Genomic DNA, 54,847 nt, shown 5'->3' on the forward strand with positions numbered 1-54,847 from the left:
ACCGCCAGCTCAAACGCGCGTTCTTCCTCGCCGCCTTCGCGGCGCTGTCGGATCCGACCAGCAGGGCTTACTACGACCGCAAACGGGCTGAGGGCAAGAAACACAACGCCGCCCTGATCTGCCTGGCCCGCCGCCGCTGCGACGTCCTCTACGCCATGCTTCGCAACGGCACCCACTACCGCCAACCCGAACCGGCCACCACAGCGGCTTGACAACCAGATAGGGACACCCCCCAGCTCGGCGGCGTCAGATGCCCGTCAAGCACCAACCGGGACCGGAACGGTCACCGGACGAAGCACGAGTGGATCGTCCGGACCGTGGTCGGGATCCTCGAGAACCCCCGTTGCACCGGGCGGCGCCGCCCTCCGCCGAACCGACCGGCTCACCGGGTCACGTCCCGTCGCCTGCCGGCCGCGCACAGCGCCGCTCCGGCCAGGAGCAGCACGCTCGACAGGCCGAGCAGCCTACCCACGTCCGTGCCGGTGTCGGGCAGCCGGTTCGGGCCGCCGGTCGGTGCGGGTGCGGGGACGACCGGAACGTCGGCGACCGCCTGTCCGGCGGCGACCGGCGATCCGTCGGCCCCGGTGCCGGCCGCGGTGGCGACGTTGCGCACCCGCCCGGCGGTCACGTCGGCGACGGTGACCGTGTGCGCGGGCACCGTGCACGTCATCGCCTGGCCCGGCGCCAATGCGGTCGCCGGACAGGTCGCCACGCCCGCGGAAGGGTCGTCGACCCGGATCTCGCGAACGGTGACCGCGCCGGTGTTGCTGACCGTGATGGTCCACTCGATCCGGTCCCCGGCACCGATCACGCCGTCGCCGTTCACGTCGACCGGCCGGGCCGCCTTGGTGATCGCGAGCGCCGCGGCCGCGGCGACCCGCACTGTCGCGCTCGCGGGCGCCGACTCCACCGCCGGCCCGCCCGAAGGCGGAGTTCCCGACGCGACAGCGGTGTTGTCGATCCGCCCGGCGTCCACATCGGACTGCGTGACCCGGTAGGTCGCCGTGCACGTCACATGCTGCCCCGGCGCCAGCGAACCGGCTGGGCACGCCGGAGCCGGTGCTCCGCCGCTGCCGGTGAAGCGGGTTTCGCGGATCGCCAGCGCGGAGAGCGTCACGTTGCCGGTGTTGGTGACCACGAACGAGTAGGTGACGTTCTGCCCGGCCGCGGAAACCGTACCCGGCGAGGCCGTCTTCATCAGGCTGAGCGCGGCGTCCGGCGGCGTCGGCACGACGACCGTCGACGGATCCGAAACCGGCGGCTCGCCCTCGGGCGGAGTCCCGGTGGCGACGGCCGTGTTGACGACCTTCCCGGCGTCCACATCGGACTGGGTGAGCACGTAAGTGGCGGTGCAGACCGCTTGCGCCCCCGGCGCCAGCGCCCCCACCGTCGCGCCGCCACCCGGACACGACACCGGGGAAAGCCGGCCGGTGCCCGAGAACGCCGTCTCCCGCACCTCGACCGCGGTCAGCGTGCGGTTCCCGGTGTTGGTGACCACGAAGGAATACGTGACCGTCTGCCCGGCGCGGAAGTGGCCGTCGTCGGCCGGGTCCGCCGACTTGACCAGTGACAGCCCCGGCTTGCCGGGCACCGTCACCTTCGCCCGCGACGGGCCGGAGGTGACCGGCTCGCCGCCGGGACCGGCGCCGGTCGCCTCGGCCGTGTTGGTCACCGCGCCGGCGTCGGCGTCCGCCTGGGTCAGGGTGTAGGTGGCGGTGCAGGACTGCGCCTGCCCGGGCGCCAGCGTCCGCGACGGGCACTCGACGACCGGCGCCGGGCCGGTGCCGCTGAACGCCGTCTCGCGCACGGACACCGCGGTGAGGGTGCGGTTTCCGGTGTTGGTCACGGCGAAGCGGTAGGTCACGGTCTCCCCCGCGCCGGCCACGGTGGCCGGTTCGACGGACTTGACCAGGGTGAGCGCGGCCCCGCCACCGGCGGTCACGACCGCCGTCGCCGGCGGCGTGGTCACCTTCGGCAAGCCCGCGGGCGGGGTACCCGCGGCCGTGGCGCTGTTGGTGATCCGGCCCGCGTCGAGGTCGGCCTGGGTCACCGCGTAGTCCGCTGTGCAGGTGACGACCTGACCGGGTGCCAGCACCGCGCTCCCGGCCGGGCAGGTGACCGCGGACAGCGGCCCGCTGCCGCTGAACGCGCCCTCGGTGATCGCCACCCCGGTCAGCGTCACGGTGCCGGTGTTCTTCAGCGTGAACGAGTAGCGGACCGGTTCCCCCACGGACGTGACGGTGGCCGGGTCGGCGGACTTCGCCAGGGTCAGGGTGGCCGTGCGGGTGGCGGTCACCTTCGCCGACGACGGCGCCGAGGTGGTCGGCTCCGTCGCGCGAGGTGCCGTCCCGTGCGCGACGGCGGTGTTCTCGACCGCGCCCGCGTCGATGTCGGCCTGCATGACGCGGTAGGTCGCCCGGCACGTCTGCGCGGCACCGGGGGCGAGCATCGTCCGCGGGCAGGTGACGACGGGGGCCGGGCCGGAGCCGGTGAACCGGGTCTCGGCGACGCCGACGTCGCGCAACGTCACGTCTCCGGTGTTGGTGACCACGAACGTGTAGCCGACGGACTGGCCGGCGCGGTCGACGGTCGTCGGGTCGGCGGTCTTGACCAGGGTGATCGCCGGGTGCGCGGGGGTGGGGACCGACACGCTCGAGGGGTTCGATTCGGTCGGGTCCGTCGAGCCGGGCTGCTTGCCGTGCGCGGTAGCGGTGTTGTCCAGCCGGCCCGCGTCGACGTCGGCCTGGGTCAGGACGTAGGTGGCGGTGCAGGTCGTGCTCGCGCCGGGAGCCAGCGTGGCGACCGGGCACACCGCGGCGGACAGGACGCCGCTGCCGGAGAACGCCGTCTCGTCGACACCGATCTCGGTCAGGGGCACGTTGCCGGTGTTGGTCACCTGGAAGGAGTAGGTGATCGGCCGGCCGACGGTGTAAGCGTCCGGGTTGTCGGGTGAGGCCGACTTCTTGAGCGTCAGCGCCGGGGCCGGCTTCTCGGTGGGGGTGCGGGTCGACGAGGGGTCCGACGTCACGCGCGTGGTGCCGCCCGGCGGGAGCCCGGAGGCCGTCGCGGTGTTGACCGCCGCCCCGGCTGCCACGTCAGCGGGGGTGATGACGTACGGAGCCTGCGCGGTGCAGGTCTCCGACTCCCCGGGGGCGAGGCTCGGCCGGGGGCAGGTGACCGCTCCGGCCTTGGCGTCGGTCACGGCGATGTCATGCAGTTCGAGCGCGCCGGTGTTGGTGACGGTGAAGGTGTAGCCGATGGTGTCGCCTGCGTCGGTGATCCCGTTGCCGTTCACGTCGACCGGTGCGGCGGCGTGCTTTTCCAGCTTCAGGGTCGCGGGTTTCGCCGTGTTCGTGACCGTGCAGGACACGAAGTCGCCGACGTCGACGTGCACCCGCGCCGAGCCGCCGGCGTCGCCGGACGGCAGTTCTCCGTCGGCCTTGCCGTTGCGGGTGCAGGACCACGCTCGGTCGTAATTGGACTCCAGGCCCGAGGTCGCCGTCTCGCGCAGGGTGTAGTCGCCGCCGCGGGCGCCGGCCAGCACGGTGACCTCACCGGTGCTCGCCGAGGTGCCCCCGCCGGTGTCGGCCGAGGCGAGCACGCTTCCGCCCGGCGCCGCGACCGAGACGGCGAACGAGTCGCCGGGGAAGCCCCGCACGACCTTCTTGGTCAGCTGGAGGCTGGAGACCAGCACGCCGAACCCGACCGCCTGCCGCCCGCCGCCCACCATGCGCTGGCTGAACGACGTGGGGTCTTCGGCGGAGATGATCGCGGTGCCGGTCTTGTTGGCGCCGGTGCGCCCGGCGCACCGCACCGTCTGGGTGCCGATGCCGGTATACCCGCCGCCGCAGGCGTTCCCGATCCCCGGGTCGGTTCCCGTCGCGGTCAGCGATTCGAGCGACGAAGACGAGGTCCACTCGATCGACTCGCCGGCGTCGGTCGACTCGGCGTCGGCGCCGACCAGCCCGTAGCCGTGCACCACCGCCCCGGTGCTGTCGGTGGCCACGATGTCGGTCAGCGCGGCGACCGTCGTCGTGCTGGAGGCGGTCTGGTACAGCGCCGGCCGGCCGGGCACGCCCGTGTAGTGCCTGGAGTTGCCGAGGTAGGCCGCCGAATACGTCGGAAGCCGGTTCGCGGCCACGGGACCACCGGACACCTTGAGCGTGACCGCGAGCCGGTAGCCGCCGGGCAGCGCGAAGGTCAGCCGCTGGCCGGCCGCGGAGGTGGCCTCGGCGGCGTCGTAGCCGGACAGGTCGAACCAGCACAACGTCCGCGCGTAGGTGCCGGTGCCCGCCGAGGCGAACCCGCAGTCGTGGGTCGCGGCGGTGGCTCGCGCGGCCGGCCCGAATGCGGACACGCACAACGCGAGCAGCATCGACACCGCCAGGAGCGCCGATACCTTCCGCCGCGACCCGCCACCCATCGACCGACACCTCCGCCTCGGCTGCTGCTCCGGTCATCGTGCGCGACCGGCCGGAAACCAGCTGGCAGAAAGATGATCATTCAATCGATCGGGGTCACCCGGGTGTCGTCGTTCAGGCCGAGAACCCTTCGGCGGAGCAAACGGCACGCAGCCCACGTAACATTGCGCCGTTAGGCAACACTCCACGAACAGCCGCAGCCGACTCCCACATGCCGGCCCAGACACCTCCGCGCACGATCTCTCAGACGACAATTTTCCGACGCGTTGACACGAAACTGCGGCGCGGGCGAGGCGGATGAGCGAGGCTGCGTCGATGGCTTCCGACTACGCCCACAGCGACCAGTTCCGCGGTGCCCGCATCCACCTGTGCAACCTGGCAGGTCTCGAGATCCGCGACTGCGACGTCAACGGCCTGAAAATCGTCGACTGCCACGGCAGCAACGTCTACCTCGGCGGCGACTTCGAACGCGTCGTCGTCAACGACGTCGACGTGACCGCCTACGTCGAGGCCGAACTCGACCGCCGCCACCCCACGCGGGCACTGGCGCGGGACGCGACGTCCATCGAGGACTACCAGGCCGCCTGGGCGGCCATCGAGACCCTGTGGACCGCGACGCTCGACCGGGCGAAGCAGCTGCCCGAGGCCACACTGCACGAGCAGGTCGACGGCGAGTGGTCATTCATCGAGACGCAACGGCACCTGCTGCTCGCCTCCGACGCCTGGCTCGGCAACGCAGTGCTCGAAGAGGACGCGCCCTACCACCCGCTGGGCTACCCCCACGGCGGGATGCCGCCCGAGCAAGCGGCAAAGCTCGGCCTCACCCTCGACGCCACCCCGACACTCGCGGAGGTGCTCGCACCGCGCCTCGCCCGCATGGCCACGATGCGGCGCGCCATCGACGGACTCACCGCGGCCGAACTCGACCGGGTCTGCGGTCGCAAGCCGGCAGACCCGTACCCCGACCAGCAATACATCGTCCGACGCTGCCTCAAAGTAGTGCTGAAAGAAGAAGCCGAGCACCACCGCTACGCGATGCGCGACCTCGCGACGCTCGTAGCCGAAGCGCCCGAAAGGCCAAGCCCTGACGGTTGCTGACAGCGCACCCGGGTAGACGAACTCGACCAAGCGCTCGTCGCTGCCCGAAGCCGCCCGGATCGCGGCGCGTCACCAGGTGGTCGTGGATCAACTGCCGAGGGGCCACCCGATCCAAGTTCTAACCGCCCTGAACACTCACGAGAGCCGGGTCGGCAAGGGCCCGAGCTGCAGCTTCGGGTACGTAGCCGGCCAGCGCGGTGACGAGGGCCCGGATACCGCGGCGTGCTTCGGGGGCGAGCGGGACGGTACGGGCGACGTCGAGTTCGTTGGCGACGGTGAGCAGAGCGAAGTCGGCGAGGTCGTCGCCGGCCAGGTCGGTCACCGCGCCCGTGAAGCGGTCGGCAAACGGGAGCGGGGTACCGCCGAGACCCGCGTAGGTCCTCTTCCGGTCACAGGCGCTGTAACGGTGAACGAGAGCTTCGGCCTCGTCACCGACCGCGGCGCGGAGCCGGGTCCGACGGCCGGGCGGAAGCAGCGGGGGCGGGAAGCCGTCGGTGCCGTAGGCGGCGTGGCAGAGCGCGGCGAGGCGGACCCGCCGGCTTCCGCCCCAGCCCGCCACCAGGTCGCGGACCCGTTGAAGGTGGTCGAAGAGGTTTCCGCCGGGATGGCGGGTGAGCCCGGCGCCGAGTTCGCGCAGCAGCGCCGCCGCGGGCCACTCGGCGGTGACGTCGGCGACGGTCTCGGCCAGCGCCACCGGCTGGTCCCGCGCCACCAGGTGCCCGGCTCCGCGGACACAGGTCACCGTCGCTCGGGAGGCCGACCGCACCAGCTCGTTGACGTCCTCGTCGGTGACCGGCGACCCGCTGCCGCCGCGGACGAGCAGCACGGGCAGGTCGAGCCGCGTGGTGACCTGCCGCAGCAGGGGTACCTGGGCGAGGATGTCGTCGACGAGCTCAGGGTAGGCGTCGCGAACGCCACTGCCGGAGAGGAAGCGGCGGACCCGACGTGGGTCGAGGCACGGGACAACGTCGACCAGCACCAAGCCGGCGGCCCTCGCCCGGACCGTCGGGTCGCCCAGGGCCGCGATGGCGGCGAGCCCGCCCAGCGAAGCCCCCACGACCACCGATCCCGGTGGCTCGGTGTGCAGCATGGCGGCGACGTCGCCTGCGTACTGCGCCAGTTCCCGGGGCGAGCCGCCGCTGTCCCCATGACCGCGCTGGTCGTAGGCCACGCACCGGAATCCGGCACCGACGAGGATCCGGCTGACCGGCGTCCACACCCCACGACGCTCGCCGCCGGCGTGGAGCAACAGGCAGGTCGGCCCACGGCCCACGGCCACGCCTCTCAGGATCGCGTCCGGGCGGACGAGAGCCCGGAAACCGCTTCGACCCACCATGCGAACCCCTTACCTTGGCACATCAAGGTAAGGGTGGGACATCCACCTTGACCTGTCAAGGTAAGGTCGGCCGGTGACACGTTCGCGGGTGCGCCGTTCTCCCGGCGAGGCACGGCGCCTGATCCTGGACACCGCCGAGAAGCTCCTGACCGAGGGTGGGGTGGCCGCCGTCCAGATCCGGGCCATCGCCGCTCGCGTCGGCATGACCGACGCGGGCGTCAGCCATCACTTCGGCACCCGGGATCGGCTGTTGGAAGCGCTGCTGCGCCATGGCGGCCGGGCGATCCGCTCCGGTGTCGAAGAGACACTGGACTCCTGGTTCGACCGGGACGCCGATCTCGCCGATCTGATCGACGTGTTGGCGGCCTTCTACCGGCGGGGCTACGGCGAGCTTGCCGTAGCCCTGCACGCCGCAGGCTGGCGCGACGAGAGCTCGGGGATGCTCGCCCCGCTCGTCGACGCACTCCACGCACTGCGCCCCGGCGCGTCAGGGATCCCCGTCGAGGAGACCCGGCTCGCTGTCGCCGCACTGCACCAGGCGCTGGTGACCGAATCCGTGTACGGCCCAGACTTCCGCCGCAGCGCCGGCCTCACCGGCCAGGCGGCCACGGATCCCGGCCCCCAGCTCGCCTGGTGGACGACCCACCTCGCCCGGACCCTCGGCCTCTCCTAGAACGAGCCACGACCTGCCGGCTCGGATCCCCCTGGCTCCGACAGCGGACCGCCCCGGAGGTCCCGCGGCGATCAAGCATGCTCGAGCCGACCGGCCGGCGCCGACCACGAGTTGACCGGGTACGGCGACCGGACGCAGCGGGTCAGATCGAGACCCATCCCGAAGGAGGAACCTCGGATCGGCCGATCCCAGGCCCCAGTTCCTTGGCCGCACTGAGGTCGGCGATTGCCCTGACCATGCCGCCGGACAACAGAATCCCGCCGAGCCCCGTGCACCACGCCGCGGTGACCTGGCCGAGCACAGCGAGTATCACCACGGCCCCCACCCAAGCAACCAGAATCCCCGAAACCAGCAGAGCTTTGGTGCGAAACGTCATTTGCAGCTCACCCCCGATGATTCGCCACTTCATTCGACCATACCAAACAGTGGCCCGCCGAGCAGGCAGAGCCAGATAGCGGTTCCAGAAGGAGCAACCGTGTGCACTCGAAATTCCACCGTGTCACTCGGCAGTGCGCGCACCACCTGGCGCTGCAACACCAGCCCGACCGGCGCGGCGTCGTGCTCGGCGACTACGCGGGCGAACTCCACATCCTGGCCAGGCGCGCCGGGACGTGCGTCGACGCGTCGTAATCCCGAGCGGAATTTCCGGTGTCACCCGGTCCGATGAGGTGGTCGGCGCTTGCGCCGTCCTGCGGTGGATTCGTAGACGAAGCCGAAGAGCGTCATGGCGAACATTCCCGACTGGACGACGGCCAGTCGCTCACCGGCTTCTGCCTGCGTGGCCTCGCGCCACATTCCCGAGGAGAACGCCACCGCCGCGCCGAGAAAGTTCGTTCCCGCCCAGACGAGATTCAACCGGGGCGAAGAGTTCTCTCCGCCCAGCGGGGTCAGGCAGCGTTTTCCCGCCACGCCCATGATGAGGTGCGGGATCGTGTTGACGAGCAAGACGCCTGCGAGAAAGTCCCGTTTCACGGGCGGTTTCTCCTTTCGGGTCGGACGAGCGTTGGATCGGGCGTGTCCTATCGTCCCCAGCGCTGGGCAGCGGGTCCGCGCCGTCCACCCACCTCGTCCAGGGATTCATCTTCCACCTCGGCCTCTGATCGCCACCCGCCGCCGGGTCCTCCGCGACGCCCTAAATGAACGGTGTACATTCAACCTGTCAGCGACACTATATGAACGGTGGTCATATGACAACCCCCGGCCGTCGCCGCGGCGCACCGCCCGCCGGAGAACGCCTGACGCGGGACAAGGTGCTCGACCGGGCGACCGAGCTGATCGAGCGCGACGGCGTGCCCGCGTTCAGCCTGCGATCCCTGGCCAAAGAGCTGGACGTGCGACCCGCCGCCCTCTACAACCACGTCGATGGCCTGGACGACCTGTTGACCACGATCACCACCCGGTTTCTCGCCGGCTTCGACCTCACCGAAGCCGACGAGCCGTGGCCGGACTGGGTGTGCATCGTGGCATCGGGAATGCACCGACGGATGCTCGCCAGGCCCGAGCTGACCGGCTTGATGCTGTCCCGGGCTCCCATGACCGCAGCCGGGCCCGCGCTCATGCGCCGATTCCTCGACCGGCTGGTGTCGGCAGGCGTCTCACGCGCCACCGCCCACATCGCCTGGCACACGGTCCTGACCGTGGTGATCGGATCGGTCCAGCAGGAACGTGCCCGCCACCGGAAGCAGGAAGACACCTTCCAGGCCGTCCTCACGGTCGCCGTGAACGGGCTTGTCACCGCTGCGGCAGGTCCGCCCGACGACCAGGCACTCGCGCTTCTCGACGACCACCCGGACGCCGCCCTCGATCAGGCAACCGAAGTACCGAGGTCGAGTGAACCGCCTTCGGCGCTTGATACGGTGGCGCCGTGACGGCAACCGGCCTCGGCAAGGTGCAGCAGGTAGTTCTGCTGTGCGCGCTCGCCGTGTGCGTCGTCGCGATGCACCACGTCGGCTTGGCCTCCGGCATGCCGGGGGTCGCTGGAGTCACGGCAACGCACGACATGTCCGACGCAGGGTCGCAGGCGGCTGTCGCCCCACCGGATATCGGCTCCGCCGAACACGATCCGGGCATGCCGGGCGGCATGCACGACGTCCTGCACCTCTGCCTGGCTGTGCTGTGCGCGGCCGGCGCGCTACTACTGACCGTTGCCGCCTTCCTGGGCATTTCCCGGTTCACGACGACGTTTTCGTGCGCTAAACACCTTCGTGGCCCGCCCAGCCGAGGACGTCCGACTCACAGATACGGCGGCCGCAGCATCCTCACCTCTCTGTGCGTCTTGCGCACCTGATCGACCGGCTCACCCGACTGTCGATTCAGGAACGAACATCACAGAGAAGGAATTGTCATGCGCAAAAACTCCATCATCGCGGGCATCGTGCTCGCCTCCGCCGCGCTTCTCGGCGCCTGCAGCAGCAACGACTCCGTGTCCGGAATGGACCACAGCTCGTCAGCACCGGCGCCGGCACCGTCGTCCCCCGCCCAGGCCGCCGGCGAGCACAACGCCGACGACGTCACGTTCGCTCAGCAGATGATCCCGCACCACAGCCAGGCGCTCGACATGGCGAAGCTCGTCCCCACGCGCAGCACGAATCCGAAGGTGATCGACCTCGCGAGCCGGATCGCGAAGGCCCAGGATCCCGAGATCCAACAGATGCAGAGCTGGCTGACCACCTGGGGCGCCGGCACGTCCGGCATGCCGGGCATGGACCACGGCATGCCGGGGATGATGTCCGCCGACGACATGAAGAAGCTCGAGGCCGCCAAGGGCGCCGAGTTCGACAAGATGTGGCTGGACATGATGATCAAGCACCACCAGGGTGCGGTCGACATGGCCAAGACCGAGCTGGCCAACGGCGGCAACGCCGATGCCCGAGCGCTCGCCCAGAAGATCATCGACGCCCAGCAGGCGGAGATCACCGAGATGCAGGGCATGCTCAAGCAGAGCTGACCACCGGTCGCCGGGGCGACGCTTGCCGCCTCGGCGATCATCGGCAGCCCGGCGGCTACTCAAGCGGACGCGCCCTGGAGGACCTCCAGGGCGCGCGGGGCCCGTGTGGTCGGACTGAGCTGGTCGCCGGAATCGCCCTCACGGTCCTCTCGGTCGCCACGGTGGCTCTTGCCTACCGATCCGCCGGTAGGCGGCTCAGGCAGGCCGCAAGCCAATCGTCAGGTATGACCGGAGAGTTTCGTGGCAGGGTCGGCAGATGACGAGGACTGGGACAGCCCCGCCAACTGACGATCCGGTGGCCGTCCGCCGGTTGCAGCAGACCGCAGCCCGCTTCTGGCGCGCTGCCGCCGAGCACCGGGTGCACGCGGCGGAACTGGAACAGGGCGAGGCGACCGACCGGCTGGACCTGGCCCGGGTGCAGCGAGACCTGGGTGCGGTTGCCGCCGAGCACGCTCTGGCTTGTCAGGAACTCGCTGCGGCGCAGGCAGCTCGCGCCGCAGCGGCGCGACAGCGCAAGCATTCTCCACAATGGACGGATGCGGTGCGCCGCTCGTGTTCGGCGGTCAGGCATGCGGACGTCCATCTCCAACGCGCGGCGGCCTTCGCCGCCCGTGCGGCCGGGCGGGGCGATGAAGCACGTTGGCACCGGCTACCGGTGAAAAGTGCGGAAGCGGAGTCGCCGTCCCCGTGAGCCGACCTGCCGGCGGTGGGCGTTGTCGTTGTCGTCGTGGCCATCGCGGTGATCGTGGACCGGCGCACCGGGGGACGCAGGATCATGCGAATGCCCGGTTGGCTCGAACGGCGGGGTCGTGGCCAGATGGCAGCCGGTCCGGTGTACTGGGGTTCCACCGAATACCGCCCGGTGGTTCCCCGCGAGCGGGAAGACCAGGAGCACAACCCGGCGAAACGATCGGACACGGGCCCCGGAGAAGATTGACGGGTTTCCCCGGGTCTCACTTTCCGGACTCCCGCGGGCGGGCGGTGTCGGTCTCCTCCGGTCGATCAGGGTGCAGCAGCCCGCCGGGCATCACACCGCCGGCCAAGCCGAGGGGGCCTTCTTCCTCTACATCGGCATCAATCCAGGAACAGCTCGCAGAGGACCCTTCCGGCAGGAGCACGGGGGTGAAGGCGACGGAGGCTCGGGCTCTGCGCCTCAGCCAGGGCTGGGGCCGCACACGCGAACGCTGCCGGGCGGCAGCGCGATGACCGCGTAGGGGCGAAGCAACTCATCGAGACCGCCCGAAGCCCCGCGCGAGGGGCTCCCACCCGCGCGCTCGCCGGTCACGACCTCGTCGACGAACTGCGCCACCGATACCGGGGCTGGGACCAACGGGTCGCCGAACCGTGCCAGGGACTCGGCCGATCGCTGTTCGCTGTGTTCGAGCAGAACTTCCCAGCCATCCGCGGCCGACCAGACCAGCAGCAGGTCCCGCCCCGGATGACGCGGGGATTTGCGGCTCAGCGCCAGGTAGGCAGCCGGGGGGTCGAAGTCCCGGGCCGTGCCGCCCGGAAGTACGCCCACCACCTCGGAGACCGCGCGGAGGTACCCGGCCAAGCCGACCTCCCACGACTGAAGTCCGCGCTGGAGCACCTGCTTCCCTTCTGGTTCCAGGCCGTGGTTCCGCGAACCGAACAGCGGACGGATGTGCCGCATCCGGCCACCGCCTGACAGTTTGCCGGACAACCGGCCGGACGAACCTGACGAAAACCTTGCGATTCGGATCGCGGCGCGCCGGGCGCACAGCCGCTGCCGCTGCCGAGAGGAGCACCGATGTTCGACTTCACCGAAAGGACCAGCATCACGGCACCACACGCAGCGGTCCCGGTCGGCGCCGTTGCGCGAGGCCGGGGGCGCGGTCGCGGTCCGCTTCGACACCGCGCGGGGCTCCCGGACCATGCCTCCCGGGGAACTCGCCGACCGCGGCTCGTGGACCGAGGCCGCGGCACGCGCGTACGCCGACGTGGTCGGCGCGGCCATGGTCGGACCGATCCTGTCGGCACTCAGGACCGGACACGGCCTGCTTTGACCGTTTCGAGGCGATTAGGGTGGTCTCACCGCGACCGGATGCCGACGTGCGGTTCCGCTCATCGAGCCGTGATGGCCAGGTCATCGGCACGCATCAGGCAACAGTTCGACTGATCAAGTAATCGCCTGATCGCCACAGCCGGTACCACCACGAGGAGCAAAAGTGCCCGTTCCGATCTCGGAAGCCCTCACCGCCCAAGCCGACTCCGCCCGGAGCAAGATCGCCGAGCTGCGGCACCCCGGCCGGTACCTGCTGAGCTCGGCACTGGCGGGCGCCTACATCGGCGTCGCCGTGGTGCTGCTGCTCGCCGTGACGGGTCCGTTGAACGCGGCGCAGTCGCCGTGGACGAAGCTCGTGCAGGGGCTGGTGTTCGGGATCGCGTTGACGGCGGTGGTGTTCGCGGGCGCCGAGCTGTCGACGGGCAACATGATGACCATGGTCCAGGGTGCGCTCGCCCGCCGACGGGGTGCCGGAGCCGGGCTCGCCGTGATCGCGGGATCGTTCGTGGGGAACCTGGCCGGTTCGGTGGTGTTCGCCTGGCTGGTCCACGAAAGCGGGATCTTGCAGGCCGGTGCGACGGCCGGGCACGCGGCTCCGGCAGCCGCGCTGCTGGCCGCGACGGTGAAGGCGAAGGCCGCGGAATCAGCCGGGATGCTGTTCTTCCGCGGTGTGCTGTGCAACTTCCTCGTCTGCCTCGCCGTCTGGATGGCCGCGAGGACCAAGTCCGACGGCGCGAAGCTGGCGCTGATCTTCTGGTGCTTGCTGGCCTTCATCGGCTCCGGGTTCGAGCACGTCGTGGCCAACATGACGGTGTTCTCCCTGGGCATGTTCGAGGACGTCCCGGGCGCCACCGTCGGGGTCTTCGCGTTCAACCTGGCACTGGTCGGTCTGGGCAACCTGGTCGGTGGCGGCCTGCTCGTCGGCGCGGGCTACGGCTTCCTCGGCCGGGACACCCCACCCGCCACGGACGTGCCGCGCGCGGCCGACAAGCCTCTCGAGACAACTGCCGTGTAGTTCAGGCGCGCATCCGGTGTCGGGGGCGTACGGTTGGACCACCAGGACCACCCAGCTCGAGGAGGACGGCGTGCCCGGTCTGGTCGACGCGATCGGTCTCATCGTGGTATTCCTCGTGCTCGCGGGGGCACTTCGGCTGACACACCGCCGGCTCGGCGGTAAATGAATCCCCGGCGCCGCTCTGTCGTCGACACCGGGAGCAGACCATGCCGCAAGGTCCGGAGGGAACCGCGCTCGGACCGATGGTCATCGTCGCCGCGGACCAGCACGAGACTTCGCCGCTGATCACCGACGACCTCGCCCGCAGGATTCTCCCCGCGGCCGGCCGGGTCACCGTCGCGCTGACCGCGTGGCGGCCGATCCGGAGGCTCCTCTTCTCGGCGACGGAAACGAAGATGCCGGGCTTGTGGGCGAGCATGTTGTGCCGCAAGCGGTTCATCGACGACAAACTGTCGGCGGCCACCGAAGCGGGCATCGAAGCGGTGGTCATCCTCGGCGCGGGCTTCGACACCCGCGCGTACCGGCTTCCGGCACTCCGAGGCATCCCGGTGTACGAGGTGGACCTGCCCTCGAACATCGCCCGCAAGAAGGCCGCCCTGCGGAAGGCGTTCGGCCGGGCCCCCGAGGCCGTCACACTGGTTCCCGTCGACTTCGAAAACCAGGATCTGGCCGATGAGCTCGGCAAGCACGGGTGTCGACGGGATCAGCGGACCTTCTACGTCTGGGAGGCCGTGACCCAGTACTTGACCGAGGCGGCCGTGCGCCACACCCTCGAGACGCTGTCCGCCGCCCCGGCCGGGAGCAAGCTGACGTTCACCTACATCCGCCGGGATTTTCTCGACGGAACCGAGACGTTCGGCGCCCAAGCCGCTTACGACGAGTTCGTGGTGAAGCGCCGGCTGTGGCATTTCGGGCTGAATCCCGGCGAGGTCGGCGCCTTCCTGGCCGAGTACGGCTGGCAGGTGGTCGAGCACTGCGGGCCGGCCGAGTTCACCGACCGCTACCTCCGGCCGAACGGACGCACGCTCCCCGTGTCGGAGGTCGAACGGTCAGTCTTCGCCGAACGCCGCTGACGCGGCTCGGACTGCGCCGAGCTGGGCAGTGACCGGGACTACTGCTTGTCCGGCGGCGAGGTGGCGATGTCGGCCACCGGTCTGCTGGTGAACCGGATCCGCGTCCCCTCGGTGGAGCGTTCGACCACGAAGTAGAGCCCGGCCGCGCGCATCAGGTCCAGCCCGAACCCCCGCGGGACCGGCCCGGGCCCCGGTTCCCGCCAGGTTCCCGCGTCCCGGATCGTCAGCTCGATGTGGCGGGCACCGACGGCGGACTGCTTCACGGCGGCGGTGACTTCGATCTGTCCGGGGTGGGGCAGCAGCGCCGAGTCCACGGGGACGCCGTAGCCGTGTTCGATGCTGTTGCTCACCGCTTCACTGACGGCGAGCACGAGGTCGTCGACCTCGTCCTCCGGCCAGCGGCGCGCCCCGAGCCAGTCCCGGAACCGGCTCCGGGCGACGGAAGGGGAAATCCAGTCGGCGGCGAGCACGAAACGGAGAGCCGCGCCGGCGCGGAACCGTCGCGCCGGCCGCCGGTTGACCGCGTCGTCTTCCTGCCCGGATGTCGATGGCACCGGTTCGTCACCCTTCCTTCGACCAGCACGTGTCACCCGGCGAGCGCATCGCTCACCTCGTGGTACAGCGCGAGCACCTTGTCCAGCCCGGTGATCTCGAGCGGACCGGGCACCGGCCGGTTCCGGTCGACCACGACGCGCAGGGTCCGGTAGCCGGGCACCATCGCGGCCAGCGCCGCGGTGTCGAACAGCAGGCGCAGGCCGGGCGCGCCCAGGAAGCCGACCGCGGTCAGGTCGAGGACCAGCACGCGGCCGTCCAGCTCGGCGAGTGCCCAGGTGACGGCGTCGCGCAGCCGGGCCGCGGTCAAGCCATCGACCTCGCCCGTGAGAGTGAGCACGACGGCGTCGTCGTGCTCGTCGACCGTCAGAGTCAGCAGTTGCTCCTGCGCGGGCCCGGGTGGCGGGCCCATGCCGTCGCCGGTCATCGCGCCCTCAGGTAACGGGGGTCGGCCGGGGGAACGGGCTGGTCCGGCTCTCCCGAGAGCAGCCGCTCCATCGCGTGGAAGTACGGCGGTGCGGCGACCGTCCCGCCGAAGGCACCATGGCCGCATTTGCCGAGGTGCACCGGCGGACCGGGGCACACCGTCCGTGGCGTCGGGCCGTCGGCGAACACCAGCGAGGAGACGGCGAAGTCGTTCACGCCGCCGACGAAGGCGACCGACCTGCTGTCCTGCGTCGTGCCGGTCTTGCCGAAGTCCGGACGGTCCCACCCGGCGGCCCGGGCCGCCCGCGCCGACGTGCCGGACACGGTGTCTTCGCTCAAGCCATCGCGAAGCGTGTCGGCGAGATCCTTGGGGACGACGCGTTCGCACGGCTCCCCCTGGACTGGGACCACAGCGCCGTCGCGTCCGGTCACCGACAGGATCGGGTCCGGCGGGCACCAGACGCCGCCGCTCATCAGCGTCGCCGACACGTTCGCCAGCTCCAGCGGGCTCACCGGGCTGGTGCCGAGGGTGAACGACAGCAGCCCGCGGAAGTACTCCGCTTGCGGCTGGTTGTAGCGGGGATCCTTCGAGCGCACGTCTCCGGGGTCGGTGATCGGCGCGCCGCCCGCGGCGTTGGTCGCGAGGGTGCGGCGGAGACCGAGCCGATGCGCCATGTCGAGCACCGCCGGGACGCCGAGGCGCCGCTCGAGGCCGACGAACGCCACGTTCGGCGATGTCGCCAGCGCGTCGGCGAGCGTGATCGGATCGGGGTAGGTGCCGAGATTGGTGACCGGGTAACAGCTCGTGTCGGCCCCGGGCGGCGCGAAGCAGTCGCTGCGCGGATTGGGCAGCGGCGTGCGGAGTCCGGCCTCCCCGGCTTCGAGAGCTGCCGCGGCGGTGAAGATCTTGAAGACCGAGCCGGCGCCGAACGGATCGCTGACCCCGCCGACGACGTCCGTGGATCGCTCGCCTTCGCCGGCGTCGACGCCGTAGTCGCGGTTCGCGACCATCGCCAGGACCTCGTGCCGCTGCTCCCCCGGGCGGATCACCGCCATGGTGCCGGCGACACCCGGTTCGCGGGTGTGCACGTTCTTCGACACGGCTTGTTTGGTCACCTCGGCGACCTTCGGGTCCATGGTGGTGCGGATGGTCAACCCCGCGGTGGCAAGCCGGTCCGGTGTGAAGCCGTGCCGTTCGAGGTAGTCCACCGCGTACTCGCAGAAAAACCCAGCCTCGGGCTTGGCACTCAGGCAGTTCGGGGCCGGCGTCCGAGGGCCTCCGGGGAGCACGCCCAGCGCGGCGGCCTTCGCCTCGCCCGCGGCCGAAACAGGAAGCGAGCCCGCATCGGCCATCGCGTCCAGGACGACGTCGCGCCGGGCCTTGGCCGCGTCCGGATGGGCATAAGGGTCGAAGCGGGACGGGCTGTTCACCATTCCGGCGAGCAAGGCCGCCTGCGGGACCGTGAGCTTCGCGGCGCTCGTCCCGAAGTAGGCCTCGGCCGCGGCGGCGACCCCATAGACCGACCGGCTGAACTGGACGACGTTCAGGTACGCGGCCAGGATCTGGTCCTTGGTCATCGCGCGATCGACCTGAACGGCCAGCTTCGCTTCCCGGAGCTTGCGGGCCACCGAGTTCTCGCGGTCACGCTGCTGCGCGGCGGGGTCGCCGCGGTGCACGACGTTGATGAGGAAGTTCTTCACGTACTGCTGTGTGATCGTCGAGGCGCCCTGGGTGTCGCCGCCGGCGGCGTTGTTGGCCAGAGCCCGGAGCACGCCCCGCGGGTCGACCGCTCCTTCGTCGTAGAACCGCCGGTCCTCGATGGCGATGATGGCCGCCTTCATGGCGGGCGAAATCCCGTCGGCGGTGACCGGGAGCCGGTACTGGTCGTACAGCACGGCGATCGGCTGGCCGTCGTGATCGGTCACCGTCGTCGTCAACGGCGGTTTCTCGGCCGCGAGATCGGCTTCGATCGCCGCGACCGAGTCACCGACCTCATTGGACAGCAGCCCGGCGCCGAGGGCCGGCGGCGCCAGCACCCCGGCCAGCAGGACACCGGCCACTACGTACAACCCGGCCAGCCGTGCGGGTCGGAATCGACGCATCCCCGGGTCAGGCGCTGCGCTTCATCGGCGCCAAGGCGCGCTGGTCCGCCTCTGCAGCGGCGGTCTCGTGCCTGCGGGCCGTGGCTTCGTCTCCGGCTGCCCGGGCGGACTGGGCGGCGGCACGTTCGTGGTGAGCTTCCGCTCGGCGGATCGCCGCGAACGATTCTTCCACCAACCGCGCCCACTGTGGAGTGTGCCGCGGGTACCGCCGCGCCTCGGCGCGAGTTTCGGCGGCAGCGGCCAGCTCCTGGTAGGCCATCGCGTGGCAGTCGGCGACGTCCGCGAGGAAACGCTGCTGCTTGCCCCGGTAGAGGCCGTCGGGGTCGGCTCCGGTCTCCAGCTCGACCGCCAGGCTACGGTGGGCACCTGCAGCGTCCCAGACCCGTTCCGCGTCCAGGCGCAGCCGGCGGACCTCCGGAAGCACCCAGGTACCGGAGGTCTCCTTCACCGCTACGTCGGTCGTCATGTCGTGGTCACCTTCCTTCTTCCTCGCTCGGGTCCCACCCTGACACGGGAAGAAGGGGTTTCAACTGACGACTGCCTTACGATCGCGGCCGCAGCCCGACCAGCGGCAGTTGCCGCGCCATCCGGCGGCGGGCGAGGTCACTGCCGTCGTAACGCCACTTCAGCAGCTTCCCCAGCGCGAACCGCACGACCGGCCCGGCGAACCGGTTGCGGTGCTCGTAGCCGGCGATGACCGCGACGGCCTCCTCTTCGCCGAGCACGCGATGCTCGGCAGGGAACCGGCGCCGTCCGACAACCACCTCGACGGGCGGCCGGACCTCGATGTTGCGGAACCAGTCGGCTCCGGCACCCAGCCCGGCGACCACGACGTATTCGTCGCCGCTCCCGCCGACGACTTCCAGCACCGTGCGGTACATCCGCCCGGAGCGCCGCCCGAGGTGGGTCAGGCACAGGAAACGGTGCCCGAGCAGCCAGCCGAAACCGTTGTCGTACAAGCGGACCGGCGCACGGAAGACGAACCTGACGACCCGGTTCACCGGGCGACCTCGGCAGCGGAACGGCGGAGGTTCGTGACCACCGCGGTGGACTTACCCGCGAGCACCGCGGCGACGTAGCGGTCGAGCACCGGCAACCGGGACAACCGCAGCGCCGCGCGGCGGATCCCGAGCTGGAGCGGGCTTTCCGGCAGGAACCAGCGGGCACTCCGCCGCGCCACTGCCTGCTTCTCCTCGGCCACCGGACGCATCAGCCGCTCGTATTCGGTGAACGCCTCGGTGATCGAACGGTTCTGCAGTTGTTCGCCGAGGACGAAGGCGCCGGCGACGCCGAGGGACGCGCCCTGCCCGGCGATCAACGAGACCGCGGAGCACGCGTCTCCGGCGAGCACGACCCGCCCACGGCTCCAGCTGGGCATGACGATCTGGGCGACCTGGTCGTAGTACACGGCCTCACTCGGCGGGCACCGCCGCAGCGCGCGGGGAACCAGCCAGCCCAGCGAACCGTACTCCTGCCGCAGCGCCGCCCTGGTGTCCCCGGGCAGCCGGGGATCACCGGTCCGGTGGACGGCGAAGGCGGCGACCCGGCCGTCACGCAGGCCGTAGAAACCCATCTGACGGCCGATGGTGTCGGTGAGGCAGAACCGGTCACCGATCGCGTGGTGGATCTCGGGGTCGGTGAACACGAACGCCGCGGTGTGGAAGCCGAGGTACCGCAGGAACTCGCCGTCCTCGCCGAACACCAGCCGGCGCACGGCGGAGTGGATCCCGTCGGCGCCGACGAGCACGTCCGCCTCGACCACCTGGTCACCGGCGGTCACCTGCACCCGGTCGCCCAGGTCCTCGACCGCCGTCACCCCCGCGCCGAATCGCAAGTCCACAGTGGGCGGTAGATGCTCGCGCAGCGCCTGCTCGAGGTCGGGGCGCATGATGCCGCACAGCCGGTCCCGCATGGCGCGGGCGAAGGTCGTGTACCGCGCTGACGCGCGGCGGCGCCCTTGTTCGTCGAGCAGGCTCGCCTCATCCACCCGGTAGGCCAGCTCCCGGATCCGCGGCAGCACTCCCAGTTCCTCGGCGGCGTCGAACCCGGCACCGAAGAAATCGATCATGTAACCCTGCTCGCGGGGCGCCGGGGCACGCTCCAGCACGACCACCTCGGCACCGTCACCCACGAGCTTGTTCGCCACCGCCAAGCCGGTGATCCCGGCCCCGCACACCGCGACTTTCACTGCTTTTCCTCCTTCGTTTCAGACCAGCCGTCGCAGGACGGCGGCCGCTCCGGCCGGGGCGTCGTCCGGCGCCACCGCGCGGTGCATGAGCAACCCGTCGATCGCGGCGCCGAGCACCGCGGCCGTTCCCTCGGGGTCGGCGACCCCGCACTGCCGGAAACGAGCGCCGATCACGCTCTTGAGGTCGGCCAGGACCGCCGCGATTCCCGCGCGCAGCGTGTCGTCCCGCGTCGCGGCCAGATAGCCCTCGACGAACAGCAGCGACATCGGATCGGTGCCGGTGTACTGCTCCACCGCCGTCACCATGGCGTCGACCACCTCGTCCGCCGTGCCCGCCGCGCCGAGCACGGGACCCAGCTCACCCGCCACCGCGCGCATCGCCCCCAGCACCGCTTCCACCAGCACGGCTTGCACGGACGAGAAGTGGTAGTGCACCACGCTCGGGGTGACACCCGCCCGCTCGGCCAGCACCCGGGTGCTCACCGCCGTCCACCCGCGCTCCGGAATCAGCTCGACCGCGGCGGCGAGCAGCCGCTGCCGGACGGCTTCACCCCGAGCAGCGGACGGGGACCGCATCGCAACCTCCGCCAGGACAATCGCCCTGAACAGTCGTCCTACACTTACCGGGACAGGTTAGCACAACTATTCGTCTATGCAACAATTTGCCTGCTGATAGGCTCTTGAAGATGCCGACGCGGGTACTGCTCGTCGAAGACGACGCCATGATCAGCGAAGCTTTGAGCCTCGCCCTGGAAGACGAAGACTTCGCCGTGACCACCGCGGCCACCGGCGAGGACGGCCTGGAGCTGCTGGAGTCCACGACGGTCGACGTCGTGCTGCTCGACCTGATGCTGCCGGGCATCGACGGGCTCACCGTCTGCCGGTCGGTACGCGAACGCGGCGACCTGCCGATCATCGTGATCACCGCCCGCACCGACACCCAGGACGTCATCGCCGGCCTCGAAGCCGGTGCCGACGACTACGTCACCAAACCCCTGGTGGCCGGCGAACTCGCGGCGCGCATCCGCGCCCTGCTGCGCCGGGCGGCCCCGGATCGGCCGGCCCACCTCACCCTCGGCGGACTCGAGATCCGGCCGGACGAGGAAGCCGTCCACCGTGACGGCGTCCCGGTGCACCTGACTCGCACCGAGTTCAGGCTGCTGGCCGAACTCGCCGCGGCCGAGGGCAAGGTCGTCACCCGCGAACAGCTGCTGCAGCGCGTGTGGGGGCACGACTACTTCGGCGACACCCGGCTGCTGGACGTCCACATCAGACGGTTGCGCCGCAAGGTGGAACCCGATCCCGACTCCCCGAGCCTGGTGCTGACCGTGCGTGGCAGCGGCTACCGCATCGCCCCCGAGCCGTGATCCGGCGGCTTTCGCTGCGCTGGCGGGTCGCGGCCGCCTTCGGCATCGGTCTCGCGCTGGTGATGACCATCCTCGCGGTGGCGACCTGGAACCTCACCACCGGTTACATGCTCGAGCAGCGCGAGCAGAGCGTGACCCGGCAGGCCGAGGTCAACGTCCGTCTCGTCACGACCGCGCTGGCCGAGCACGCCGACGACCTCGACGAGCTGCTGACCGGGCTGGCGACCGGCCCGGACTCGTCGGTCCTGCTGTCGCGCCCGGCCGGCTGGCTGACCAGCGGCCGGCAGGTCGACCCGCGAGTGGTTCCGGGCGGCCTGCTGGACGAGGCCCGTCGGGGGATCTCGGCACGGCAGCGGTTTTCCGCCGACGGGATCCCGGTGCTCGGCGTGGCGACGCCGGTCGGCCCGGACAGCGTGTACGTCGAGCTGTACCCGCTGCTGGAGCTGGATCGCACCTTCCGCTACCTGAGCACCCTGCTCATCGCCGGCACCGTCGTCGCCGCGCTCTTCGGCGTGGGACTCGGGGCCTGGTCCGCCCGCCGGGCTTTGCGCCCCTTGACCTCGCTCACGGAGGCGGCGTCCCGCGTCGCCCGGGGCGACCTGGCGGCTCGGCTGCCCGCTCAGTCGGATCCGGATCTCGCCCCCTTGGCCACGAGTTTCAACACGACCGCCGGGCAACTGGAACAGCGCGTGCGCCGGGACGCGCGGTTCGCCTCCGACGTCAGCCACGAACTGCGTTCGCCCCTGACGACCATGGTGAACGTGAGCGAGGTGCTCGAACGCCGCCAGGGCGCGATGCCGCCCACGGCACAGCGGGCTCTGCGGCTGTTGCGTTCGGAGCTGCGGCGGTTCCAGCGGATGGTCGTCGACCTGCTGGAGATCTCCCGCGCCGACCAGGACGACGCCGCCGAGGCCGTCGAGGTGGTCGACCTCGGCGAACTGGTGCGCAACGTCGTCGAGAGCAGGCCCGTCGCCGCCGTGCGCATCGAGACCGATCCGTCGACGCCGCTGGTCTCCGCCGATCGCCGCCGGATGGACCGGGTCGTCGCGAACCTGCTCGACAACGCCGACCGCTACGGCGGTGGCGCGGTCGCGATCACCGTCCGGCCCGACGGCGACCACGCCCGGATCGAGGTCGACGACGCCGGCAGCGGGGTTCCGCCCGCCTTGCGCGAACGCATCTTCGAACGCTTCGCCCGCGGTCTGCACGCCGCCCGCCGCGACCAGGAAACCGGCAGCGGCCTCGGGCTGGCCATCGTCGCCGACCACGTCCAGCGGCACAGCGGCCGCGTGTGGGTCGAGGACCGCCCCGGTGGCGGGGCCCGCTTCGTCGTCGAACTCCCGGAGGCCACGTCATGAGGATCGCTCTCGCACTGGTGGCGGCGCTCTGCCTGGCCGGCTGCGGCGTGACGACCGAGGACGAACCCGAGCCGATCACCACGCCCGTTCCGACCGCGACCCCGACGGTCACCAGCAGGCCCGCACCACCGACCCCCTGCCCGCCGACGTCCGAATCGTCAGCCAGTCGTCAGGTGCAGCCCACGTCGCCGCCCACACAATGAGGGCATGACCGTCGAAACCCACCCGGCCGACGACATCACCGCCGAGGTCAGCAACTGGCTGACCGGAGAGTTCGCAGCGCGGCTGCCCGCGGCCGACATCGCCGAGATCGTCCGGTCGGCCCGCACCGACCTCGAAGGCCAGATCGTGCCCGAGGCCATGGGCGAGATGCTGCACCGGCTGGCCCGGTTCCGCGTCCTGCGCACCCTCGAGCACGCATGACCTCCTACCGCCAGCACTGCCCGGTGGCCACAGCTGCCGAGGTACTCGGCCAGTCATGGACCTTGCTCGTGGTCCGCGAACTGCTGCACGGCAACAGCCGCGTCAGTGAGATCGCCCGCGGCGTGCCGGGGATGTCGTCCGCACTGCTGGCCCGGCGGCTCAAACTGCTCACCGAAGCCGGGGTGGTGACGCGGCTGGCGTCCACCGGCGAAGGGCGGTTCGCGCTCACCCCGGCCGGGCGGGACCTGGCACCGGTGGTCGAGCAGCTGGGCCGCTGGGGGCGCCGCTGGATGCCGCCGCCACGCAGCGGTGACCTGAAGCCGAACCTGCTGCTCCTGGACATCTGCCGGAGCATCGATCCGGCCCGGCTCCCCAGCGAAAAGGTCTCCCTGCACCTGAGGTTCGCCGAGACCCCGCCGCCGCGCTGGTGGTGGCTGGTTCTCTCCCCCGAAGGCGCTGCTTCCACCGACAGTGATCCGCGGTTGCCGACCGTGGCCCGGATCGACTGCACGGTGTCCGCGCTCGCCGGGGTCTGGCTCGGCCATCGGAGCTGGCGGGAGGCGCTGGCCGACCACGCGATCCGGTTCGACGGCACACGCGAAGCGGTCCGGAACGCGATCGGCTGGCTCGGCCGCAACCGCTTCACCGATCCCGTCATGACCGTTTCTGCGACGAACAGAATGATGAGACAACAGTTTGACTGAACCACCTGCTTCCGGGAGCCGTGTCCCCGAGGGAAGACACCGAACTCACCTGGAGGCCGACGATGCATTCCCGGAAGCTGCGGATCGCGCTGAGTGGCGCGCTCGCCCTCGCCGTCGCGGCGTGCGCCCCGCCGAACGCCCAGGTCGTGACCGCTCCCCAAGCCCCGGCCGTGACCGGCCAGCCGGCCGCACCACCGGCGACGCTGACGGAGGCCAACCTCACCCAGACGCCGTTCGGGCCGATCAGCCCCACCGGGCGGAAGCTGCTGACCATCGTGCAGCAGACCAGCATCCGCGAGATCACCACGTCGAACTGGGCCATCGAGCGCTCGGCGAACCCCGCGGTCCGGGAAGCCGCCCGGACGATCATCACCCAGCACAACGACCTCGAGAACCGGGACACCGACATCAGCACCCGGATGGGCTTGGCCGTTCCGACCGAGCCCGCCCCGGACATGCAGGTCGGCATCGACCGCATGCGCGGGGAGTTCGGGGAGGAGTTCGACCGGGACTACGTCAACACCTTGCGCAAGGCGCACGCCGAGGCGCTGATCCTCGTCTCGACCGTTCGCGCCGACACGCGCAACTCCTTGGTCCGGCCGTTCGCGGACCTCGCGGGCGACTACATCAAGACCCACATCAACCTGCTGGAGAAGACCGGCGACGTCGACTACGCACAGCTTCCGGTACCGAGTTTGTGAAGCCGCGGGGTCAGCGGCGGTACGGCGCCCCGGGCGCCGGCTGCCGCACCCCCGGCCGCGGCCGGTACGGGACCGGCCTCGCCGCGGGCGGTCGCGGCCGGCGTGCCGCCACGGGCCTCAGCTGCGGCCGCGGATGCCGGACCGGCGCCACCGGGCCGGGCCGGTTGGCCCACGAGTCGAACACGACGATCAGCCCGGCGAACACCGCGACGACGAGTCCCACCGGCACGCTGACCAATGCGGCCACCATGCCGGCGACGAGCAGCATCGGCAGCACCGCGAGCAGGCAGTACGGGTCGATCGGCCCGAACATCCGCCGGGGCGCGCCCTCACGCCGGCTCATGGGCGTTCCGCCGGAATATGTTTCCTCCACTCATTGTTGCAGTATGCAATACTTTGCTGACTAGCGCCAGTGAGGTCGATCACCCGGACCTTCCGGATGAATCGGGCAGCTCGCCGGGAGACTCGCGTGGTTGATCGGCGCGCCCAGCCACCCATCGGGCACACTGGTGGGTATGCCACGCAGCTCCCCTGCCCTCGACGCGACGGACGTCGACGCTGTCACCGACGCCGTGCTGACCGCCTCCCGCCTGCTGGTCGCCGTGTCGGCGCGGTCCATCGCCGCCGCCGGTGACGCGATCACGCTGCCGCAGTTCCGGCTGCTGGTGGTCCTGCAGACCCGAGGCCCGCTGAAGCACGCCGACCTCGCCGAGTACCTGCAGGTCACGCCGTCGACCGCGAGCCGGATGGTCGACCGGCTGGTCACCGTCGGCATGGTTGATCGCCAGCACAGCACCGTCTCGCGCCGGGAGATCGTGCTGGCGTTGACCCCCGAGGGCACGAAGGTGGTCCGCCAGGTGACCGCGCGGCGGCGCAAGGAGATCGCGAAGATCGTCGCCCGGATGCCCGATGAGGTCCGCCACGGCCTGGTCGACAGCCTCACCGCCTTCGCCGAGGCCGGTGGTGAACCCCCCGCGTCGACCGTCGCCCCTGAAGCCGTCTGGACCTGATCGCGACCGGCTACAGCCGCGGCGCTTCTCGCCCGACGGCGTAGCCGGACAGGAGCTCGGTGAGCCCCGGTCCTTCCTCGGACAGGGACGGCGCCGAGCGACCACCCTTGCGACGTCCGGCGAGCACCTCGCCGACGAAGCTCTCGACCTCGGCCGGTGCCGCGACGACCTGCGTTCCCAGCCGGGCGACCACCGCCGGCGGGTCGTGGAGGGTGCTTTCCATGCAGAGCTTCCACCCGCGCCGGGACGACCAGATGAGGATCAGGTCCCGGTCGGGGTGGTCGGCGCACCGAGCGGGTAACGCGAGGTAGGCGGCCGGATGGTCGCCCATCTCCCAGGCCGCGTCGGACCGGGGCACCGCCACGGCCGCCGCGACCGCTCGCACGTAGCCGGCCAAGCCGAACGCCTCGCGTGCTGCGTCGTGATCGAGCATCATCGTCCCCCTTCACGGGCGGCGAGCTTGGCCAGCATGGCGTTGTAGGACCGCAGTGCGTCCTCGTCATCGTCGACCGCGGTGCCTTCGCCGAGGTCGAGGGCCGACCGGCGAGCCGACTCCAGCCACGTTCCCAGATCGTCGCCGCGGTCCATGGCCGACATCCAGCGGCTGATGACGAACACCGCAAGTGCCGCCATCAGCGCGTCGCCGCCCACCCACATCGCCGCGCCGCCCCAGTGCAGGTCCTCCACCAGCCCAGGACCCCAATCGCGGATGACGGCCGCGTAAGCCGGGAACGGTTCTGCCGGGGTCATCACCAACACGACGCCGACCACGGCGTCGACGACCATCGCGCCGAACAACACGACCAGCCGGGCGAGATGGGACAGCGGCGGACGCCCTGGCCGAACTCCGACCAAGGGCAGCAGCAGGAGCAACCCGGACCCGACGTAGAGCAGCTCTTCGATGCCGTGCACGAGCGGCGAGGTGAGCGCGTGCTGCAGGAACGGGGTCAGGTGGGTTCCGACGACGACCGCGGTGTAGCCGGCGAAGCCCACCGCCGGGTGCGTGACCACGCCCAGCGGTCGCCCGGCTCGGCGCAGCCGGCCCTGGACGAGGTCGAACGGACGACCCAGCAGCAGCAACGCCGGTACCACCATGATCAGCAGCAGATGCTGGGCCATGTGCATCGAAAACAGGACGTCGCTGTAGGCGTTCACCGCGCCGCCGATCGCGAACACGGCCAGCCCGACCCCTGCCAGGAACGTGCCGGTCTGGCCCCACGGCCACCCGGGTCGCCCAACCGCGGCGACAAGGTAGCCGGCCGCGATCGCACCGAGCAAGATCACCGCCGGTACCGGCAAGTCCCATTCGGTGAGCAGCGCCGACCAGGTCAGCGGGGGCATCGCACCCCACTTCCCCGGCGGTCGCGCCGCGAGAGCACAATTGCCGTAAGCAACATTTGCACCATGCTACTCGACGGAGGGGATCCGACGATGACGACGGCCTCCCCGGCCATGCGACGAGCCGAGCTCGTCGTCGGCGGCATGACCTGCGCGGCTTGTGCGACGCGGGTCGAACGGAAGCTGAACAAGCTCGAGGGCGTCACCGCGAGCGTCAACTACGCCACCGAGCGCGCGGTCGTGCACACCGCCGTCCCGGACGAGGTGCTGGTGGCCGAGGTGACGCGCGCCGGCTACCGCGCCGAAGTTCTCGACCGCGATCGGCGGACGGACGAGCCTGCCGCCGATGTTCGCCGGATCTGGCGGCGGCTGGTGATCGCGTTGCTGCTCGGCGTCCCGGCCGTGGACCTCTCGCTCACCCTCGCGCTGGTGCCCTCACTGCGCTTTCCCGGCTGGCAGCTGGTCGTCCTGGCTCTGGGACTGCCGGTGGTGACCTGGTGTGCCTGGCCGTTCCACGCGAAAGCCGCGGCAGCGCTGAAACAGCGTACGACCTCCATGGACACCCTCGTGTCGACCGGGATCATCGCCGCCACCCTCTGGTCCGCGTACGCGATGACCCGGCCCGCGACGTCCGCCGTCCCGGACGGCGGCTGGGGCCTGTTGCTACGACCGTCCGGCTCGCTCTACCTCGACGTCGCGGTCGGGGTGACCATCTTCGTGCTCGCCGGTCGGCTCTACGAGGCGAAGGCCAAGCACGCCTCGGGTGATGCGCTACGTGCGCTCGGAGAACTGGGCGTCAAGGACGTCACCATCGTCGGCGCCGACGGCCGGGAAAAGCTCATCCCCGCCGGAGACCTGCGGTCGGGTGACCACTTCGTCGTGCGGCCCGGGGAGACGGTCGCCACCGACGGAGTCGTCGTGTCCGGCTCGTGCGCCGTGGACGGCAGCGCGATGACCGGCGAATCGGTTCCCCGCGAGGTGTCGGCGGGCGACCCGGTGCTCGGCGCCACGGTCGCGGTCGGCGGGCGGATCGTCGTCCGCGCAACGTCGGTGGGCGAGGACACCCGGCTGGGCCGGCTCACCCGGCTCGTCGAGAACGCGCTGTTCGAGAAGGCGCGGGTGCAGCGGGTCGCCGACCGGATCTCCGCGGTGTTCGTGCCGGTCGTCCTCGCCCTGGCAGCGGGTACTTTCGTGGCCTGGTACGCCGTCGGCGGCGCGGCCGAACCCGCCTTCGGCTCCGGCCTGGCGGTGCTGATCATCGCCTGTCCGTGCGCGCTCGGGCTGGCCACGCCGACCGCGATGCTCGTCGCGTCCGGCCGCGGGGCTCAGCTCGGTGTGTTCCTGAAGGGCCACCAGGCGATCGAGGCGGCCCGGGCGGTTGACACCGTGGTGCTGGACAAGACGGGCACCGTGACGACCGGCCGGATCGCGGTGACCGGTATCCACCCGCACGGTGTCGAGGCCGACGAGGTGCTGCGCCTCGCGGCCGCCGTCGAGCAGGCATCCGAACACCTCATCGCCGCGGCCGTCGTCGCCGAGGCGGATCGGACGATCGGTGCCGTCCCGATGGTGACCGGCTTCCACGCGCTGGCCGGGCTGGGCGCGCGAGGCGAAGTCGGGGGCCACGACGTCGTGGTCGGCTCGCTGCGGCTGCTGGCCGATTCCGGCGTCACGGTGCCGCCGGCCGTGCGCACCGAGGCAGCCCGCTTCGAAGGAGAAGGGTCGGGGGTCGTCGCGGTGGCCCGCGACGGCGTCGCGATCGGCGTCCTGGCCATCGCCGACACCCTCCGGCCCGGCGCGGCCGAGGCAGTGGCCGAACTGCACGCCCTGGGCCTGCGCACGATCCTGCTGACCGGGGACCGCGAGCCGACCGCCCGCGCGATCGCCGCCGAGCTCGAGATCGGTGAGGTGATCGCCGAGGTCCTGCCGGACGAGAAGGCCGCCGTGATCCAGCGTCTGCGCCGGGAAGGCCGGACGGTCGCCATGGTCGGGGACGGGATCAACGACGCGCCCGCGCTGGCCGGCGCCGATCTCGGGTTCGCCCTGGTCACCGGAACCGACGTCGCAGCGAACGCCGCGGACGTCGTGCTCGTCGGCACCGACCTGAGCGTCCTCGCCCGGGCCGTCCGGCTGGCCCGGGCGACGCTGCGCACGATCCGCGGGAACCTGTGGTGGGCGTTCGGGTACAACGTCGCCGCCATCCCGGTCGCGGCCGCCGGGCTGCTGAACCCCTTGATCTCGGCCGCCGCGATGGCGGCGTCGTCGTTGTTCGTCGTCTCGAACAGCCTCCGCCTGCGCTCCTTCGACACGGCGCGGACTCAGACCACCGACACCCAGTAGTCCCAGAACGCCTGCACGATCAGCCCGGCGATGACCACGTACCACAGCGCCAGCAGGCCGGTGTGGACGCGGCGCAGGCCGGCGCCGACCCGGGTGCCGTCGAGGTTGTGCAGCGTGGTGTACCAGAAGATCGCGATGGTCACGATCCACACGACCATGCAGTACGGGCACAGGGCGTGGATCCGGTACAGGCTCTGGAACACCAGCCAGTGCACGAACACCACGCCGAACGTGACCCCGAGCTGCAGCCCCGACCACACCCAGCGCGGCGGCCGGTACCCGGTCAGCAGGGCCACGCCCGCCGTCACGACGACGGCGAACGCCGCGATGCCGATGAGCGGGTTCGGGAATCCGAAGGCGGCAGCCTGCGGGCTGTCCATCACCGAGCCGCAGGACACCACCGGGTTGAGCGAGCAGCTCGGGACGTAGTCCGGATTGCGGAGCTTCTCGATCTTCTCGATGGTCAGGGTGATCGCGGCGACCAGGCCGAGTGCTCCACCGATGATATAGAGCCAGGCCAGGCCACGGGGCGAGCGGACTGCGGCGGTCACAGGTCGAGGTCCTTGTCGAGCAGGGTGCGCAGCTCCTGGCTGATCATCGGGTAGGTGTTGCCGGTCGGCCGGAACTGGGTCCCGTTGACGAACAGGGTCGGGGTGCCGGTGACCCCGGCCTGCTGCCCGTCGGCCTTGCCCTGGTCGATCCGTTGCTGGACCGCCGGTGAGGCCTGGTCGCGGTGGAAGCGGTCGAGGTCGAGGCCGAGTTCCTTCGCGTACGCGTCGAAGCGGTCCTGTGCGCGCTTCTCGTCGCTGCTGACGTTCTGACCGTCCGGCTGGAGGGCCCACGTGCGGTAGTCGCCGTAGAGCTTGTCGTACATCTCGCGGTACTTCCCCTGCAGCGCGGCGGCCTCGGCCGCGCGCGCCGCGGGCACGGCGAGCGGGTGCATCGGCAGCGGGAAGTTCCGGGTCACCAGCGTGATCCGGCCGGAGTAGTCGTTCGCGAGCTTGCCGGTGACGTTCTGGTAGTAGGCCTCGCACACCGGGCACTGGTAGTCGATGAACTCGACCACGGTGACCTTCCCGTTCTTCGCCTCGGTCACCGTGTGACTGTCCGGGTGCCGCAGCACGTCCGCCGCCACGGTGCCCTCACCCACCGCGGGTGAATCCTTGTGCTGGAACAAAAGCACTCCGCCGATCACCAGCACCGCCACCACGAGCACGGCGATCGTGGTCCACGCGTTCGCGGACAGTCCTTTCTTCGCCGTCACCGGGTTTCGTTTGCGCTTCGCCATCGCTCCTCGGGTTCCTTCCGTGGTTCGGTCACTGCCGGGCGAGCGCGGAGAGCACCGCCTGGTGGGTGAGCCATCCGGTCAGCTGGTGGTCGCCGTCAAGGACGGGCAGACCGGTGCCGGGCGCGTTCGTCAAGGCGGTCAGGGCGTCGGCGAGCGACGTCTCGCAGGTCACCAGGGGCGGCAGCTCGGCCAGGTCTCCCACGGTGCCGTCGTGGTCGTCACCGAGGGCCTCGGCCACCGCCTGCGCCGTGACACAGCCCTGGTAGCGCCCTTGTTCGTCGGTCACGGGCAGGATGCCGTGCCCGGACACCGCCAAGGCGTGCGCGGCCCGCTCGAGCGGCGTGCCGGCCGGAAGCGGTTCGGGCAGGGGCTCGGCGACGCTTTCGACCATGGTGGCGGCCAACCGGCGTTCCTGTGGGTGCCGATCGAGGTCGACCCCGCGGCGGCGCAGCTTGAGCGTGTAGATCGTGTCACGGGACAGCGCCCGGCTCGTCGCGGTCGCGATGACGATCGCCGTCAGCATCGGCAGGATGATCGTGTACTGGCCGGTCAGCTCGAACAGCACGATCACCGCCGTGATCGGCGCCCGTGCCGAGCCGGCGAACGCCGCGCCCATCCCGATCAGCCCGTACACGCCGGGCGAGGCGGTCAGCGAGGGCAGCCACGCGTGGACCACGATCCCGAACGCCGTCCCGCCCATCGCCCCGATGAACAGCGATGGCGCGAACACCCCACCGGAGCCGCCGATGCCGATGGTCAGGCTCGTCGCGACGATCTTGCCCACCAGCAACAGCAGCAGGAACCCGATCACGTACTTGCCTTCGACCGCGTTCTGCAGCACCGGGTACCCGACCCCGTACATCTGCGGCAACAGCAGCAACAGCCCACCGAGGAACAGCCCACCGACGGCCGGGCGCAGCCATTCCGGCCCGCGCCACACCCAGTCGCAGAAGTCCTCGATCCAGTACAGCACCCGGGTGAACAGCACGCCGCAGGCGCCGACGACGACTCCGAGCACGACGAACAGCAGGTACTCCACCGGGTTACGCAAGGTGAACGGCGGCAGGTCCAGGAACGCCGTGTTCCCGAACGCCGCCCGCCCGACGACGCTGGCGGTGACGCTGGCGAGCACGACCGCGCCGAACGACTCCGCGGCGAAGTCGCGCAGGATGAGTTCCATCGCGAAGAACGGCCCGGCCAGCGGCGCGTTGAACGTCGCCGCGATGCCGCCCGCCGCGCCGCACGCGACAAGCACCCTCAGCCGGGACTCCGGCAGCCGCGTGATTCGGCCCAGAGTGGATCCGAGCGCGGACCCGATCTGCACGATCGGGCCCTCCCGCCCGACCGAGCCACCGGAGCCGATGGTCAACGCTGACGCCAGCGCCTTCACCGCACTGACCTGCGCGGGGATCCGGCCGCCGCGTTCGGCGACCGCGTACATCACCTCGGGCACGCCGTGGCCACGGGCTTCGGGCGCGAACTTGTACACCAGCGGCCCGTAGATCAGGCCGGCGATCACCGGCGCGAGCAGCAGGAACCACGGCCCGAGTTCGGGGAACCAGGGGTGCGCGGCGCGGCCGGCGTCGGCGTAGTCGGCCTGCCCGGAAAACAGGTGGGTGAACGTGGTGATCAGCCAGCGGAAGACGATGGCGCCGAGCCCGGCGCCGGCGCCGATGAGCACGGCCAGGCCGACCAGGCCGGACCGGCTCTCCCGCAGCCACCTCCCGATCGGCTGCCGGACCGGGACCGGGACGCGCCTGACCGACATGCTATTACCTGAAGACACTATTGCATTATGCAATACTTGTTACGATCACGCGCGGAGGTCCCCCGCCTGCGCCTTCGCGCGCTGCCGGTAGGTCAAGACGGCACTGAGCCCGCTCAGCCCCAGCAGCAGAACTCCCACGACGAGGTCGGTGACGATCACGCGGGTGAGGTCATAACCCAGCAGGAAGGGCGCGACGATCAGCCAAAGACCGAGCGCGGCGTTGACCACGCTGAACGCCGGGTAGTCCCGGGGCACGACCGTCCGGACCAGCGCCAGGACGGCGACCACCAGGGCCACCAGCACGTCGATGCTGTCGGCAAGCCCGTGCCGCACCTGGCTGAAGTGCAGCACATAGGGCGCGAACCCGAGCCACAAAGCCGCCACGAAAGCCAGTGAGCTGGGCAGACTGGGCGTCAGTGCGCCTTCGGTGCCCGGACCGATCCAGAAGTGCTGTTCGCCACCACGAGTGACCATGATCCCTCCGGCGTTCCTCGTCGCTTACCGTTGCACAAGACAACAGTTTACTCCTCCGTCGAAGAACCGGCGCGGCGGCGGGACACAACGCTGTGTCCCGCCGCCGCGTCACGACGCCGCTTCCGCCCAGGCCGAAGCCGTTCAGCACCCTGAAGTCCGCGCCCCCAAACCCATGACGCGTTCCTCACTCACGACGGCCGCCCCGGCCTGCCGGCGCCGGACTCCACTGTCCCGCACCCGGCGGCCGGCAGACCTGACGATTGCCTTGCGATCCTCAGCCGAGCACGAAATAGCGCAGCCAGAGGTAGGGCGCGGCGATCAGCACCGTCAGCAGCGTCACCTGCGCGCCCTTGCGGGTGAACTCCCAGAACGAAATCGGGCTCCCCGACCGCGCCGCAATCCCCAGCATCACCACGTTCGCACTCGCACCGATGGCCGTCATGTTGCCGCCGAAGTCCGCGCCAAGAGCCAGCGACCACCAGAGCGCCTCGGAGTGCCCCGGGTCCGGAATGTCTTGTGTGAGGGCCAGCACGAGCGGGCTCATCGTGGCCACGTACGGAATGTTGTCGATCACCCCCGACAGCAGGGTCGACACGACGAGAATCAGCATCACGGCGAACAGCGCGTTGCCGCCGGTGGCGTCGGCAGCCAGCTTCGCCAGGTTCCCGATGACGCCCGTCTTGACCAGCGCGCCGATCATCACGAACAGCCCCGCGAAGAACAGCAGCGTCTCCCACTCCACCCCGGCCAGGTAGTCCTTCGGTTCGGCCCGCGAAATCAACACCAGGATGCCGGCGCCCAGCAGGGCCACGACCGACGGCTCGATGTGGAACACCGAGTGCCCCACAAAGCCGGCGAAGACGGCCAGCAGCACGACGCCGCACTTGACCAGCAGCCCGCGGTCGCGGATCGCCTCCCGCTCGTTCAGCCGCATCACGTCGGCCACCCGCGCCGGATCCACGGCGAACGACCCGCGGAAGAACCAGCGTAACGCCAGCGTGAACGCCAGCAGCTCGATCGCGACGATCGGAGCCAGGTTGACCAGGAAGTCGTTGAACGACAGGCCCGCGCGGCTGCCGATGATGATGTTCGGCGGGTCGCCGATCAGCGTCGCCGCGCCGCCGATGTTCGACGCCAGCACCTCGGCGATCAGGAACGGGATGGGCTTGATGTCCAACCGGTCGCAGACCAGCAGCGTCACCGGCGCGATCAGCAGCACCGTCGTGACGTTGTCCAGGAACGCCGACGCGATCGCCGTGATCAGCACCAGCAGCACCATGATCCGCAGCGGCGAGCCCTTGGCGCGCTTGGCCGCCCAGATCGCCAGGAACTCGAACACGCCGGTGCGCCGCAGCACGCCGACGATGATCATCATCCCGAGCAGCAGGAAGATGACGTCCCAGTCGATGCCGGTGTCGTGGGAGTAGAACGCGTCCTCGGCGCCGGTCACCCCGAGGGCCAGCACCACGCCGGCTCCGGCGAGGGCGGCCACCATCTTGGGGATCTTCTCGGTGGCGATGAAGACGTACGCGACGACGAAGACCGTGATGGCGATGGCGGTGCTCATCGCACCCCCGCCGTCAGCCGTGCGTGAGCGCCAGCTCCAGCAGCCGCGACGCCGAGATCACCCCGAGCAGCCGCTTGTCCTCCATCACCGCGACCAGCGGGCAGCGCAGGCGGGCCATGATCGCCGCGACCTCCACGATCGTGTCGTCGCTCTGCACCCGCGGCAGCTCCGACGGCTTCTCCGGCAGCAGCGACCGGACCGTCTTGCCGCCCAGCTTGTCCGCGACCCGGTCGGCCATCGACTCGTCCAGCACCCCCGCCAGCGACGGGTCGTCCTGCACGTACCGCGGCACCAGGAACTGCACCACCTGCGACGCCGGCAGGATCGAACACGGGCACCCGGAGGAGTCCGTCACGACGATCCCCGGCAGCCGGCGCTCGGCCAGCAGCTTCGCCGCGGCGAGCGCGTCGGAATCGACGTCCACGACCGGGTACTCCTCGGCCATCTCCACAGCGTGCATCCACCCAGCGTACGGCGGACGGGCCGGTTTCGTGCGGCACTATCCGGTGCTCCTTTCGGTTTCTTGACGGCCGGTGGGCAGGTTGTCCGGCGGCTCGAAGCTCAGCGCCTTGGCCACCGGGACGTCGGTCGAGGAATGCAGCACGATCGACAGTGCGATCGTGACGGTGACCAGGTCGAACACGAGTTCCGCGTCCGGGATGCCCGACTGCAGGGCCAGCAGGCCGTAGACCACCGAGGCGAACCCCTTCGGCCCGAACCAGGCGGCCGCGGCCCGTTCGCGGCCGGACATCTTGGTCCTCAGCAGCGACAACGCCATCGCGGCCGGGCGGACCAGGACGATCGCGAGCACGGCGAGCACCCAGCCGCCCACGCTCAGGTGCCCCAGCCGCTCCGGCGTGACCAGCGCGCCGAACACCAGCAACGCCGCGAACTTCGTGATCTCCGAGAGCAGGTCGCCGAGCGGTTCGAAGTGCTCGGCGGCCATCTTGTCCATCGTGGCCAGCGTCGATCCGGCCGCGAAGGCGGCCAGGTAGGGGTTGGCGTGCGTCAGGTGGCAGGCGGCGTAGAGCATCACCGCGATCGCAAGCGGACCGAGCGCCTGCAGCCGGGGCTCGGCGGTGAGGATCTTCAGCCGCCACGCCAGCGTGACCAAGGCCGGGATGGCGATGCCGAGGACCAGGCCCAGCACCAGCTCGATGCCGACCGTGCCCAGGTCGGAGTCCGCGTGCGCGGCAGTGGCCAGGAAGATCAGCACGAACGGCAGCGCGAGCCCGTCGTTGAGGCCGGACTCGACGTTGAGCAGCCGCCGCAGCCGCAGCGGGACGTCGTCGCGCCCGACGATCGCCGCGGCGAACACCGGGTCGGTCGGCGAGAGGATCGCCCCGAGCAGCAGCGCGGTCGGCCAGTCCAGGCCGACCAGGAAGTGCGCCGGCACCGCGATCCCGATCATGGTCAGCGGCATCCCCAGCCCGAGGGCCCGGCCCGACAGCCGCCAGCCCTCGCGCAGCGCGCGCACGTTGGCGCGCTGGCCGTCGGTGAACAGCACGGTGAACAACGCGATGTCGGCGAGCGCGGTGACCAGCGGGTCGTGCGGCGCGATCTTCACCAGGCCGAAGCCGCCTTGGCCGATCAGCGCGCCGGCGAGCAGGAACAGCAACGCCGTCGACAGCACCGTTCTCGCAGCAACGCCGGACAACGACACGCTGATCAGCAGAACGACGCCGAACGCCAGTACGAGCGCCATGAAAATTCCGTCCTCGAGTCGCCACCTCCGCCCGCACCGGACGAAGGGCCGACCAGACTTCCCGGCACTCCACGCGTAAAGATGCCGCAAAGACCCGCGTGGAGCAAACCGGGATCCCTCAGCGTGACGCGCGCAACTCCGCTGTGACCTCGGCTTCGGTGAGCCGCCGCGGGCCGACGTAGTACAGCACCGCACCGGCAGGTACCTCGCCGTCCCAGCCGGGGTTGACCACGAGGCCATCAGCCGCGCGAGCAGCCAGGATCGTGGCCCCGAACGCCCGGCCGAGCGCGACCCGGCACCGCTCGGTCCGCAGGGCGCCTAGCGACTCCGGCAGCGCCACGGAGTACGTGCTCGCGCCACCGGCGGTCATCAGTTCGGCGTAGACGTCCGCGATCCCGGGTGAAGTCAGCTCTTCGGTGACCATCCGCGGGGTGTGCCACTGCACGCACTTGATCTTCGGGTCGACGTACCGAACCAGTTCGGCACGCTCCATGTCCCGCAACGCCACCACGACGTGCGCCGAGGGGTTCGCGTGGTCGACGGTGACCGCGACGGCCAGCGCCTCGTTGTCGTCGGCCATGTCCACCAGCACGGTCGCCGCGCGGTGCACGGCCGCCCGGGCCAGCACATCGGCCGCGGTCGGGTCGCCCCGGACGAAGTCCACCGGTTCCCCCGGCATCGGGTGCACCGGGACCTCCTCGCCCGTGCAGAGGACGAGCCCGGTCACGTCGTCGGCCAGCAGCTGGGCGACGATCCGCTCGGTCCGGCCGGCCGTGTAGCCGATCAGCACCGTGTGACCGGTCGTGTGCACCGGTTCCGTCCCCTGCATCCGACGTCCTTTCGCTTGCTCCAGCGCCGTGGCGAGCCGGGTGAACACCGTCGTGAGGGTCGCGATCCCACCGATGATGACGTAGCCGCCGACGAAGTGCCCCGCGGTTGTCACAGGCGAGTAGTCGCCGTAGCCGACGGTGGCGGCCGTCACAACGAAGTACCACCAGTAGTTGCCCGGACTCACCAAGTCGCTGCCCGCTGGTTCGGCGAGCGCCATCAGCGGCCAGCTCGTCGCGAACACGACCACGACCACGACCACCGGCAACAGCCAGCCTCGCGTGAACACCCAGCGAGCGAGCAGCCGAGACAGGAAGAACGTCATCCATCCCCTTCACCGGCACGGTCGTGAATCTCGCCAGCCGAACACATCGACGAGCCGGACACAACGGACTTTACCGGACTGTAATCGCTTCAACCTGAGATTGAGTAAATATTGCCATGTGCAATGATGCCGCTGGTCAACGTTGCCCCGTGTTCCGGTCCCCCAAGGAAAGTCGGGAGTCCATTGCCGACAGTCAGAGCCGAGAAGCTGTACAAGGTGTTCGGCAGGCGCGCCCAAGAAGCCGTCCGCCGCCTCGAGAGCGGCACGCCACGCGATGAGCTGGACGGTGCCACCGCCGCCGTCGTAGACGCCTCGTTCGAGGTCCGCGACGGCGAGATCTTCGTCGTGATGGGCCTGTCCGGCTCGGGGAAATCGACGCTGCTGCGGATGCTCAACGGCCTGTTGCCGGCCACCGCGGGACGCGTGCTCGTGGACGGCCAGGACCTCACCGCACTGTCCAAGAGCGACGTCCGGCAGCTGCGCAGCAAGCGGATGAGCATGGTGTTCCAGCACTTCGCTCTCTTCCCGCACCGAACGGTGCTCGAGAACACCGCCTACGGACTGCGTGTGCAAGGCGTGGCTCGCGACGAACGCACCCAGCGCGCCGAAGAGGCGTTGCGGCTCGTGGGCTTGGACGGCTGGGGTGACCGGCTGCCGAAGCAGCTCTCCGGTGGTATGCGCCAGCGCGTCGGCCTCGCGCGGGCACTGGCCGCCGACACCGACATCCTGCTGATGGACGAGGCATTCAGCGCACTGGACCCGTTGATCCGCAAGGAGATGCAGGACCAGCTCCTGCAGCTGCAGGACACGCTCGGCAAGACGATCGTGTTCATCACCCACGATCTCAACGAAGCCATGCGCCTCGGCGACCGGGTCGCGATGATGCGCGACGGCCGCATCGTCCAGCTCGGCACCGCCGACGAGATCCTCACCACGCCCGCCGACGAGCACATCGCCCGGTTCGTGCGGGACGTCGACCGCACTCGCGTGCTCACCGCGAGCTCGGTCATGCGTCCGCCCGGGCGGACACTGGCGACCTCGTCGGGCCCGCGTGCCTCGATCCACACCATGCGGACGCTCGAGGTCACCGAAATGTTCGCCGTCGATCCCGACGGCGGGCTCGTCGGCATCGTCACCACCGCCGATGCCGTTGCCGCCGCGGCCCGCGGAGCGAACACCGTCACGAGCGCGGTGAGCAACGGCTTCACCGAAGCCGGTCCGGACACCCCGGTGTCCGATCTGCTCGCCGCCGCGGCCGAGCAGCACCCGATCGCCGTCGTCGACGACCGCCGGCGCCTCCTCGGAGTGGTCACCCCGGCCGCCATCCTCGCAGCCTTGGCCCCCACCTCGGAGGTGATCACCCATGCGTGAAACCGCGTGGCAGGTCCCGAGGATCCCGGTGGGCGACTGGTTCCAAGCCGTGGTCGACTGGCTCCAGAACAACATCGGTCCGTTTTTCGACGCGATCGACACCATCATCAAGGGCGTCGTCGAAGGGCTCTCCGATGCCCTGCAAGCGCCACCGGCTCCAGTGCTGATCATCCTGTTCGCCGCGCTCGGGTGGTGGCAGCGCGGCTGGCGCTTCGGCGTCGGCTCCGCGGTCGGCTTCGCCCTCATCGACAGCCTGGACCGCTTCCCGTCCGCCATGGAAACGCTCGCCCAGGTGCTCGTCGCCGGCGTTGTGGCCGTGGCGATAGCGGTGCCGATCGGGATCCTGGCCGCGCGCAACGCGACCGTGAGCCGGGTCGTGCGGCCGGTGCTGGACTTCATGCAGACACTCCCGGCGTTCGTCTACCTGATCCCGGTGATCTTCTTCTTTTCGATCGGTCCGGTGCCCGGCGTCGTCGCCACGGTGGTGTTCGCGCTGCCACCGGGGGTGCGGCTGACCGAGCTGGGCATCCGCCAGGTGGACCCCGAGATGGTCGAGGCCGGCGAGGCGTTCGGTTCGCCACCGCGGAAGATCCTGACCGAGATCCAGCTTCCCCTTGCGCTGCCGACGATCCTGGCCGGGGTCAACCAGATCATCATGCTATCGCTGTCGATGGTCGTGATCTCCGGCATGGTCGGCGCGCCCGGCCTCGGCGCCGAGGTCTACGCCGCGGTCACCAGCCTGAAACTCGGCTCCGGCTTCGAAGCCGGCCTCGGCGTGGTCGTCCTGGCGATCTACCTCGACCGCCTCAGCAGCGCGCCGCCGGAACGAAAAGACCGATAGAGAAAGGAAGAGACGTGCGGAGCACTCCCAAGATCCGCCGGATCGCCGCGCTCGGGACCGCGGTGCTGTCGGCGCTGGCGCTCACCGCCTGCGGTGGCCGCGAAGCGCAGTCCGGTAACGACCAGGGCTCGAAGTCGGTCACCATCGGCTACATCAACTGGGACGAGGACGTCGCGCTGACGAACCTCTACCAGGCCGTGCTGGAAAACAAGGGCTACCAGGTCAAGACCCAGCTGCTGGACGTCGGCCCGATCTACGCCGGCCTGGCCAAGGGCGACGTCGACCTGTTCCTCGACGCCTGGCTCCCGGCCACGCACGAGCAGTACTGGAAGCAGTACTCCAGCCAGCTCGAAGACCTCGGCACCTGGTACGACAACGCGACCCTGAACCTCGCCGTGCCCGACTACGTCCAGGCCGTCGACAGCATCGCCGACCTCAAGGCGCACGCCGCGGACTTCGGCGGCAAGATCACCGGGATCGAGGCCAGCGCGGGCGAAACCGGGATCGTCGAGAAGACCGCGATCCCCAAGTACGGCCTCGACGGCACGATCACCCTGCAGAACTCCTCGACGACGGCGATGCTCGCCGCGCTCGACTCGTCCATCAAGGACAAGAAGCCGATCGTCGTGACGCTGTGGCACCCGCACTGGGCGTACTCGCGCTACCAGCTCAAGGACCTCAAGGACCCGCAGGGCGCGATGGGCAAGGGCGAGCAGCTGCACGCCATCGGCCGCAAGAGCTTCGGCACCGACTTCCCGGCCCTGGCCAAGGTCGCCAAGGGGCTGAAGCTCACCGACGAGCAGCTCGGCTCGCTGGAGGACCTGATCCAGCAGGCCCCCAAGGGCCAGGAGAAGGCCGCCGCCCAGAAGTGGATCGAGCAGAACAAGGCGTTCGTCGACCAGGCCTTCACCGGCCTCTGAGAACTCGTGCGGCCGCCGCCACGCGCCGGTGGCGGCCGCACGGCTCAGCGGCGGGTCCGCTGGTGGAAGGTGAGCTTCCACCCTCCGGGCCGCCGCGCATAGACGCTGCTCACCTGCGCCGAATACGGCAGAGCCGAGCGTGTCGCCGCGATGCTGTACCGGACCACACCAGTGCCCTCGCTGAGCTGGACGCAACGCAGGCCGTGCCGGCAGCCACGAGCTCCTGCCAACCTTGCTGTTCCAGATCGATCAGCTCTTCGCGCACCACCGGCCGTCCTCCACCACGGTACGGCGGTCGCCGGTGCCACTGCCGGCCTTCCGCATCCGAGAGTGGCTGCACCTGACGATTACGTTGCGATTCCGGCGCCTCAGCCGTCTTCGCCGGATCGGGACCGGTACTGCCGCACGACGACGATCAGCAGGCTGCCCACGGCGACACCGAGACCGGTCAGGTCTACGGGGTTCAAGCCGGCGTGCCCGTCGAGCCAGACGGTCGTCCAGCCGAGCACCGCGGCCAACCGCCAGTACCGTTGGCTTGCCGGAATGAGGACGAGGGCGACCATCGCCAGTGCGGCGGCGAAGACGATGGTCACCCCGGCGGCTCGTCGCGTGCGGGAACGGCCGCCGCCGCTTGGTGGTGGTGCGCCTCGGCCCGGCGAAGCGCCGCGAGTGACCGGTTCATCGCGGCGGTCCACTCCGGCGAGGTACTGGGCCGGTTCGTCGCCCAACGCCGCGCTTCGGCGGCGTCTGCCAGCTCCTGGAACGCCATCGCGTGCTCGGCCGCGACCTTCGCCAGCCCGCGTTCGACGCGGGCTTGGAATGTGCCGCCCGGCTCGGCGTCCGTCGCCAACCGCGCCGCCCGGGTCCGGTGCACGGCCGCGGTGCGCCACATCAGCCCGGCGACCTCCCGCAGCCGTGACTCCTCGGCATCAGCGTGTCCCACCGCGCAGCCCTTCGCTCATCCGCTTCAGGTAGCGCAGCTCCAACCGCGTGTGCTCGCGATCGCGGGCGACGCCACCCAGCAACCGGGCGAAGGCCAGTTCCATGAGCCGTGCCCGCAGGCCGGCGCGGAACTCCGCCCAGACGTGTGCGCGGACGACCGTGCTGTCGTACCCGTAGCGCTCGACACTCCACGTGACGCTTTCGGCGACGTCCACCGGCAGCCCGAGCCAGCGGTAGCGCGCGAACGAACTGCGGTTCAGGACCGGCGCCGGGCGCAGGCAGGAAGTCTCGGGCGGCGGCTCGCCGAGCCACTCCCCTTCGATACTCCGCAGTGTCTCGCGGACCGTCGGCACGGGAGCCGCGATGACGATGCCCTCCACGTAGTCGAACACGGCTACGCCCCGGTTCCGACGACGCTCACCGGGCACGGTGCGTAGCGCAGGACAGTCCGGCTCACCGAACTGCACAACACACGCCTGAGCGGATTCCGGCGGTTGTCGCCCACGACGAGCAGCGCGGCGCGGGTCGCGCGGGCGAGCAACGCCCGCTCCGGGAAGTCCCGGACCAGCTCGTGTTCGAACGGGACCTCGGGGTAAACCGAAAGCCACTCCGCCAGCTCGGCCACCATCATCGCCGACGGACCGGAAAGCCTGCGTGACCGGCCCGTCATGGCGTGGACGAGGCGCACCGGGGCCGCGTGCCGTTGCGCGAAGTCCAACGCGAACGCCAGGGTGGCGGAATTGTCGGCCACCGGGTCGAGACCGACGAGAACCGGGAGATGCGCAGTCCCTTCGGCCGGATCGTCACCTCGGACGACGACGAGCGGCCGCCCGGACGACCTCGCGAGCGCCGCGGTGGTCGACCCGAAGACCGCCCGGGCCGGCGACCTCGTCCCCGGCGGCCCCACCACCACCATCACCGCTCCGGCCCGGGCAGCCACGCGAGCGAGCGCCGGCCCGGGCACGTCTTCGAGCAGGACCGTCCGAACCTCGAGGTCGGGGTGCGAGTGACCGATCTCCCGTACGGTTTCCCGTGTCTGCGCCTCAGCCTCTTCGCGCAGCCGATCGGCTCCCGGGCTCGGCGGCGCGAGTGCCATCTCGGGGTACTGGGTGCCCGGCCAGCTCCCCTCCACAGCGCGAGCGAGGACGAGTGCGCCGCGCCGACGGTCGGCCTCCGCCGCCGCCCAGAACACGGCGCGCAACGACTCTCGCGTGCCGTCGTACCCGGAAACGACGACCGCCGGCTCCGTCGTGGTCACCGCTTGCTCCGATCGTGCAGTGCCCGGCTCAGGACGGCCACGCCGATCGCCCACAGCGTGAGGACCACGGCGCCGGACGCGACATCGCTCGTGGTCGTCGCCGGAGCCGGCGTCCCGTCGTTGTAGCCGAGGGCGGTCGGTGCCACGATCAGCCAGGCCCCGGCGAGCGGGAGCACCGGCCGCCAGACGTGCGCGGTCGCCGGCGCCACGAGCTGCGCGGCTCCGCACAGCACCACGACCGTGCCGACGAGCACGTCGTTCCAGTAGCCGTTGAAGCCACCGCCGCTCAGCTGTTGGTCCAGCTGGAACGGGGAAAACGCCAGCCACAAGCCGGTCAAGAAGGTCAGGGCGTTCACGGTGGCCAGCGCCAGGCTGTGCGCGGCCACGCTCGTCCGGGACAGGGTCCGGGTCCTCATGGGTCCTCGGCTCCTTTCGTCGCGCGTGCGGCTCCACCCTCTCGCGGGAGGACGTCGCTGCACCTGACGATCAGCTTGCGATCCGCCTCAGCCGCGTTCGAGCACCGCCTTCAGGAAGGTTCTCGTGCGCTCCTGAGTGGGTGCGGTGAACAGTTCCTCCGGCGGGGCGTCCTCGAGAATCCGGCCGTGGTCGAACATCAGCACCCGGTCGGAGACGTGCCGGGCGAACTCCATTTCGTGCGTCACGCACAGGATCGTGATGTCGGTGCTCGCGGCGATCTCCTTGAGCACCGCCAGGACTTCGGCGACCAGCTCGGGGTCGAGTGCCGAGGTGACCTCGTCGAGCAGCAGCACCTGGGGGCGCATCGCGAGGGCACGGGCGATCGCCACCCGCTGCTGCTGGCCACCCGACAGCCGCGCCGGGTGGGCGTCCATCTTGTCGGCGAGACCCACCAGCTGCAGCAGCTGCGCCGCGCGCGCGTCGGCCTCCTCTTTGGACAGACCGAGTACCCGCAGCGGCGCCTCGACGATGTTCTGCCGGACGTTCATGTTCGGGAAGAGGTTGAAGTGCTGGAAGACCATCCCGATGCGCTTGCGCGCCGCCCGGAGATGACGCTCGTCGGCCGGAACGAGGCCGCTGTCCTTCAGCCGGTGGCTCAGGCACTGCCCGCCGACGTGGATGGTGCCGCCGTCCACGCGTTCCAGGGTCATCAGCAGCCGCAGGATGGTGGTCTTGCCCGATCCGCTCGGCCCGATCAGCGAGACGAACTCGCCGCGGCCGACGCGGAAGCTCAGCTCGTCGAGCACGACGTGGTCGCCGAACCGCTTGACCACCTGGTCGAACCGGATCATCTCAGAGCTGTCCGACACGACGCTCCACCTTCCGCACGAGGATCGACGCGGGCAGGCTCACCAGGAGGAACAACACTCCGGCGAGGGTGTAGGGCTCGATGACGCGGAAGGTCTCGGCGCCGACCTCCTTGGCCCGGTTGAGCACGTCGAGCACGCCGATGGCGAGCAACAGCGGCACCTCCTTGAACATCGAGATCGTGTAGTTCCCCAGCGCGGGCAGGACCCGCGGGATCGCCTGCGGCAACACCACGCCCGTCCACACCCGCCGCCGGGGCAGGTTCAGCGCCACCGCCGCCTCCCACTGGCCGGCCGGTACCGCTTCGATCCCGGCGCGGTAGACGTCTGCTGTGTAGCAGGCGTAGTGCACGCCGAGGGCGATAACGCCGGTCACGAACCCGGAGAGCTTCAGCCCGATGGCCGGCTCGATCAGGTAGTACAGCGCGAACACCTGGATGAGCAGCGGCGTGCTCCGGATGAACTCGACCACGCCCGCCACGACCGGGCTCAGCACCGGGACGCGAGCCCGGCGCAACAGGGCGAACACGATGCCCAGCGCGTAGGCGAGCACCGAACCGAGCAGCGTCAGTTCGACGGTGGTGAGCAAACCGTCCAGCAGCAGCGGCACCGACGCGGCCGCGCTGTCCCAGTCCCAGTCCACCTCACACCCCCGCGGTCCGGCGCCCGAGCCGACGCGCCCCGGCGCGCTCGAGCACCCGCATGCCGTACTTGATCAGCAACGCCAGCGCCAGGTACAGCACCAGCTCGGTACCGTAGATCCACCCGATGTCCTGCCCGAAGACCGGCCGGAGCAGCTCACCGTGTTCGGCGATGTCGCCGGCCGAGATGAACGACAGCAGCGCGGTGCTCTTCAGCAGCTGGATGAACAGGTTCGTGAACGGCGGCAGCATCTCGACCACGGCCTGCGGCAGCAGGACGCGCCACATCCGCTGGACCGGCGACAGGTTCAGCGCGATCGCCCCCTCGTACTGGGCCCGGGGGATGGAGTTCACGGCGCCGCGGACGATCTCCGCGCCGTAGGCGCCGTGGTTCAGGCCCAGCACGAGGATGCCGGCGAACAGCGGGACGAGTTTGAAGCCCACCAGTGCGGGCAGCACGAAGTAGAGCCAGAACAGCTGGACCACTTCGGAGGTGCCCCGGAAGACTTCGACGTAGACCCGGCTGATCGCCCGGACCACCCGCGAACGCGAGACCAGCGCGAGCCCCGCGGCGAACGCCAGCACGATCGTCAGGGCGATCCCGCCGGCCGCGGCGGACACCGTCGTCGTCAGGCCCTGCAGGATCGACGGCAGGATCGTGCCGAAGGAGTCAGGCAAGGCGATCTCGCATCACGCGGTGCACAGCTTCTCGGTGGTGACGTCCGGCTTCGGCAGGTTGCTCTCGTCGAACCCGAACGGCGACGCGATCTTCACCCACTCGCCGCTGTCGTGCAGCTTCTTCAGCTCCGCGTCGAACGCCGTGCGCAGCGTGTCGTCCTCCTTGCGGAACACGAATCCACCGGCCGACACCACTGGATTCCCGCCGTCCATCGGCACGAACCCCGGTGTCACCTCGACCGCCGCGGAGGGATTCTGCTTCACCAGCCACTTCAGCGAGATGTCGGTGAGCGCGGCGGCGTAGACGCGGCCGTCGGCGACCGCGCGCAGCATGTTGTCCTGCGTGTCGAGCGTCTGGATCTGGTCTTCGGCCACGCCGGCGCCGGTGAGGTAGCCCTTCTCGACCGCGGCCGAGAGCACCGCCACCTTGACCTTCTTCGCGGCCACGTCTTCGAGCTTCAGCACGCCCTGCGGATTCCCCTTCGGCACCAGCAGAGCCGTGAGCGCCGAATAGTCGGGCGCCGAGAAGTCCGCGGCTTGGCAGCGCTTCCCGGTGATGTTCATCCCCGCGGCTACGACGTCGAACTGCTTCGCAGTGAGCGCGGGGATGAGCTGGTCGAACGGAACCACGCTGGCCTGCACGCCGTCGATGCCCAGCGCCTTGAACACCGCGCGGGCCACTTCCGGCGCTTCGCCGGTCGTCTTCCCCGAGCTGTCGGCGAATCCGTACGGCGCTTCGTTCGCGATGCCGATCCTGATCGTCTTGGCGTCCTTGGCCGCTTGCAAGGCATCCTTGCCATCGCCGGCACCACCGGTGCTCTCGCACGCCGACAGCGCCCCGGCCCCACCGAGCACGACCGCCGTGGTCAGCGCCGTCCGCCGCAGCATGTCGCGGCGAGTCCATCCTCCGTGCGTCATTCGCACCCCTTCACGATCCGAGTGGCCACGAACCTAGGCGCGAATTTCTTTCACCACAAAGAAAACGTCGAATGCTGTTACTCGAACGTGACTAGCACTTGCCGGACAACCTTTCAGTGTCACCGAAATCCGCACCATCCCACCTGACGATCACCTTACGATTCGCGGCCCTGATCGTAAGAGGACCGTCAGGTCAGGCTGCGCGTCCGGCGTCACCGACCGGGTACTCCTCCTTCGTAAGCCCCGAACGACCGACCTAGGGAGAGAACCCTTGCCTCGCCCGAATAGTTCACGCCTACTGTCCCTCGTCGCCACATCAGCCGGTGTTCTGGGACTGGTCGGCTGCGGCAGCAGCGAGCCCGCCACGACCACTCCGAGCACATCCGCGCCATCGTCGACCGCATCACCGACGTACACCGTCACCGCGAGTACGACGAAATCAACTTCGCCGCCACCATCGACGTCCGCGGTACCCAGCGGAAACAACCTTTGCGGCGCAGGCGATGTCGAGTTGGCTCTCGGCAAAGGAGACGCCGCGGCGGGATCGCTCTACCGCCCCCTGCTGATCACCAACAAGAAGGTGGAACCGTGCACCGTGCAGGGTTTCCCCGGAGTGTCCTATGTGGCCGGTGACGACGGTCATCAGGTGGGTGAAGCCGCCTACCGCAGCGGAACGAAGGGAGATCCGGTCCGGCTGAAGCCAGGACAGACCGCGGCGGCGGTCATCCAGTTGGTGAACGTGCACAACTACCCGGACGACATCTGCCGGCCGACACCGGTACGCGGCCTGCGCATCTACCTGCCGCAGGAAACCGACTCGAACTTCGTGCCCATGCCGGGAACGGGCTGCGCGAACGACGATCTCCCCGGCAACCAGCTCTCCGTCAAGACCGTGCACCCGGCCTGACCGCCGACTTCGAAAGGATTCGCTGAGTCACCATGATCAAGGCGTTCGTCCGCGAGTTCCCGACCGTGCACCTGGTGATCGGCGTGGCCGGCAACCTGATCTTCTTCGTCGGCAGTGTCTTGTTCGTCTGGCACAGCACCGAGCTGCTCGCGATCTGGCTGTTCATCGCCGGCTCGTTCGGGATGCTGCTCGGCGCCGTCGGCCAGGCGCTGTACCTGCACGAGCGACACCGGCTCTCAACGGAGTAAGCTCGCTGGTGGAGTGCCGGGAAGCCTGGTCGGCGTCGTCATCGAACGCGGAGGCTTCCCATGACGATCGACGCGATCGGCCTGACCAAGAACTACCGCGACGTGGTCGCGGTCGACGAGCTCGACCTGCACGTGGCACCCGGCGAAATCCACGCCCTGCTCGGTCTCAACGGCGCGGGCAAGACGACCACCATCCGGATGCTGCTCGGCATGGTCCGCCCCACCAGCGGCCGGGTGTCGGTGCTGGGTACGGCGGTCCGGCCCGGTGCGTACTCGGTCTGGTCCCGGGTCGGCCACCTCGTCGAAACTCCGTCCGCCTATCCCGACCTCACCGTCGAAGAGAACGTCCGGCTGGCCGCGCGCCTGCACGCCGTGCGCGACGAGACGGCCGTCGCCGAAGTCATCTCACGGCTGGGCCTCGACCACCACCGCCGGCACCGCGCACGGACGCTGTCGCTCGGCAACAAGCAGCGTCTCAGCCTCGCCAAAGCGCTGGTCCACCGGCCCGAACTGCTCGTACTCGACGAACCGGCGAACGGCCTCGACCCGGCCGGCGTCGTCGAGATCCGGCAGCTGCTGCACGACCTCGCCCACCGCGACGGCGTCACGGTGCTGCTGTCCAGCCACATCCTGACCGAAGTCGCCCGCCTCGCGACCCGGATCGGCGTACTCGACCGCGGCCGGCTCGTCTGGGCCGGTGCCGCCGCCGACCTGATCGCCCAGGCCCGCCCCCGGCTGCGCGTCGGCGTCCGCGACCACGACCGAGCCGCCGCGGTGCTCCGCGCGGCCGGGCACCCCACCGAGGAAGACGACCACGGACTCGCGCTCGCGGGCGACCGGGCGATCCGCCACCCGGACGAAGTCGCCACGCTGCTCGTCGAAGCGGGCTGCCCGCCCACCCGGCTCGCCGTCGACCAAGAAGACCTGGAAACGTGCTTCCTCCGCCTGGTCGGCGCGGCGTGAACGCCGCCATCTGGGCCGAAGTGCTCAAAGCCCGCCGGTCACGGCTGCCGTGGACGACCGGGATCGCATTCACGATCGCGGCCGGCTTCGGCGGCCTGGTCATGTTCATCCTCCAGGACGTCGGCCGCGCCCGAGCCCTCGGCCTGCTCGGCACCAAAGCCGCGCTCACCGGCGGCACCGCGGACTGGCCCGGCTACTTCGCCCTGCTGTCCCAGACCGTCGCGGTCGGCGGCACGCTGCTATTCGGGCTCATAGTGGTGTGGGTGTTCGGCCGGGAGTTCAGCCAGGACACGGCCAAGGACCTGCTGGCCCTGCCGACCCCGCGCGCCGCGATCGTCGGCGCCAAGTTCGGAGTCACCGCGGTCTGGTGCCTCCTGCTCTCGCTCTACACCTACGGGCTCGGGCTGGCGATCGGAGCGGCGATCGGCTTGCCCGGCTGGTCATTGCCGGTTGCGGCCGGCGGCCTGGGGAAGCTGCTGCTCACCACGGTGATGACGATCGCGCTGGTGACGCCGTTCGCCCTGGCCGCCAGCGCCAGGCGCGGCTACCTGGCCGGAGTGGCTGCCATGTTCGCGGCGACCTTCCTGGCGCAGGTCGTCGCCCTGCTCGGCTACGGCCGGTTCTTCCCCTGGTCGGTCCCGGCCCTTTTCGCCGGGACTGCCGGCGCCGAAGGTGAACTGCCCGGTCCCGTCGGGTACGCCCTGGTCGTGCTCGTCGCCATCCTCGGAACCGCAGGCACGATCATGTGGTGGAACCGAGCCGACCACGACCGATGACGGGCGGCTCGACGTCGACTAGGGTGAGCAAGCGCTCGTTCAGCACCCGTACGAGATGAGGCACGACATGGCGGTGGATCCCCGCGGCAAAGACCTCAAGCACTACCTCGCCGAAGACCCCGGCGGCCCGGTCGTGATGCTGAACCTCCTGCGGTTCCGCGAAGACGGCCGCAACAGCTACGCCCAGTACGCCGCCGCGCTCGAGAAGACCTTCTTGCCCCGCTACGGCGCTGAGGTCCTCTACGCGGGCGACGGCTCCACCTCGCTCGTCGCCGAGCAAGGCCAGGAATGGGACGCCGTGCTGCTCGTGCGCTACCCGAGCCGCGAAGCGTTCAGCCGGATGGTCGCCGACCCGGAGTACCAGGAGGTCACTCACCTGCGCACCGAAGCGCTGACCGAAGCCATCCTCCAGGCGACGACGCCCTGGTCCGGCCCAGAATTCTGACCAACCAGGGCTTCGACCTGCACCCCGGCGCCGTACAGGACTACCGTTGTGAAGGCGGGTCACCGACCGGAGCGGAGCACGGCCATGGACAAGCAAGGCACGGCGCGCTTCACCATCACGCGAAACTCGATAGCCGACGCCGTTGTGCTCGGTATTAGCGGCGAGATCGACGTGTCGACCAGCCGCGGCGCGGACGCCGGACTCCGGACAGCAAGCGAGCCGCGACCTCAACCCGCACTGGTCGTCGTCGACTTGACCACGGTCGGCTTCTTTTCGGCTGCCGGTGTGCATTTGTTGGCGGGCTTCGGCCGGTCTTGCGAGAACCGCGGGCTCCGTCACCACATCGTCGCGACCACCGGCACGATTGCGCGGAAGGTCGTGCTCATCACCGGCCTGAATGAAGAATTTCCCACCTTCAGCAGCGTCGACGAAGCCCTCCACGCCGCCTGACCATCATTCGGTTGCCGAGTTACTTGAGGCCGTCCAGCCATTTTCCGAACGCAAGAGTACGAGAAATGTTCTCGTCGCTCACCGAAGCGAGCGACAACCAGCTTTTCTCATCGTCGCCGCACACCTCGGCGATCATCTTCGCGACTTGTTTCACCTGACCAGGACTGTCGAGCACTTGCCGCGCAGGCAGAGCACGCAGCAGCTCAGGCGTGCTGTACCGGGACTGGAGCAGGCCAGCTGTGGTGAGGTCGCGTTGCGCCGCGCGACCGCGGAGATTCCGCAAGTGCCCTGTCAGAATCGCTGCCGGATCCTGTTCACCCGCCAGTTCGGCGTCGGTCGGCACCCGGATCAGTGGCGGCTTCTTCGTCTGGGCCAGCCTGGCGAGCTGTTCCCGGCGAGACCGGCTGGCCGAGTTCAATTCGTCTTCACCACGGCGTTCAACCGCGACGAGCGAGGGCTCGTCAAGCAGTGGAACGAGGTCCAGGAGGACATCGCGCGGCGTCCGGGAGTTCGCCACCAACAGCTCGATCGCGCCCGCACGCACGTCGGCATCCTTTGTGGAAAGGGCTCGATCACGGTCGGAGCCGCGGCAGCTTTCCCGCACGGACACGACCACAGAACGCAGGAGGTCACCGTCGTCGGTTAGCTCGGCCAGTGCGGCGATGTCGTCCCAGTTCGGCCCGCTGTACCTGCTCACTGGCTCCCAACCGCCGGCCACGACGTCACGAACGAATTCGGCGAGTGGGACGGCGGCGATCTGCCTGAGCCTGGGCCACCGGCGGACGTGGTCCGCGGCCGACTGCAACCGGATGCCTTGAACGTACTTTCCACCGGCCCCGAAGTCGCGGGTCACGACCGGCAAGCAGGCCATGAGCAGTTCGTCGGACAGAGTGCCCGCTCGCTCCAGCAGCATCCGCCGAACCGTCTCTCCATGCGGCCCAGCGGCCAGCACCCGCCACACGGCCGGCCGTTCTTCGAGCAGAGACCATGCTGCCCGCTCCCGCTGTTCCCGCTCGGTCCTGAACCGCTCCATCAGGCGGTTGTGCTCCCACCTGTTCAGGCCTTCCAGTTCCGGCGGTTCACCTCGGTCGGTCAACGCCGAGTTGACGAGAGCCACCACGAGCGGCTCCGGGAGCTCCGAGTCGACGGCCCGACTCCAGCGGGTGGCGACCGAACCGACTTCCGCCGCTTCCACGCCGCCGGCGAGCTCGATCGCCTTTCCGTCCCAGCCGCGTTTACCGCACAACCCGATCAACCCCGGCAGCTCGCGCTGGTGCCGAGCCGCCGCATCGATCAGCCCCGGATCGGCCGGCAGCAGTTCGAGAAGGTCGACGACCAGGTAGCCTTCGGCCACCTCGACGAGACGGAGCCGTGTTTCGTCGGTGAGGTCATCCCGGAGCGCCACCTGGCGCAGCAGGTGCGGCCGCATGGTCGCGAGCGTGGTGATCACGCCGCTCAGCTGCGACTCGGACAACGACGGAATCCCGGCCAGGGCACCCAATACGGCTTCGTGCACGTTCCCAGGATGCCCCACACCACCGACAGAATCCGGGCATCGGCGATCGAACAACCCGATTCACTCTTTCGTGTCGTCCCGTAACACCGCGTCCGTTGGCTCCGACTCCGGAGGGCGTGGCGACCTCGTTGTTCGATCACCATGACGACGCGGAGCAAGCAGCTTTCTTGCTCCGCGTTTCCGCGTTGGTCGCACCGATCGCCGCGAACGCCGGCGCGGTCGTCGACGAGGCAGAGCTGCTCGAGGTCGCGCGCGCGGTGTACGCGGCCTTCGGCGACCAAGACGCGATCGGCGGGCTCACGCGCGCCCAGCTGGCCGACGCGTGCGCGGACGTCTGCTCCGAAAGCGCGTTCCAGAGCCGGTTCGAGCTGTTCTGCAAGCTCGGGATGCTGCGCCCGCACTTCGAAAAGGCGCACCAGCAGCGCTACGTGTTCAACCCGACGAGCGCGGCGGGCTTGCTGGTGTTCGAGCGCCTCAGCGAACGGGGCGGGGTCGACGAACTGGTCACCCTGCTGGACCGGACCCGGGCCGCACTGGCATCCGGGCGAGCCACCGTCAACGAAATCCGGAACGCACTGCTCCAAGCACGCCGCATGATGACGATCTCGGCGGACGAGCTGCTCAGAATGGTCGTCGCCAGCCCGCTGTCCGAGCTCATCGCCGAACGCAAGCACCACCGGCACGCAGCTCTGATGGACGACGTCTTCACCCTGAACGAGCAGGTCAAGGACGCGTTCCCAGCTCTGGATCCGGAGGCATACCGGCTCGTCGTGGAAACCCAGCGCTACGTCGGCGCCCGCGAGCAGTTCGTGGGCCGGTTGCTCGACGAAGGCGCCGCGGCCCGCGACTTCTCGTTGCTCGATCCGGAGGAGTACCTGGAAGCCGCTCGGGTGGCGTCGCTCGACGAGCTGGCCGAGGTCTTCGCGAGCACGGTGTTCGATCCGCCGGCCCCATGGCTGGATCCCGCTGTGGTCGCCGAGGGTGTCGCCGGGTTCCGGCCCCGCGCGGCGATCCGGCGCCGTCCGCCCCGGCCGGCCGATCCGCCACCTGGCCCGGATCCGATGCTACGGGTCGAAGAGCGAGCAGAAGCGGCCCGGAACCGGCGGGCCCGGGCCGCCGAGCTGCACCTGCAGGGCCGCGCGGAGGTCGACTTGACCAGCAGTCTCCGAGCGGCTGGCTGGCCCGGGCTCGCCACCATCCTCGTCGAGCTGCTCGCCATCCACGCCGACCCGGATCTGCCCTACCGCGTGCGGATGAGTGATGAGCTCCTCGTCGAGCCCGATGGTCCGGTCACGCACCTGACACCGGTGACGGCCTACCGCCTCACCGAGCCCCTGGAGCAAGCTGTCGAACTCGCGGAGGAGGCCGACCATGGCTGAGCCGGGAGCGCTGGCCTTGGCCCGGATGCGGGCAACCGGGCAGATACCGCTGACCGCGCAGGTGCCGGCTGCCTGGCACCGGCAAGCCGCTGATGCCGGACGACGACTGGTGGAAGCCGTGGTACCCGGCCGGCTCCCGGTGGTCATGCTCGGCTGGTGGGACGGCGTCGAACCCGTGGCGGGCGGGGACACCGGTGTCGAGCGGACGAAGACCTCCCAGGTCGTCCTGCTGACCTTCGCCGCGGTTCTCGGCGCGTGCTGGCCGGACCGATCCGAGCACCCGTTCCCCGGCATCGCAGCAGAGGAGGACACCATTCTCGCCGCCGTCGCCGCCCTGGGACCCATCACCGCGTCCGCGGCCGAGGGTGGGGCCGCCGGCCGCCGCCACAGCAAGGGCGCGCTCCGACGACTCGACGATGCGCGCCTGCTCTCCATCGACGGTTCGGAAGTCCGGCTCGGCCCCGCGGCCGCGCTCTGGTCGGAGGAGCAGGTCACGGCGTTGCGATCGGTGTACGACCGCCTCCCGCGGCTCGGGGAGCGCGAATGACCGGGATCGCGCTGAGCGACCTGCCGGTGAGCCGGCAGGTCGACGTCCTGGCCGCGCTCGCGGCGGTGGAGACCGCCGACCAGCCGGTGCCGCCCGAGGGTTTCCGAGGCTTGCTCGACCCGGCGCTGCGCGCGACCCTGGACCGGTGCTTGCGCGCCCAGGGCCGCGTCCTGCTGAAGGTCGGTGACGGGTTCCTATCCGGGTACGAGGACGAGATCGGCCGGCAGCTGGCCGCCGAAGGCGCCGGGGTCCTGCCTCCGGACGACCGCGCGGTGCTGGCCTTGGTCCTGCTGCACTGCGTCGCGATCCCTCGCGCGGCCGGACGGCTGCGAAGCGACTCCTGGCTCGACGCCGAGCCGGTCCGCAAGCAGGACCTCGTGCTGTCGCAGGTCCCCGAGTCGAGGGTCCGCGGTGCCGTCCAACGGCTGCGCAACGCCGGGATCCTGCGCTACGGCGCCCGCCGGAGCATCCTTCCGGGTCCGCAGTTCGCCCGGCTCACGCCCCGGGTTTCCGCGCAGCTGTGGGAGAACCTCATTCTCCTGGCCCAGCCCGACGGCGTCATGGGGGACGTCATCCGACGGCGCCGGATCGCCCGTGACGAGCACGCGAAGCAGGAGAAGCCATGACAGAGGCCCCCGCACCCACGGCAGGGACGGGCATCGTCGGCGACCGGCACCTGGTCGCCGTGCAGACCTTCGACATCGCCCGGCTGACCACGCACGCGGTGCCGCTGGTTCCGGGGACGTTCGTCGCGGTATCCGGTCAGGGCCCCAAGGGTGATTCCAACGGCTCGGGCAAGACGACCTTCCTCGCCGCCGTGTCCCTGCTGCTCGGCGAGGCACAATGGCGGCTGGAAGCCAACGGCTCGCAGTACGCGGCCAACCTGCTGTTCAAGCCCGAATCGGCGGGCCTGGACCCGACGCACCGGTACGCCCAAGCCAACCGCGGCTACGTCGTGGGTGTCTTCGCCGACCCCACCGATCCCGCGCGGACCGCGCTGACCGTCTGGGTCCGCATCGCCGCGACGACGCCGTACCTCAAGGTGCGCTGGACATCCGGGTTGCACATCGCGATCGCGGATAGCGACCTCGAACGCGACGTACTGGCCGACGGCCTTTGGGAGGCCATACCCCGGGCTCAGGAGCTGGGACCCAAGCGGTTCGCTACCGACCTCTACGGCGACGCACCGCGCTGCATGGCCTACCTCGACACCCCCATGCGACCGTCAGCTCCGTCCCTGCTGTCCCAGCAGATGACGGAGATGACGCCGGCCAGAATCGGCGAAGCCCTCATCGAACTCACCGGACGGCAGCGTCTCCTGGAGACCGAGGCCGAACAGCGTCGACGGCTCGCGGAGCAGAAGTCTTCCCTCGCGGAACGTCAAGAGGCGGATGCCCGGGCTCGCGTGGACGAGCAGGCCGACCTCGATGCCGTTCAAGACCGCGAGCGGTCACGGCAGCACCTGGCCGAAGGCGAGCACATGTGGCGGCTGCACTTCGCCCGCGGCTTCCTGGAGGTGAGCACAAAAGACACCGAACTGGCCGACATGATCGGGGAGCTCGAGCAGAGCGTCGAGGAGCTCGATGGGCAGCGAGAGATCGCACAAGACGAGCTGGACACCCTCCGTGGTCGGCAGAACCTCGCGGAACAGTTGCAAGACGCCCAATCCGCACTCGGTCAGGCGCAAGAGCGCCTCAATGTTCGCCGAGA

At 70.1% G+C, this 54,847-nt stretch carries 63 protein-coding genes and 1 pseudogene (1 of these 64 cut by a window edge); 30 read left to right on the top strand and 34 right to left on the bottom strand.

Annotated elements, in window-relative coordinates:
* Window positions 1–212 (top strand): annotated as a pseudogene (locus M8542_RS39545) (IS110 family transposase); the annotation flags it as partial.
* A gap of 170 nt (window positions 213–382) precedes the next feature.
* On the opposite strand, the gene M8542_RS39550 reads toward M8542_RS39545, so the two are convergent.
* Entirely contained in the window at window positions 383–4,423 is a 4,041-nt protein-coding gene (locus tag M8542_RS39550) for a CshA/CshB family fibrillar adhesin-related protein (protein WP_257925498.1), read from the bottom strand.
* Window positions 4,424–4,736: 313 nt separating this feature from the next.
* On the opposite strand from M8542_RS39550, the gene M8542_RS39555 reads away from it, so the two are divergent.
* Complete coding sequence (locus M8542_RS39555) at window positions 4,737–5,519, top strand: DinB family protein (RefSeq protein WP_257925499.1); 783 nt, start codon at window positions 4,737–4,739, stop codon at window positions 5,517–5,519.
* Window positions 5,520–5,637: 118 nt separating this feature from the next.
* Here M8542_RS39555 and M8542_RS39560 read toward each other — a convergent pair whose 3' ends face one another.
* Window positions 5,638–6,798: an alpha/beta fold hydrolase gene (locus M8542_RS39560; RefSeq protein ID WP_257925500.1), complete on the bottom strand. Its 1,161-nt coding sequence runs from the start codon at window positions 6,796–6,798 to the stop codon at window positions 5,638–5,640.
* A gap of 130 nt (window positions 6,799–6,928) precedes the next feature.
* On the opposite strand from M8542_RS39560, the gene M8542_RS39565 reads away from it, so the two are divergent.
* Window positions 6,929–7,528 carry a TetR/AcrR family transcriptional regulator gene (locus M8542_RS39565; RefSeq protein WP_257925501.1) on the top strand — a complete coding sequence of 200 codons (600 nt, stop codon included), beginning with the start codon at window positions 6,929–6,931 and terminating at the stop codon, window positions 7,526–7,528.
* A 142-nt stretch (window positions 7,529–7,670) separates the two neighbouring features.
* Here M8542_RS39565 and M8542_RS39570 read toward each other — a convergent pair whose 3' ends face one another.
* Window positions 7,671–7,937 (bottom strand): hypothetical protein, encoded by a 267-nt coding sequence (locus tag M8542_RS39570; protein WP_257925502.1) that lies wholly within the window; start codon window positions 7,935–7,937, stop codon window positions 7,671–7,673.
* Between the two features lie 68 nt (window positions 7,938–8,005).
* Here M8542_RS39570 and M8542_RS39575 point away from each other — a divergent pair, with 68 nt between their 5' ends.
* Entirely contained in the window at window positions 8,006–8,158 is a 153-nt protein-coding gene (locus tag M8542_RS39575; protein ID WP_257925503.1) for a hypothetical protein, read from the top strand.
* Between the two features lie 21 nt (window positions 8,159–8,179).
* Here M8542_RS39575 and M8542_RS39580 read toward each other — a convergent pair whose 3' ends face one another.
* A complete protein-coding gene (locus tag M8542_RS39580) occupies window positions 8,180–8,500 on the bottom strand; it encodes a hypothetical protein (RefSeq protein WP_257925504.1) in 321 nt (106 codons plus the stop codon).
* A gap of 215 nt (window positions 8,501–8,715) precedes the next feature.
* On the opposite strand from M8542_RS39580, the gene M8542_RS39585 reads away from it, so the two are divergent.
* From M8542_RS39585 to M8542_RS39595, 3 genes are read left to right on the top strand one after another with little or no spacing between them, the layout of a single operon-like run.
* Complete coding sequence (locus M8542_RS39585) at window positions 8,716–9,396, top strand: TetR/AcrR family transcriptional regulator (protein ID WP_257925505.1); 681 nt, start codon at window positions 8,716–8,718, stop codon at window positions 9,394–9,396.
* Window positions 9,393–9,815: a hypothetical protein gene (locus M8542_RS39590; protein WP_257925506.1), complete on the top strand. Its 423-nt coding sequence runs from the start codon at window positions 9,393–9,395 to the stop codon at window positions 9,813–9,815. The genes M8542_RS39585 and M8542_RS39590 overlap by 4 nt, the downstream gene beginning before the upstream one ends.
* A gap of 57 nt (window positions 9,816–9,872) precedes the next feature.
* On the top strand, window positions 9,873–10,475 hold the full coding sequence (locus tag M8542_RS39595; RefSeq protein ID WP_257925507.1) for a DUF305 domain-containing protein: 603 nt from the start codon (window positions 9,873–9,875) through the stop codon (window positions 10,473–10,475).
* A gap of 172 nt (window positions 10,476–10,647) precedes the next feature.
* Here M8542_RS39595 and M8542_RS39600 read toward each other — a convergent pair whose 3' ends face one another.
* Entirely contained in the window at window positions 10,648–10,995 is a 348-nt protein-coding gene (locus M8542_RS39600) for a hypothetical protein (RefSeq protein ID WP_257925508.1), read from the bottom strand.
* A 633-nt stretch (window positions 10,996–11,628) separates the two neighbouring features.
* Window positions 11,629–12,129 carry a DUF6292 family protein gene (locus M8542_RS39605; protein ID WP_257925509.1) on the bottom strand — a complete coding sequence of 167 codons (501 nt, stop codon included), beginning with the start codon at window positions 12,127–12,129 and terminating at the stop codon, window positions 11,629–11,631.
* A 241-nt stretch (window positions 12,130–12,370) separates the two neighbouring features.
* On the opposite strand from M8542_RS39605, the gene M8542_RS39610 reads away from it, so the two are divergent.
* The 3 genes from M8542_RS39610 (at window position 12,371) to M8542_RS39620 (ending at window position 14,589) form a co-directional block, all read left to right on the top strand.
* Window positions 12,371–12,502, top strand: coding sequence for a hypothetical protein (locus M8542_RS39610; protein WP_257925510.1), 132 nt, complete (start codon window positions 12,371–12,373; stop codon window positions 12,500–12,502).
* A gap of 162 nt (window positions 12,503–12,664) precedes the next feature.
* Entirely contained in the window at window positions 12,665–13,516 is an 852-nt protein-coding gene (locus M8542_RS39615; RefSeq protein ID WP_257925511.1) for a formate/nitrite transporter family protein, read from the top strand.
* Between the two features lie 206 nt (window positions 13,517–13,722).
* Complete coding sequence (locus M8542_RS39620) at window positions 13,723–14,589, top strand: SAM-dependent methyltransferase (protein WP_257925512.1); 867 nt, start codon at window positions 13,723–13,725, stop codon at window positions 14,587–14,589.
* Window positions 14,590–14,627: 38 nt separating this feature from the next.
* Here M8542_RS39620 and M8542_RS39625 read toward each other — a convergent pair whose 3' ends face one another.
* The 7 genes from M8542_RS39625 to M8542_RS39655 form a co-directional block, all read right to left on the bottom strand.
* Window positions 14,628–15,143: an ATP-binding protein gene (locus M8542_RS39625; RefSeq protein ID WP_257925513.1), complete on the bottom strand. Its 516-nt coding sequence runs from the start codon at window positions 15,141–15,143 to the stop codon at window positions 14,628–14,630.
* Window positions 15,144–15,175: 32 nt separating this feature from the next.
* Window positions 15,176–15,568 carry an anti-sigma factor antagonist gene (locus M8542_RS39630; protein WP_257925514.1) on the bottom strand — a complete coding sequence of 131 codons (393 nt, stop codon included), beginning with the start codon at window positions 15,566–15,568 and terminating at the stop codon, window positions 15,176–15,178.
* Window positions 15,565–17,670, bottom strand: coding sequence for a transglycosylase domain-containing protein (locus M8542_RS39635; RefSeq protein ID WP_257925515.1), 2,106 nt, complete (start codon window positions 17,668–17,670; stop codon window positions 15,565–15,567). Before M8542_RS39635 ends, M8542_RS39630 begins: the two co-directional genes overlap by 4 nt.
* 7 nt (window positions 17,671–17,677) lie before the next feature.
* Window positions 17,678–18,136: a hypothetical protein gene (locus M8542_RS39640; RefSeq protein ID WP_257925516.1), complete on the bottom strand. Its 459-nt coding sequence runs from the start codon at window positions 18,134–18,136 to the stop codon at window positions 17,678–17,680.
* Between the two features lie 76 nt (window positions 18,137–18,212).
* Entirely contained in the window at window positions 18,213–18,671 is a 459-nt protein-coding gene (locus M8542_RS39645) for a nitroreductase family deazaflavin-dependent oxidoreductase (protein WP_257925517.1), read from the bottom strand.
* Window positions 18,668–19,858, bottom strand: coding sequence for an FAD-dependent monooxygenase (locus M8542_RS39650; protein WP_257925518.1), 1,191 nt, complete (start codon window positions 19,856–19,858; stop codon window positions 18,668–18,670). The genes M8542_RS39645 and M8542_RS39650 overlap by 4 nt, the downstream gene beginning before the upstream one ends.
* Window positions 19,859–19,876: 18 nt before the next feature.
* On the bottom strand, window positions 19,877–20,434 hold the full coding sequence (locus M8542_RS39655; RefSeq protein WP_257925519.1) for a TetR/AcrR family transcriptional regulator: 558 nt from the start codon (window positions 20,432–20,434) through the stop codon (window positions 19,877–19,879).
* 110 nt (window positions 20,435–20,544) lie between these two features.
* Here M8542_RS39655 and M8542_RS39660 point away from each other — a divergent pair, with 110 nt between their 5' ends.
* The 5 genes from M8542_RS39660 to M8542_RS39680 all read left to right on the top strand — a co-directional run bounded on the left by M8542_RS39660 (window position 20,545) and on the right by M8542_RS39680 (window position 24,411).
* Window positions 20,545–21,225: a response regulator gene (locus M8542_RS39660; RefSeq protein WP_257925520.1), complete on the top strand. Its 681-nt coding sequence runs from the start codon at window positions 20,545–20,547 to the stop codon at window positions 21,223–21,225.
* The gene (locus M8542_RS39665) at window positions 21,222–22,583 is read left to right on the top strand and encodes a sensor histidine kinase (RefSeq protein WP_257925521.1); all 1,362 of its coding nucleotides are present in this window, start codon (window positions 21,222–21,224) and stop codon (window positions 22,581–22,583) included. Before M8542_RS39660 ends, M8542_RS39665 begins: the two co-directional genes overlap by 4 nt.
* 207 nt (window positions 22,584–22,790) lie before the next feature.
* Window positions 22,791–23,006, top strand: coding sequence for a hypothetical protein (locus M8542_RS39670; protein ID WP_257925522.1), 216 nt, complete (start codon window positions 22,791–22,793; stop codon window positions 23,004–23,006).
* Entirely contained in the window at window positions 23,003–23,710 is a 708-nt protein-coding gene (locus M8542_RS39675) for a winged helix-turn-helix transcriptional regulator (protein WP_257925523.1), read from the top strand. The genes M8542_RS39670 and M8542_RS39675 overlap by 4 nt, the downstream gene beginning before the upstream one ends.
* Window positions 23,711–23,772: 62 nt before the next feature.
* Window positions 23,773–24,411, top strand: a complete 639-nt coding sequence (locus M8542_RS39680; RefSeq protein WP_257925524.1) for a DUF4142 domain-containing protein — start codon at window positions 23,773–23,775, stop codon at window positions 24,409–24,411.
* A 10-nt stretch (window positions 24,412–24,421) separates the two neighbouring features.
* On the opposite strand, the gene M8542_RS39685 is transcribed toward M8542_RS39680, so the two are convergent.
* Entirely contained in the window at window positions 24,422–24,754 is a 333-nt protein-coding gene (locus tag M8542_RS39685) for a hypothetical protein (RefSeq protein ID WP_257925525.1), read from the bottom strand.
* Between the two features lie 172 nt (window positions 24,755–24,926).
* Between M8542_RS39685 and M8542_RS39690 the strand changes: the two genes are divergently transcribed.
* A complete protein-coding gene (locus M8542_RS39690; RefSeq protein ID WP_257925526.1) occupies window positions 24,927–25,421 on the top strand; it encodes a MarR family winged helix-turn-helix transcriptional regulator in 495 nt (164 codons plus the stop codon).
* A 10-nt stretch (window positions 25,422–25,431) separates the two neighbouring features.
* Here the strand turns inward: M8542_RS39690 and M8542_RS39695 are convergent, their stop codons facing one another.
* The gene (locus tag M8542_RS39695) at window positions 25,432–25,854 is read right to left on the bottom strand and encodes a DUF6292 family protein (protein WP_257925527.1); all 423 of its coding nucleotides are present in this window, start codon (window positions 25,852–25,854) and stop codon (window positions 25,432–25,434) included.
* Complete coding sequence (locus M8542_RS39700) at window positions 25,854–26,762, bottom strand: cytochrome c oxidase assembly protein (protein ID WP_257925528.1); 909 nt, start codon at window positions 26,760–26,762, stop codon at window positions 25,854–25,856. Before M8542_RS39700 ends, M8542_RS39695 begins: the two co-directional genes overlap by 1 nt.
* Window positions 26,763–26,852: 90 nt before the next feature.
* On the opposite strand from M8542_RS39700, the gene M8542_RS39705 reads away from it, so the two are divergent.
* The gene (locus M8542_RS39705; protein ID WP_257925529.1) at window positions 26,853–29,099 is read left to right on the top strand and encodes a heavy metal translocating P-type ATPase; all 2,247 of its coding nucleotides are present in this window, start codon (window positions 26,853–26,855) and stop codon (window positions 29,097–29,099) included.
* Here M8542_RS39705 and M8542_RS39710 read toward each other — a convergent pair.
* The 8 genes from M8542_RS39710 to M8542_RS39745 all read right to left on the bottom strand — a co-directional run bounded on the left by M8542_RS39710 (window position 29,078) and on the right by M8542_RS39745 (window position 37,054).
* A complete protein-coding gene (locus M8542_RS39710; protein WP_257925530.1) occupies window positions 29,078–29,650 on the bottom strand; it encodes a vitamin K epoxide reductase family protein in 573 nt (190 codons plus the stop codon). The genes M8542_RS39705 and M8542_RS39710 overlap by 22 nt on opposite strands.
* Window positions 29,647–30,387 (bottom strand): DsbA family protein, encoded by a 741-nt coding sequence (locus M8542_RS39715; RefSeq protein ID WP_257925531.1) that lies wholly within the window; start codon window positions 30,385–30,387, stop codon window positions 29,647–29,649. Before M8542_RS39715 ends, M8542_RS39710 begins: the two co-directional genes overlap by 4 nt.
* Before the next feature lie 28 nt (window positions 30,388–30,415).
* The gene (locus M8542_RS39720; RefSeq protein WP_257925532.1) at window positions 30,416–32,155 is read right to left on the bottom strand and encodes a chloride channel protein; all 1,740 of its coding nucleotides are present in this window, start codon (window positions 32,153–32,155) and stop codon (window positions 30,416–30,418) included.
* 45 nt (window positions 32,156–32,200) lie between these two features.
* Window positions 32,201–32,629, bottom strand: a complete 429-nt coding sequence (locus M8542_RS39725) for an SPW repeat domain-containing protein (RefSeq protein ID WP_257925533.1) — start codon at window positions 32,627–32,629, stop codon at window positions 32,201–32,203.
* A 274-nt stretch (window positions 32,630–32,903) separates the two neighbouring features.
* Window positions 32,904–34,196, bottom strand: coding sequence for an ArsB/NhaD family transporter (locus M8542_RS39730; RefSeq protein ID WP_257925534.1), 1,293 nt, complete (start codon window positions 34,194–34,196; stop codon window positions 32,904–32,906).
* Between the two features lie 13 nt (window positions 34,197–34,209).
* Window positions 34,210–34,656: a CBS domain-containing protein gene (locus M8542_RS39735; RefSeq protein WP_257925535.1), complete on the bottom strand. Its 447-nt coding sequence runs from the start codon at window positions 34,654–34,656 to the stop codon at window positions 34,210–34,212.
* A 39-nt stretch (window positions 34,657–34,695) separates the two neighbouring features.
* Entirely contained in the window at window positions 34,696–35,901 is a 1,206-nt protein-coding gene (locus tag M8542_RS39740) for a cation:proton antiporter (RefSeq protein WP_257925536.1), read from the bottom strand.
* Between the two features lie 118 nt (window positions 35,902–36,019).
* Complete coding sequence (locus M8542_RS39745) at window positions 36,020–37,054, bottom strand: ion channel (protein WP_257925537.1); 1,035 nt, start codon at window positions 37,052–37,054, stop codon at window positions 36,020–36,022.
* A 183-nt stretch (window positions 37,055–37,237) separates the two neighbouring features.
* On the opposite strand from M8542_RS39745, the gene M8542_RS39750 reads away from it, so the two are divergent.
* The 3 genes from M8542_RS39750 to M8542_RS39760 are packed head-to-tail and all read left to right on the top strand — an operon-like array spanning window position 37,238 to window position 40,186.
* Window positions 37,238–38,425: a quaternary amine ABC transporter ATP-binding protein gene (locus M8542_RS39750; RefSeq protein ID WP_257925538.1), complete on the top strand. Its 1,188-nt coding sequence runs from the start codon at window positions 37,238–37,240 to the stop codon at window positions 38,423–38,425.
* Window positions 38,418–39,266 (top strand): ABC transporter permease, encoded by an 849-nt coding sequence (locus M8542_RS39755; protein ID WP_257925539.1) that lies wholly within the window; start codon window positions 38,418–38,420, stop codon window positions 39,264–39,266. The genes M8542_RS39750 and M8542_RS39755 overlap by 8 nt, the downstream gene beginning before the upstream one ends.
* Before the next feature lie 14 nt (window positions 39,267–39,280).
* Window positions 39,281–40,186 (top strand): glycine betaine ABC transporter substrate-binding protein, encoded by a 906-nt coding sequence (locus tag M8542_RS39760; protein ID WP_257925540.1) that lies wholly within the window; start codon window positions 39,281–39,283, stop codon window positions 40,184–40,186.
* Window positions 40,187–40,554: 368 nt separating this feature from the next.
* Here the strand turns inward: M8542_RS39760 and M8542_RS39765 are convergent, their stop codons facing one another.
* The 9 genes from M8542_RS39765 to ehuB all read right to left on the bottom strand — a co-directional run bounded on the left by M8542_RS39765 (window position 40,555) and on the right by ehuB (window position 45,906).
* Window positions 40,555–40,779 carry a hypothetical protein gene (locus M8542_RS39765; protein WP_257925541.1) on the bottom strand — a complete coding sequence of 75 codons (225 nt, stop codon included), beginning with the start codon at window positions 40,777–40,779 and terminating at the stop codon, window positions 40,555–40,557.
* Complete coding sequence (locus M8542_RS39770; RefSeq protein WP_257925542.1) at window positions 40,776–41,129, bottom strand: hypothetical protein; 354 nt, start codon at window positions 41,127–41,129, stop codon at window positions 40,776–40,778. Before M8542_RS39770 ends, M8542_RS39765 begins: the two co-directional genes overlap by 4 nt.
* On the bottom strand, window positions 41,116–41,520 hold the full coding sequence (locus M8542_RS39775) for a hypothetical protein (RefSeq protein WP_257925543.1): 405 nt from the start codon (window positions 41,518–41,520) through the stop codon (window positions 41,116–41,118). Before M8542_RS39775 ends, M8542_RS39770 begins: the two co-directional genes overlap by 14 nt.
* Before the next feature lie 2 nt (window positions 41,521–41,522).
* Window positions 41,523–42,386: a universal stress protein gene (locus M8542_RS39780; RefSeq protein ID WP_257925544.1), complete on the bottom strand. Its 864-nt coding sequence runs from the start codon at window positions 42,384–42,386 to the stop codon at window positions 41,523–41,525.
* Window positions 42,383–42,802: an SPW repeat domain-containing protein gene (locus tag M8542_RS39785; protein WP_257925545.1), complete on the bottom strand. Its 420-nt coding sequence runs from the start codon at window positions 42,800–42,802 to the stop codon at window positions 42,383–42,385. Before M8542_RS39785 ends, M8542_RS39780 begins: the two co-directional genes overlap by 4 nt.
* A gap of 87 nt (window positions 42,803–42,889) precedes the next feature.
* Window positions 42,890–43,654 (bottom strand): ectoine/hydroxyectoine ABC transporter ATP-binding protein EhuA, encoded by a 765-nt coding sequence (ehuA, locus tag M8542_RS39790; RefSeq protein WP_257925644.1) that lies wholly within the window; start codon window positions 43,652–43,654, stop codon window positions 42,890–42,892.
* Window position 43,655: 1 nt separating this feature from the next.
* Window positions 43,656–44,312 (bottom strand): ectoine/hydroxyectoine ABC transporter permease subunit EhuD, encoded by a 657-nt coding sequence (gene ehuD / locus M8542_RS39795; RefSeq protein ID WP_257925546.1) that lies wholly within the window; start codon window positions 44,310–44,312, stop codon window positions 43,656–43,658.
* Window position 44,313: 1 nt separating this feature from the next.
* Window positions 44,314–44,988 carry an ectoine/hydroxyectoine ABC transporter permease subunit EhuC gene (ehuC, locus tag M8542_RS39800; protein WP_257925547.1) on the bottom strand — a complete coding sequence of 225 codons (675 nt, stop codon included), beginning with the start codon at window positions 44,986–44,988 and terminating at the stop codon, window positions 44,314–44,316.
* Between the two features lie 12 nt (window positions 44,989–45,000).
* On the bottom strand, window positions 45,001–45,906 hold the full coding sequence (ehuB, locus tag M8542_RS39805) for an ectoine/hydroxyectoine ABC transporter substrate-binding protein EhuB (RefSeq protein ID WP_257925548.1): 906 nt from the start codon (window positions 45,904–45,906) through the stop codon (window positions 45,001–45,003).
* 271 nt (window positions 45,907–46,177) lie between these two features.
* On the opposite strand from ehuB, the gene M8542_RS39810 reads away from it, so the two are divergent.
* The 6 genes from M8542_RS39810 to M8542_RS39835 all read left to right on the top strand — a co-directional run bounded on the left by M8542_RS39810 (window position 46,178) and on the right by M8542_RS39835 (window position 49,695).
* Window positions 46,178–46,813: a DUF4232 domain-containing protein gene (locus M8542_RS39810; RefSeq protein ID WP_257925549.1), complete on the top strand. Its 636-nt coding sequence runs from the start codon at window positions 46,178–46,180 to the stop codon at window positions 46,811–46,813.
* Window positions 46,814–46,845: 32 nt separating this feature from the next.
* On the top strand, window positions 46,846–47,061 hold the full coding sequence (locus tag M8542_RS39815) for a YrhK family protein (RefSeq protein WP_257925550.1): 216 nt from the start codon (window positions 46,846–46,848) through the stop codon (window positions 47,059–47,061).
* Between the two features lie 60 nt (window positions 47,062–47,121).
* The gene (locus M8542_RS39820) at window positions 47,122–48,024 is read left to right on the top strand and encodes an ABC transporter ATP-binding protein (RefSeq protein WP_257925551.1); all 903 of its coding nucleotides are present in this window, start codon (window positions 47,122–47,124) and stop codon (window positions 48,022–48,024) included.
* Window positions 48,021–48,800: an ABC transporter permease gene (locus M8542_RS39825; protein WP_257925552.1), complete on the top strand. Its 780-nt coding sequence runs from the start codon at window positions 48,021–48,023 to the stop codon at window positions 48,798–48,800. Before M8542_RS39820 ends, M8542_RS39825 begins: the two co-directional genes overlap by 4 nt.
* Window positions 48,801–48,867: 67 nt before the next feature.
* On the top strand, window positions 48,868–49,245 hold the full coding sequence (locus M8542_RS39830) for a DUF1330 domain-containing protein (RefSeq protein ID WP_257925553.1): 378 nt from the start codon (window positions 48,868–48,870) through the stop codon (window positions 49,243–49,245).
* Between the two features lie 84 nt (window positions 49,246–49,329).
* A complete protein-coding gene (locus M8542_RS39835; RefSeq protein ID WP_257925554.1) occupies window positions 49,330–49,695 on the top strand; it encodes an STAS domain-containing protein in 366 nt (121 codons plus the stop codon).
* Window positions 49,696–49,714: 19 nt separating this feature from the next.
* Here M8542_RS39835 and M8542_RS39840 read toward each other — a convergent pair whose 3' ends face one another.
* On the bottom strand, window positions 49,715–51,211 hold the full coding sequence (locus M8542_RS39840; RefSeq protein WP_257925555.1) for a hypothetical protein: 1,497 nt from the start codon (window positions 51,209–51,211) through the stop codon (window positions 49,715–49,717).
* A gap of 167 nt (window positions 51,212–51,378) precedes the next feature.
* Between M8542_RS39840 and M8542_RS39845 the strand changes: the two genes are divergently transcribed.
* The 4 genes in view from M8542_RS39845 to M8542_RS39860 are tightly spaced (each overlapping or abutting the next) and all read left to right on the top strand, a layout consistent with a single transcriptional unit that may run on beyond the window.
* Entirely contained in the window at window positions 51,379–52,590 is a 1,212-nt protein-coding gene (locus tag M8542_RS39845; protein WP_257925556.1) for a hypothetical protein, read from the top strand.
* Window positions 52,583–53,137 carry a hypothetical protein gene (locus tag M8542_RS39850; protein ID WP_257925557.1) on the top strand — a complete coding sequence of 185 codons (555 nt, stop codon included), beginning with the start codon at window positions 52,583–52,585 and terminating at the stop codon, window positions 53,135–53,137. Before M8542_RS39845 ends, M8542_RS39850 begins: the two co-directional genes overlap by 8 nt.
* Complete coding sequence (locus tag M8542_RS39855) at window positions 53,134–53,763, top strand: hypothetical protein (protein WP_257925558.1); 630 nt, start codon at window positions 53,134–53,136, stop codon at window positions 53,761–53,763. Before M8542_RS39850 ends, M8542_RS39855 begins: the two co-directional genes overlap by 4 nt.
* A protein-coding gene (locus tag M8542_RS39860) for a coiled-coil domain-containing protein (RefSeq protein ID WP_257925559.1) crosses the window boundary here: on the top strand, window positions 53,760–54,847 show its 5' portion. Its footprint extends 1,990 nt past the window's final position; 1,088 of the gene's 3,078 nt are visible here — the first part of the coding sequence; it begins with the start codon at window positions 53,760–53,762; the stop codon falls past the right edge of the window. Before M8542_RS39855 ends, M8542_RS39860 begins: the two co-directional genes overlap by 4 nt.

Origin of the sequence: Amycolatopsis iheyensis, assembly GCF_024703995.1 — a bacterium.
Taxonomy (GTDB): domain Bacteria; phylum Actinomycetota; class Actinomycetes; order Mycobacteriales; family Pseudonocardiaceae; genus Amycolatopsis; species Amycolatopsis iheyensis.

Coding starts and splice junctions, on each gene's coding strand:
- M8542_RS39675 (WP_257925523.1), top strand. CDS start 23,003: ATGACCTCCTACCGCCAGCACTGCCCGGTGGCCACAGCTGCCGAGGTA.
- M8542_RS39835 (WP_257925554.1), top strand. CDS start 49,330: ATGGACAAGCAAGGCACGGCGCGCTTCACCATCACGCGAAACTCGATA.
- ehuA (WP_257925644.1), bottom strand. CDS start 43,654: ATGATCCGGTTCGACCAGGTGGTCAAGCGGTTCGGCGACCACGTCGTG.
- M8542_RS39820 (WP_257925551.1), top strand. CDS start 47,122: ATGACGATCGACGCGATCGGCCTGACCAAGAACTACCGCGACGTGGTC.
- M8542_RS39740 (WP_257925536.1), bottom strand. CDS start 35,901: ATGGCGCTCGTACTGGCGTTCGGCGTCGTTCTGCTGATCAGCGTGTCG.
- M8542_RS39725 (WP_257925533.1), bottom strand. CDS start 32,629: ATGGTCACTCGTGGTGGCGAACAGCACTTCTGGATCGGTCCGGGCACC.
- M8542_RS39670 (WP_257925522.1), top strand. CDS start 22,791: ATGACCGTCGAAACCCACCCGGCCGACGACATCACCGCCGAGGTCAGC.
- M8542_RS39620 (WP_257925512.1), top strand. CDS start 13,723: ATGCCGCAAGGTCCGGAGGGAACCGCGCTCGGACCGATGGTCATCGTC.
- M8542_RS39655 (WP_257925519.1), bottom strand. CDS start 20,434: ATGCGGTCCCCGTCCGCTGCTCGGGGTGAAGCCGTCCGGCAGCGGCTG.
- M8542_RS39715 (WP_257925531.1), bottom strand. CDS start 30,387: ATGGCGAAGCGCAAACGAAACCCGGTGACGGCGAAGAAAGGACTGTCC.
- M8542_RS39705 (WP_257925529.1), top strand. CDS start 26,853: ATGACGACGGCCTCCCCGGCCATGCGACGAGCCGAGCTCGTCGTCGGC.
- ehuB (WP_257925548.1), bottom strand. CDS start 45,906: ATGACGCACGGAGGATGGACTCGCCGCGACATGCTGCGGCGGACGGCG.
- M8542_RS39680 (WP_257925524.1), top strand. CDS start 23,773: ATGCATTCCCGGAAGCTGCGGATCGCGCTGAGTGGCGCGCTCGCCCTC.
- M8542_RS39735 (WP_257925535.1), bottom strand. CDS start 34,656: ATGCACGCTGTGGAGATGGCCGAGGAGTACCCGGTCGTGGACGTCGAT.
- M8542_RS39600 (WP_257925508.1), bottom strand. CDS start 10,995: ATGCTTGCGCTGTCGCGCCGCTGCGGCGCGAGCTGCCTGCGCCGCAGC.
- M8542_RS39640 (WP_257925516.1), bottom strand. CDS start 18,136: ATGACGACCGACGTAGCGGTGAAGGAGACCTCCGGTACCTGGGTGCTT.
- M8542_RS39660 (WP_257925520.1), top strand. CDS start 20,545: ATGCCGACGCGGGTACTGCTCGTCGAAGACGACGCCATGATCAGCGAA.
- M8542_RS39610 (WP_257925510.1), top strand. CDS start 12,371: ATGCCTCCCGGGGAACTCGCCGACCGCGGCTCGTGGACCGAGGCCGCG.
- M8542_RS39555 (WP_257925499.1), top strand. CDS start 4,737: ATGGCTTCCGACTACGCCCACAGCGACCAGTTCCGCGGTGCCCGCATC.
- M8542_RS39850 (WP_257925557.1), top strand. CDS start 52,583: ATGGCTGAGCCGGGAGCGCTGGCCTTGGCCCGGATGCGGGCAACCGGG.
- M8542_RS39785 (WP_257925545.1), bottom strand. CDS start 42,802: ATGAGGACCCGGACCCTGTCCCGGACGAGCGTGGCCGCGCACAGCCTG.
- M8542_RS39695 (WP_257925527.1), bottom strand. CDS start 25,854: ATGCTCGATCACGACGCAGCACGCGAGGCGTTCGGCTTGGCCGGCTAC.
- M8542_RS39855 (WP_257925558.1), top strand. CDS start 53,134: ATGACCGGGATCGCGCTGAGCGACCTGCCGGTGAGCCGGCAGGTCGAC.
- M8542_RS39690 (WP_257925526.1), top strand. CDS start 24,927: ATGCCACGCAGCTCCCCTGCCCTCGACGCGACGGACGTCGACGCTGTC.
- M8542_RS39635 (WP_257925515.1), bottom strand. CDS start 17,670: ATGCGTCGATTCCGACCCGCACGGCTGGCCGGGTTGTACGTAGTGGCC.
- M8542_RS39605 (WP_257925509.1), bottom strand. CDS start 12,129: ATGCGGCACATCCGTCCGCTGTTCGGTTCGCGGAACCACGGCCTGGAA.
- M8542_RS39720 (WP_257925532.1), bottom strand. CDS start 32,155: ATGTCGGTCAGGCGCGTCCCGGTCCCGGTCCGGCAGCCGATCGGGAGG.
- M8542_RS39830 (WP_257925553.1), top strand. CDS start 48,868: ATGGCGGTGGATCCCCGCGGCAAAGACCTCAAGCACTACCTCGCCGAA.
- M8542_RS39630 (WP_257925514.1), bottom strand. CDS start 15,568: ATGACCGGCGACGGCATGGGCCCGCCACCCGGGCCCGCGCAGGAGCAA.
- M8542_RS39550 (WP_257925498.1), bottom strand. CDS start 4,423: ATGGGTGGCGGGTCGCGGCGGAAGGTATCGGCGCTCCTGGCGGTGTCG.
- M8542_RS39595 (WP_257925507.1), top strand. CDS start 9,873: ATGCGCAAAAACTCCATCATCGCGGGCATCGTGCTCGCCTCCGCCGCG.
- M8542_RS39570 (WP_257925502.1), bottom strand. CDS start 7,937: ATGAAGTGGCGAATCATCGGGGGTGAGCTGCAAATGACGTTTCGCACC.
- M8542_RS39755 (WP_257925539.1), top strand. CDS start 38,418: ATGCGTGAAACCGCGTGGCAGGTCCCGAGGATCCCGGTGGGCGACTGG.
- M8542_RS39700 (WP_257925528.1), bottom strand. CDS start 26,762: ATGCCCCCGCTGACCTGGTCGGCGCTGCTCACCGAATGGGACTTGCCG.
- M8542_RS39815 (WP_257925550.1), top strand. CDS start 46,846: ATGATCAAGGCGTTCGTCCGCGAGTTCCCGACCGTGCACCTGGTGATC.
- M8542_RS39685 (WP_257925525.1), bottom strand. CDS start 24,754: ATGAGCCGGCGTGAGGGCGCGCCCCGGCGGATGTTCGGGCCGATCGAC.
- M8542_RS39730 (WP_257925534.1), bottom strand. CDS start 34,196: ATGAGCACCGCCATCGCCATCACGGTCTTCGTCGTCGCGTACGTCTTC.
- M8542_RS39745 (WP_257925537.1), bottom strand. CDS start 37,054: ATGACGTTCTTCCTGTCTCGGCTGCTCGCTCGCTGGGTGTTCACGCGA.
- M8542_RS39585 (WP_257925505.1), top strand. CDS start 8,716: ATGACAACCCCCGGCCGTCGCCGCGGCGCACCGCCCGCCGGAGAACGC.